This window comes from Devosia sp. 67-54 (genome assembly GCF_001899075.1).
Lineage (GTDB): Bacteria > Pseudomonadota > Alphaproteobacteria > Rhizobiales > Devosiaceae > Devosia_A.
The window spans coordinates 441,949-499,237 of sequence record NZ_MKVA01000011.1 but is presented as its reverse complement, the minus strand read 5'-3'; the positions used below and the strand labels follow the sequence as shown (position 1 = coordinate 499,237).

Annotated in this window: 55 protein-coding genes and 1 pseudogene (2 of these 56 running past the window's edge); 35 read left to right on the top strand and 21 right to left on the bottom strand. The window is 63.2% G+C overall.

What is annotated here, in order from left to right:
• The 4 genes from BGO82_RS19325 to BGO82_RS19310 form a co-directional block, all read right to left on the bottom strand.
• Positions 1-161: the start of an ABC transporter permease gene (locus BGO82_RS19325; protein ID WP_291307256.1), read on the bottom strand. It extends 784 nt beyond the left edge of the window; only the first 161 of its 945 coding nucleotides appear in the window; the start codon lies at positions 159-161; the stop codon falls past the left edge of the window.
• 10 nt (positions 162-171) lie between these two features.
• The gene (locus tag BGO82_RS19320) at positions 172-1,602 is read right to left on the bottom strand and encodes an ABC transporter substrate-binding protein (RefSeq protein ID WP_291307255.1); all 1,431 of its coding nucleotides are present in this window, start codon (positions 1,600-1,602) and stop codon (positions 172-174) included.
• Positions 1,603-1,795: 193 nt separating this feature from the next.
• Positions 1,796-3,007: a pyridoxal-phosphate dependent enzyme gene (locus BGO82_RS19315; protein WP_291307254.1), complete on the bottom strand. Its 1,212-nt coding sequence runs from the start codon at positions 3,005-3,007 to the stop codon at positions 1,796-1,798.
• 42 nt (positions 3,008-3,049) lie between these two features.
• On the bottom strand, positions 3,050-3,913 hold the full coding sequence (locus BGO82_RS19310; RefSeq protein ID WP_291307253.1) for an ABC transporter permease: 864 nt from the start codon (positions 3,911-3,913) through the stop codon (positions 3,050-3,052).
• Positions 3,914-4,038: 125 nt separating this feature from the next.
• Here BGO82_RS19310 and BGO82_RS19305 point away from each other — a divergent pair, with 125 nt between their 5' ends.
• Entirely contained in the window at positions 4,039-4,821 is a 783-nt protein-coding gene (locus BGO82_RS19305) for an IclR family transcriptional regulator (RefSeq protein ID WP_291307252.1), read from the top strand.
• Positions 4,822-5,499: 678 nt separating this feature from the next.
• On the opposite strand, the gene BGO82_RS19300 is transcribed toward BGO82_RS19305, so the two are convergent.
• The gene (locus BGO82_RS19300; protein WP_291307251.1) at positions 5,500-6,639 is read right to left on the bottom strand and encodes an enolase C-terminal domain-like protein; all 1,140 of its coding nucleotides are present in this window, start codon (positions 6,637-6,639) and stop codon (positions 5,500-5,502) included.
• Between the two features lie 82 nt (positions 6,640-6,721).
• Here BGO82_RS19300 and BGO82_RS19295 point away from each other — a divergent pair, with 82 nt between their 5' ends.
• From BGO82_RS19295 to BGO82_RS19265, 7 genes are all read left to right on the top strand, one after another.
• On the top strand, positions 6,722-7,417 hold the full coding sequence (locus tag BGO82_RS19295) for a GntR family transcriptional regulator (RefSeq protein ID WP_291307250.1): 696 nt from the start codon (positions 6,722-6,724) through the stop codon (positions 7,415-7,417).
• Between the two features lie 99 nt (positions 7,418-7,516).
• Positions 7,517-7,747: a hypothetical protein gene (locus BGO82_RS19290; RefSeq protein ID WP_291307249.1), complete on the top strand. Its 231-nt coding sequence runs from the start codon at positions 7,517-7,519 to the stop codon at positions 7,745-7,747.
• A gap of 109 nt (positions 7,748-7,856) precedes the next feature.
• Positions 7,857-9,035: a sugar ABC transporter substrate-binding protein gene (locus BGO82_RS19285; protein WP_291307578.1), complete on the top strand. Its 1,179-nt coding sequence runs from the start codon at positions 7,857-7,859 to the stop codon at positions 9,033-9,035.
• A gap of 81 nt (positions 9,036-9,116) precedes the next feature.
• A complete protein-coding gene (locus tag BGO82_RS19280) occupies positions 9,117-10,076 on the top strand; it encodes a sugar ABC transporter permease (protein ID WP_291307248.1) in 960 nt (319 codons plus the stop codon).
• A 4-nt stretch (positions 10,077-10,080) separates the two neighbouring features.
• The gene (locus BGO82_RS19275; protein ID WP_291307247.1) at positions 10,081-10,926 is read left to right on the top strand and encodes a carbohydrate ABC transporter permease; all 846 of its coding nucleotides are present in this window, start codon (positions 10,081-10,083) and stop codon (positions 10,924-10,926) included.
• Between the two features lie 4 nt (positions 10,927-10,930).
• Positions 10,931-12,010: an ABC transporter ATP-binding protein gene (locus tag BGO82_RS19270; RefSeq protein WP_291307246.1), complete on the top strand. Its 1,080-nt coding sequence runs from the start codon at positions 10,931-10,933 to the stop codon at positions 12,008-12,010.
• A 49-nt stretch (positions 12,011-12,059) separates the two neighbouring features.
• The gene (locus BGO82_RS19265) at positions 12,060-13,229 is read left to right on the top strand and encodes an enolase C-terminal domain-like protein (RefSeq protein ID WP_291307245.1); all 1,170 of its coding nucleotides are present in this window, start codon (positions 12,060-12,062) and stop codon (positions 13,227-13,229) included.
• On the opposite strand, the gene BGO82_RS19260 is transcribed toward BGO82_RS19265, so the two are convergent.
• Positions 13,220-13,420 (bottom strand): transposase, encoded by a 201-nt coding sequence (locus BGO82_RS19260; protein WP_291307244.1) that lies wholly within the window; start codon positions 13,418-13,420, stop codon positions 13,220-13,222. The genes BGO82_RS19265 and BGO82_RS19260 overlap by 10 nt on opposite strands.
• Positions 13,421-13,818: 398 nt before the next feature.
• Between BGO82_RS19260 and BGO82_RS19255 the strand changes: the two are divergent.
• Positions 13,819-14,131, top strand: a pseudogene (locus tag BGO82_RS19255) (Tn3 family transposase); the annotation flags it as partial.
• Between the two features lie 113 nt (positions 14,132-14,244).
• On the top strand, positions 14,245-15,288 hold the full coding sequence (locus BGO82_RS19250) for a PAS domain-containing protein (RefSeq protein WP_291307243.1): 1,044 nt from the start codon (positions 14,245-14,247) through the stop codon (positions 15,286-15,288).
• 253 nt (positions 15,289-15,541) lie between these two features.
• On the opposite strand, the gene BGO82_RS19245 is transcribed toward BGO82_RS19250, so the two are convergent.
• Positions 15,542-16,744, bottom strand: a complete 1,203-nt coding sequence (locus BGO82_RS19245; protein ID WP_291307242.1) for an ROK family transcriptional regulator — start codon at positions 16,742-16,744, stop codon at positions 15,542-15,544.
• A 217-nt stretch (positions 16,745-16,961) separates the two neighbouring features.
• Here BGO82_RS19245 and BGO82_RS19240 point away from each other — a divergent pair, with 217 nt between their 5' ends.
• The 4 genes from BGO82_RS19240 to BGO82_RS19225 all read left to right on the top strand — a co-directional run bounded on the left by BGO82_RS19240 (position 16,962) and on the right by BGO82_RS19225 (position 20,506).
• A complete protein-coding gene (locus tag BGO82_RS19240; RefSeq protein WP_291307577.1) occupies positions 16,962-17,933 on the top strand; it encodes a sugar ABC transporter substrate-binding protein in 972 nt (323 codons plus the stop codon).
• An 83-nt stretch (positions 17,934-18,016) separates the two neighbouring features.
• Positions 18,017-19,075, top strand: a complete 1,059-nt coding sequence (locus BGO82_RS19235) for an ABC transporter permease (protein ID WP_291307241.1) — start codon at positions 18,017-18,019, stop codon at positions 19,073-19,075.
• Positions 19,075-19,866, top strand: a complete 792-nt coding sequence (locus BGO82_RS19230) for an ATP-binding cassette domain-containing protein (protein ID WP_291307240.1) — start codon at positions 19,075-19,077, stop codon at positions 19,864-19,866. Before BGO82_RS19235 ends, BGO82_RS19230 begins: the two co-directional genes overlap by 1 nt.
• Before the next feature lie 163 nt (positions 19,867-20,029).
• On the top strand, positions 20,030-20,506 hold the full coding sequence (locus BGO82_RS19225; protein ID WP_291307239.1) for a hypothetical protein: 477 nt from the start codon (positions 20,030-20,032) through the stop codon (positions 20,504-20,506).
• A 279-nt stretch (positions 20,507-20,785) separates the two neighbouring features.
• On the opposite strand, the gene BGO82_RS19220 is transcribed toward BGO82_RS19225, so the two are convergent.
• Positions 20,786-21,355, bottom strand: coding sequence for a class I SAM-dependent methyltransferase (locus tag BGO82_RS19220; RefSeq protein WP_291307238.1), 570 nt, complete (start codon positions 21,353-21,355; stop codon positions 20,786-20,788).
• Positions 21,356-21,914: 559 nt separating this feature from the next.
• Here BGO82_RS19220 and BGO82_RS19215 point away from each other — a divergent pair.
• The 5 genes from BGO82_RS19215 (at position 21,915) to BGO82_RS19195 (ending at position 28,475) form a co-directional block, all read left to right on the top strand.
• Positions 21,915-22,094, top strand: coding sequence for a hypothetical protein (locus tag BGO82_RS19215; protein WP_291307237.1), 180 nt, complete (start codon positions 21,915-21,917; stop codon positions 22,092-22,094).
• Positions 22,095-22,474: 380 nt separating this feature from the next.
• Complete coding sequence (gene efeU / locus BGO82_RS19210) at positions 22,475-24,082, top strand: iron uptake transporter permease EfeU (RefSeq protein ID WP_291307236.1); 1,608 nt, start codon at positions 22,475-22,477, stop codon at positions 24,080-24,082.
• Complete coding sequence (gene efeO / locus BGO82_RS19205; RefSeq protein ID WP_291307235.1) at positions 24,072-25,286, top strand: iron uptake system protein EfeO; 1,215 nt, start codon at positions 24,072-24,074, stop codon at positions 25,284-25,286. The genes efeU and efeO overlap by 11 nt, the downstream gene beginning before the upstream one ends.
• A 3-nt stretch (positions 25,287-25,289) precedes the next feature.
• Complete coding sequence (gene efeB / locus BGO82_RS19200; RefSeq protein ID WP_291307234.1) at positions 25,290-26,528, top strand: iron uptake transporter deferrochelatase/peroxidase subunit; 1,239 nt, start codon at positions 25,290-25,292, stop codon at positions 26,526-26,528.
• Positions 26,529-26,804: 276 nt separating this feature from the next.
• The gene (locus tag BGO82_RS19195; protein WP_291307233.1) at positions 26,805-28,475 is read left to right on the top strand and encodes an ABC transporter ATP-binding protein; all 1,671 of its coding nucleotides are present in this window, start codon (positions 26,805-26,807) and stop codon (positions 28,473-28,475) included.
• 125 nt (positions 28,476-28,600) lie between these two features.
• Here the strand turns inward: BGO82_RS19195 and BGO82_RS19190 are convergent, their stop codons facing one another.
• The 3 genes from BGO82_RS19190 to BGO82_RS19180 form a co-directional block, all read right to left on the bottom strand.
• On the bottom strand, positions 28,601-29,269 hold the full coding sequence (locus BGO82_RS19190; RefSeq protein ID WP_291307232.1) for a response regulator transcription factor: 669 nt from the start codon (positions 29,267-29,269) through the stop codon (positions 28,601-28,603).
• 378 nt (positions 29,270-29,647) lie between these two features.
• Positions 29,648-30,745 carry a HAMP domain-containing sensor histidine kinase gene (locus BGO82_RS19185; RefSeq protein WP_291307231.1) on the bottom strand — a complete coding sequence of 366 codons (1,098 nt, stop codon included), beginning with the start codon at positions 30,743-30,745 and terminating at the stop codon, positions 29,648-29,650.
• Positions 30,738-31,433 carry a response regulator gene (locus BGO82_RS19180; RefSeq protein WP_291307230.1) on the bottom strand — a complete coding sequence of 232 codons (696 nt, stop codon included), beginning with the start codon at positions 31,431-31,433 and terminating at the stop codon, positions 30,738-30,740. The genes BGO82_RS19185 and BGO82_RS19180 overlap by 8 nt, the downstream gene beginning before the upstream one ends.
• A 346-nt stretch (positions 31,434-31,779) precedes the next feature.
• Here BGO82_RS19180 and BGO82_RS19175 point away from each other — a divergent pair, with 346 nt between their 5' ends.
• The 4 genes from BGO82_RS19175 to BGO82_RS19160 are packed head-to-tail and all read left to right on the top strand — an operon-like array spanning position 31,780 to position 36,713.
• Complete coding sequence (locus tag BGO82_RS19175) at positions 31,780-32,904, top strand: efflux RND transporter periplasmic adaptor subunit (RefSeq protein ID WP_291307229.1); 1,125 nt, start codon at positions 31,780-31,782, stop codon at positions 32,902-32,904.
• Positions 32,897-34,834, top strand: coding sequence for a MacB family efflux pump subunit (locus BGO82_RS19170; RefSeq protein WP_291307228.1), 1,938 nt, complete (start codon positions 32,897-32,899; stop codon positions 34,832-34,834). The genes BGO82_RS19175 and BGO82_RS19170 overlap by 8 nt, the downstream gene beginning before the upstream one ends.
• Positions 34,831-36,246 (top strand): efflux transporter outer membrane subunit, encoded by a 1,416-nt coding sequence (locus BGO82_RS19165; RefSeq protein ID WP_291307227.1) that lies wholly within the window; start codon positions 34,831-34,833, stop codon positions 36,244-36,246. Before BGO82_RS19170 ends, BGO82_RS19165 begins: the two co-directional genes overlap by 4 nt.
• Positions 36,243-36,713, top strand: a complete 471-nt coding sequence (locus BGO82_RS19160) for a hypothetical protein (RefSeq protein ID WP_291307226.1) — start codon at positions 36,243-36,245, stop codon at positions 36,711-36,713. The genes BGO82_RS19165 and BGO82_RS19160 overlap by 4 nt, the downstream gene beginning before the upstream one ends.
• Before the next feature lie 128 nt (positions 36,714-36,841).
• Here the strand turns inward: BGO82_RS19160 and BGO82_RS21100 are convergent, their stop codons facing one another.
• Positions 36,842-37,153, bottom strand: a complete 312-nt coding sequence (locus BGO82_RS21100) for a DUF6538 domain-containing protein (RefSeq protein WP_366246979.1) — start codon at positions 37,151-37,153, stop codon at positions 36,842-36,844.
• A gap of 249 nt (positions 37,154-37,402) precedes the next feature.
• On the opposite strand from BGO82_RS21100, the gene BGO82_RS19155 reads away from it, so the two are divergent.
• The 5 genes from BGO82_RS19155 to BGO82_RS19135 are packed head-to-tail and all read left to right on the top strand — an operon-like array spanning position 37,403 to position 41,798.
• Positions 37,403-37,882 (top strand): hypothetical protein, encoded by a 480-nt coding sequence (locus BGO82_RS19155; protein ID WP_291307225.1) that lies wholly within the window; start codon positions 37,403-37,405, stop codon positions 37,880-37,882.
• Complete coding sequence (locus tag BGO82_RS19150; protein WP_291307224.1) at positions 37,879-39,213, top strand: relaxase/mobilization nuclease domain-containing protein; 1,335 nt, start codon at positions 37,879-37,881, stop codon at positions 39,211-39,213. Before BGO82_RS19155 ends, BGO82_RS19150 begins: the two co-directional genes overlap by 4 nt.
• Positions 39,214-39,248: 35 nt before the next feature.
• The gene (locus tag BGO82_RS19145) at positions 39,249-40,721 is read left to right on the top strand and encodes a type IV secretory system conjugative DNA transfer family protein (protein WP_291307223.1); all 1,473 of its coding nucleotides are present in this window, start codon (positions 39,249-39,251) and stop codon (positions 40,719-40,721) included.
• A gap of 41 nt (positions 40,722-40,762) precedes the next feature.
• Positions 40,763-41,293 (top strand): hypothetical protein, encoded by a 531-nt coding sequence (locus BGO82_RS19140; RefSeq protein WP_291307222.1) that lies wholly within the window; start codon positions 40,763-40,765, stop codon positions 41,291-41,293.
• Positions 41,294-41,315: 22 nt separating this feature from the next.
• Positions 41,316-41,798, top strand: coding sequence for a hypothetical protein (locus BGO82_RS19135; protein ID WP_291307221.1), 483 nt, complete (start codon positions 41,316-41,318; stop codon positions 41,796-41,798).
• Positions 41,799-42,574: 776 nt separating this feature from the next.
• On the opposite strand, the gene BGO82_RS19130 is transcribed toward BGO82_RS19135, so the two are convergent.
• Positions 42,575-43,471 (bottom strand): zincin-like metallopeptidase domain-containing protein, encoded by an 897-nt coding sequence (locus BGO82_RS19130; protein WP_291307220.1) that lies wholly within the window; start codon positions 43,469-43,471, stop codon positions 42,575-42,577.
• Positions 43,472-43,787: 316 nt separating this feature from the next.
• Between BGO82_RS19130 and BGO82_RS19125 the strand changes: the two genes are divergently transcribed.
• Positions 43,788-44,948: a hypothetical protein gene (locus BGO82_RS19125; protein ID WP_291307219.1), complete on the top strand. Its 1,161-nt coding sequence runs from the start codon at positions 43,788-43,790 to the stop codon at positions 44,946-44,948.
• Between the two features lie 22 nt (positions 44,949-44,970).
• Here BGO82_RS19125 and BGO82_RS19120 read toward each other — a convergent pair whose 3' ends face one another.
• From BGO82_RS19120 to BGO82_RS19105, 4 genes are all read right to left on the bottom strand, one after another.
• Positions 44,971-45,153 carry a hypothetical protein gene (locus BGO82_RS19120; protein WP_291307218.1) on the bottom strand — a complete coding sequence of 61 codons (183 nt, stop codon included), beginning with the start codon at positions 45,151-45,153 and terminating at the stop codon, positions 44,971-44,973.
• 36 nt (positions 45,154-45,189) lie between these two features.
• On the bottom strand, positions 45,190-45,549 hold the full coding sequence (locus tag BGO82_RS19115) for a hypothetical protein (protein WP_291307217.1): 360 nt from the start codon (positions 45,547-45,549) through the stop codon (positions 45,190-45,192).
• Between the two features lie 409 nt (positions 45,550-45,958).
• Positions 45,959-46,861, bottom strand: a complete 903-nt coding sequence (locus BGO82_RS19110) for an ImmA/IrrE family metallo-endopeptidase (protein WP_291307216.1) — start codon at positions 46,859-46,861, stop codon at positions 45,959-45,961.
• Entirely contained in the window at positions 46,858-47,178 is a 321-nt protein-coding gene (locus tag BGO82_RS19105; RefSeq protein ID WP_291307215.1) for a helix-turn-helix transcriptional regulator, read from the bottom strand. Before BGO82_RS19105 ends, BGO82_RS19110 begins: the two co-directional genes overlap by 4 nt.
• 129 nt (positions 47,179-47,307) lie before the next feature.
• On the opposite strand from BGO82_RS19105, the gene BGO82_RS19100 reads away from it, so the two are divergent.
• The 6 genes from BGO82_RS19100 to BGO82_RS19075 all read left to right on the top strand — a co-directional run bounded on the left by BGO82_RS19100 (position 47,308) and on the right by BGO82_RS19075 (position 51,462).
• The gene (locus BGO82_RS19100) at positions 47,308-47,544 is read left to right on the top strand and encodes a DUF2188 domain-containing protein (protein WP_291307214.1); all 237 of its coding nucleotides are present in this window, start codon (positions 47,308-47,310) and stop codon (positions 47,542-47,544) included.
• Positions 47,545-47,546: 2 nt separating this feature from the next.
• Positions 47,547-48,560, top strand: coding sequence for a CBASS cGAMP-activated phospholipase (locus BGO82_RS19095; protein WP_291307213.1), 1,014 nt, complete (start codon positions 47,547-47,549; stop codon positions 48,558-48,560).
• Position 48,561: 1 nt separating this feature from the next.
• A complete protein-coding gene (locus BGO82_RS19090; protein WP_291307212.1) occupies positions 48,562-49,770 on the top strand; it encodes a nucleotidyltransferase in 1,209 nt (402 codons plus the stop codon).
• 2 nt (positions 49,771-49,772) lie between these two features.
• Positions 49,773-50,240, top strand: coding sequence for a hypothetical protein (locus BGO82_RS19085; protein WP_291307211.1), 468 nt, complete (start codon positions 49,773-49,775; stop codon positions 50,238-50,240).
• 170 nt (positions 50,241-50,410) lie between these two features.
• Positions 50,411-50,866 (top strand): mobile mystery protein A, encoded by a 456-nt coding sequence (locus tag BGO82_RS19080; RefSeq protein ID WP_291307210.1) that lies wholly within the window; start codon positions 50,411-50,413, stop codon positions 50,864-50,866.
• Positions 50,863-51,462, top strand: a complete 600-nt coding sequence (locus BGO82_RS19075) for a mobile mystery protein B (protein ID WP_291307209.1) — start codon at positions 50,863-50,865, stop codon at positions 51,460-51,462. Before BGO82_RS19080 ends, BGO82_RS19075 begins: the two co-directional genes overlap by 4 nt.
• Here BGO82_RS19075 and BGO82_RS19070 read toward each other — a convergent pair whose 3' ends face one another.
• The 4 genes in view from BGO82_RS19070 to BGO82_RS19055 are tightly spaced (each overlapping or abutting the next) and all read right to left on the bottom strand, a layout consistent with a single transcriptional unit that may run on beyond the window.
• Positions 51,463-53,532 (bottom strand): AIPR family protein, encoded by a 2,070-nt coding sequence (locus BGO82_RS19070; RefSeq protein ID WP_291307208.1) that lies wholly within the window; start codon positions 53,530-53,532, stop codon positions 51,463-51,465.
• Positions 53,516-54,502: a PD-(D/E)XK motif protein gene (locus BGO82_RS19065; RefSeq protein WP_291307207.1), complete on the bottom strand. Its 987-nt coding sequence runs from the start codon at positions 54,500-54,502 to the stop codon at positions 53,516-53,518. Before BGO82_RS19065 ends, BGO82_RS19070 begins: the two co-directional genes overlap by 17 nt.
• Positions 54,495-57,146, bottom strand: coding sequence for a Z1 domain-containing protein (locus tag BGO82_RS19060; RefSeq protein WP_291307206.1), 2,652 nt, complete (start codon positions 57,144-57,146; stop codon positions 54,495-54,497). The genes BGO82_RS19065 and BGO82_RS19060 overlap by 8 nt, the downstream gene beginning before the upstream one ends.
• Positions 57,143-57,289, bottom strand: the end of a protein-coding gene (locus tag BGO82_RS19055; RefSeq protein ID WP_291307205.1) for an ATP-binding protein. It continues 1,332 nt past the right edge of the window; the window shows 147 of its 1,479 coding nt (coding positions 1,333-1,479); the start codon falls outside the window, past its right edge; its stop codon occupies positions 57,143-57,145. Before BGO82_RS19055 ends, BGO82_RS19060 begins: the two co-directional genes overlap by 4 nt.

The window sequence follows — 57,289 nt, the reverse complement described above, 5'->3', positions numbered from 1 at the left end:
CGCTCGCGGGCAACCTCGAGGCTGCCCGCGCTGGCATCCATACCCACGAAGGCGGCCGCCGGGTCGCCCGGCGTGGCATGGACGATGACGAACGAAAGAATGCTGACCCCGATCCACATGGGTACGAAGAGCAGAAGCCTGCGCAGGATCAGAGTCAGCATTCGGGAGGTCCTACTTGCGCGTCTGCGACACGTTCCAGAACCGCGGCGTCACGTAGAACGGGGTGTAGCCCGCCAGCGTCTTGCGGATCCCGTCGGGCTGGAAATAGTCACCGATGCGAAGCACGGCGACGTCGTCCCAGACCAGCTTCTGGATGGCCTGCCAGGCGGCCTTGCGCTGCTCGTCGGTGGCGCCCGAGTTGATGATGTCGAGCTGCGCCTGCATCTTGTCGTTGCAGTAGCCGAATGCCCCGAGCGACCCACAGCCGAGCGAGTCGGTGAGCTGGAACGGATCGAAGCGCGGCGACCAGCCGGTCTGGTTCAGCGCCCAGTCGGTCTGGTGCTGGGCCCGTTGAATCTGCGACGGCCAGTCCATCAGCGACAACTGCACGTTGATGCCCGCGGCCTGCCACTGCGCGGCGAGCGCCTGCGAGGCCTTGTACATCCAGCCGTAGTTCTGGTTGGTGAGATAGGTGATCGGCTCGCCGTTATAGCCGGCTTCGGCGAGGAGCTTCTTCACCTTGTCCGGATCGGGGTGGTTGTAGACCTCGGAGCCGGCGTCCGAGTACCAGTTGGTCTGCTCGGGAAAGAAGATGCTCGGCTGGACCCGGTAATAGTCCTTCTGGCCGAAGGTCGCCGCCATCAGCACCTGCTCGGGGTTGATCGCGGCGAGCAGCGCCTGGCGGAACGGCAACTTGGCCATCCACGGGTCCTTGTGGTCGATCTCGAGCGCGATGCCCCAGGTCGGCTTCACGATCGCGACCTTGACGTCGGGATTGTTCTGCAGGTCCGGCACCGAGGTGATCGGCAGGGCTTCGACGAAATCGAAGTCACCGGTCTGAAGGCCCGCGACGCGGCTCGACTCTTCGGTCACCGGCAGGAAGTCCACTTCGTCGGCACACGCTGTGCGGGCGCCGCCGAAGCCGGTCGGTCCGTCGAAGCCCGCCTCTGGCACGTAGTCGGCAAACTTCTGCATTTTCACGCCGACGTCCGGCTGCCAGTCGATCAGCTTGTACGGGCCGGTGCCGACCACGTCGGCGCCGCGGATTTCGTCCTTGCCGTACTTCTTGACGATATCGGCCGGCATGATGGCGATGATCGGCGAGGGCATGGACAGATTGGTCAACAGCGGAAAATCTTCCGAGACGGTGATCTTCACGGTCTTGGGATCGACCGCCTCGACCGACGCGACTTTCTTGAAGCGATTGGCGCCAGGCGAGAACTGTAGGAAGCGCTGCACCGAGGCCACCACGTCGTCGGCGGTCATCATCGCGCCGTTGTGGAACTTCACTCCATCGCGCAAGGTGAACGTATAGGTGAGCCCATCGTCGCTCTTGGTCCAGCTAGTCGCGAGCTGCGGGATGATCTTGTAGTTTTCATCCAGCGTCACCAGTGACTCGAACAGATGCGTGTCGATCTGCCGGCTAGCATTGGTCGTGGTCAAGATCGGATCCATCGTCGATGGATTGGTTGTCATGGCGGCCTGAATCTTGCCACCGGTGATCTCACAGGTCGCGGCAAAGGCCGCCCCCGTCAGTCCGGTGAAGATCACGCTCGTCAACATCAGGCCTTTAGCTAGTCGCAACATCGTCCACCTCATGCGCTGTTAATTGCAATCGCCTCCCCGGCGGTCGCGGTTAGAGTCCGGAGTCGGAAAGCCCGTTCACGGTCTTGGGCTGGTGCAGCGGAAAGAACTCCGCAAACTTGTCGGCGGCAGCCAGGTCCTTGAGGCCGTTGCCAGTGACGATGCAGACGATCGTCGCATCTGGATCGATCCTGCCGGCGCGCCCTGCCTCGATCAGGCCGGCGACGCCATAGGCGCTGGTCGGTTCGGCGAAGATGCCCTCGAGATTGGCGAGCCAGGCCTGCGCCTCGGTGATCGCTGGCATATCGACCGACGCGATCGTGCCCTTGCTGTCCTGAATCGACTCCCACGCCCATTCGCCATCGAGGGGCAGGAAGTAGTCACCGTTAACGCACTTGTCGTCGGTGATGTGTTCGATCGGCGCGAAGTAGCGGTCATTGCGCTGCGCGCCGTTGATGCGCGGCATGCGCTTGGCCTGCTCCATCCCAACGAGCTCCTTGAAGCCCTTGTGCAGGCCGCCGATCAGGCCACCGCCGCCGACCGTCGCGAATACTTCATCGGGCGCCTGACCCAGCGTCGCCGCGATCTCGAACGACATTGTCTTGGTGCCTTCGACCATGAACGGATTGACTGGCCGCGCAGAGATCATCGGCACGATGCCGCGCTCGGCGCAGAATGGCCCGAGCCCGCGGAACAGCCGTAGCTGTTCGCGCATACGACCGGGTCCGGCCGGCGGGAACAGGAACAGCTGCGCGCCGTAGACGCTGATCTGCCGGCGCTTGCCTTCGGCGGTGTCGGAGGCCACCCACACATAGGCGTCGTAGCCCAGCGCGGCGCAGTAAGCCGACAGAGCATTGCCGACATTGCCCGATGACACTGTGGCGTAGCGAGTCCGGCCCCAGGACCGGCCGGTACTGATGGCGCTCGCCATTTGCCGGTCCTTGAATGAGCCGGTTGGGTTGCAGTTTTCTAACTTGAAGAACAGGTTCTTGAGCCCGAGCTTTTCGGCAAAGCGCCGGCTGCGCACCAACGGTGTGTTTCCCTCGCCCAGCGTCACGGCGTGCTGTTTCTCGAGCGGCGCCATCACGGCACCGAACCGCTCCCACAGCGTTCCTGGCTTCTTCCAGTTGCCGGCGAATTCGTCGGCTGCCGCACCCAGATCGAAGGTGACGCTGAGCTCGCCGTCCCCAGGACTGCGGAACATCGGGCCAAGCTCGAACTTCTTGCCGGTCTTGATCTCGGTGAGCCACGCTCTGTCGGTCATTTGTCTCGATGGTCCTGTCGGAGATTGCTGCGGAGTGGCGGCCTAGCCGTCGCGCCGTTTCGGATCTATGGCGCGGCCGAGGCCGTCGCCGATGAGGTTGAGTGCCAGTACGGTCGCCGCGAGGATGAGGCCGGGATACATCACCAGCCACGAGGCCTGCTGGAACGCGGCGCGCGCTTCGCCCAGGATGTTGCCCCAACTTGGGTTGGGCGGCTGCAGCCCCAGACCGACGAAGCTGAGGCCGGCTTCACCCAGGATCGCGTAGGCGAACAGGAACGTCTCCTGCACCATCAGGGCCGGGAGAATCCCTGGCAGCACATGAACGAGGAGGATGCGCATCGGCCCGGCGCCGATCGACTCGGCGGCTTCCACATAGGTGAGGCGGCGGATTACCAGCGCCTCGGCGCGCACGATGCGCGCGGTGCGCGGCGTGTAGACCATCGCCAGCGCCAGAACGACATTCACCGAGGTATTGCCCAAGGCGGCGAGGATCGCGAGCGCGAGCAGCAGCACCGGAAAGCCCATGAGCACATCCATAATGCGCATCAGGACGCCATCGAGCCGGGGGTTTGTGCCCGCGACGAGGCCAATGAGGCCGCCCGCGACAGTGGTGACCACCATCACGCAGGCGCCGATGAAAAGGCTATTGTAGCCGCCGTAAATGATGCGCGCTAAAAGGTCGCGACCGAGGGCATCTGTTCCCAACAGGTGGGCCGATCCTGGCGGCGTCAGGATGGCGGCATAATCAAGGGTGTTCGGACCGTATTTCAGCACGAGCGGTCCGCCTGCAAGCACGAGCATGATGATGACAAGCAACACGCAGCCCGAGACCAACAGAAGGTTCGCGCGCCGGCTCCGCCGCCGCTCGCCAGGTTCGTCGATGGTCAGCGGTGCTGCTGATGCCATCGCTCTAATTTCCTCCCTCCAAGGCATCACCGGTCGCGTTGTCCTATATACTGGACACGCTGTCGATATACCGTACAGTAGGTGACATCCGTCACGATGACAAGCTGTTAAGAAAGGCACCGAGCTTGGACACCACGACCGCCGATTCAGCGCTGCCCCGCGCCCGGGGCATCGACCGCGTCATCGACATTCTCGAGTGCCTCAAGGAGAACCGGACGCCGATGACCATCGGCGACATCTCGCGCAAGATTCGCGCCCCACGATCATCGACCTATGAAATCGTCGCGCGTCTTGCGGAAGCTGGGATGCTTGAGATCGACAACGCCAACAGGGCGTTCTTCGGCCGAGCAATCTACTTTTATGCGGACGCGTATCTCGCGTCGCAGCCTCTGCTACGTCACGGTCGCAGCGAAGTCCTGCGGCTCGCAAAAGTTCACGGAGAAACCGCGCAACTCTGCATGCTTGTCGGGAACAAGTATACGGTCGGCTTCATGCAACCGGGCGCGAGCTTGTTTCGTATCATTTCCGAGATCGGCGTTCTAGTTCCGATACCCTGGACTGCTTCGGGAAGATTGCTTGTGGGCGGCATGACCCCGGACGAAATCCACGCGCTCATTCCCGACGAGGACTTCCGGCTTCCTAGCGGCCGGACTATCGACTTCGACAGCTTTCTGGCCGACGTCGAACGTGGCATGAAGGCCAACGTAATGATGACGGTTGGCCTTTCCGATACCTACACGTGCTGCCTCGCGGCTGCGATCCGTGACGAGCGCGGCCACCCCATTGCTACTCTCTGTTTCATGATCCCCGCAAATTCGGAGCAGGCTCGCGCTCAAGAATTGCTGAGCCATCTCAACGAAGCGGCGGCGCGGATATCGTCGGCGATGTCAAGGGAACTGGCTGAGTAGAGTCCTTTGTAGCGCTCGTAGGTCTCGAACACGTGAGCCAACTCGATCCAAAGGGTGATTGAGCGGCGACACGCACAAGTGTTTGAACCCTTGGCGGAATTCGCAAGTCGCCAGGAAAGTTGTCCACGTCCCTCGGGGCAGACGCAGGCTTCTGCCAGCACAGGAGTCGTTACATGTCGTTTGTGCAGTCGGTCGTTGGCAAGTTGCTAGAATGGCGTTGTAGTTATTGCTCAACTGCCTCAAGCGCTGTCGACGAGCCATCGTCCTCGAACGCCGTGTAAAGATTTTGAGTCTCGTCAAAGAGATGCGGGCCGCTCACGTCACTCCGCAGCAGTTGTGACAGTTTGAGCGTCGACTGACGGACGAATAGGTCGCCCGCAGGGAGTTATCCCTGCCCTTCTGCAGCTCGCCTAGACTTTCACCGCGTGCGCGTCCTGTTTGAGTCTCAAAGGATCGCGTCGCAGGATGTGGCATGGCAACTGGACGATCGGCAGAAGTGCGCAGTGGTACCGAGTTGTCGGCGCTCGACGCTGACCTTCGAGCGGATCGGGGGGTACTCGCCTGCCGGACGCGTTTCCAGACATGGCGAAGCCACCAGTCAGGCCGTGGCGATGACGGTCGCGCCGTGCGCTTGCTCTTGACGGCAAAGCCGACGACGCACCCGATGCCGTGGACGGCTCAGAGCTTGACGAGGCGGGCGTTCTCGGGCGCCGTACCCAGTTGGTCGGGTCCCAGAACGTGCGGTCGCCACCATTCCCGACGGGCCGTCTCGCTGAGGACGAGCCCATGGCCGGGCCGGCTCGGCGCGAGCGCCCAGCCATCATGGATATCCACCGGCTCCTCGACCAGGTGATCGTAGTTCTGGAAAGAGTATTCGAGCCACTGCACTTCGGGCAGCGCGCACGCCATATGCACGCCGACTTCAAGGCAAGTGTTGCCGAGGCTGACCGGGATGCCTCGGTCGGCAGCCAGCCAGCCGATGCGCATCACATCGGTCACCTGCCCGTGGACATTTAGGATGTCGGTGGCCTGCGCTTCCATCAGTAGCCGCTTGTTGTGCGCGTCGAGATACTCGCCGGAGTTGATCAGCGTCCAGCTGCACGCGTCCTTCAGCATCTTCAACCCGTCGTGGTCGTCGCGCAGGATCGGGTCCTCGACCCACAGCAGGTCATGCCCCTCGCGCCGGATTACCTCAAGCTTGGTCAGCGCCTCCTTGGCGCCCCAGGCCTCGTTGGCGTCAATCATCACCAGCGCATCCTTGCGGACGGTCTGCTTCAGGAGCTTCAGCCGCTTGAGGTCCCAGTCGAAGTCGGGATGCCCGACCTTGATCTTGAAGGCGCGGTAGCCGAGCGAATTGGCATGCGCGAAAAGGGCGCAGTACTGGTCGTCAGTCAGATGGAAATCGAGACCGCTGGCATAAGCTTCCACGCGATCGCGCCGGCTGCCGAGCAACCGGTGCATCGGAAGCCCCACCTGCTTGGCGGCAAGGTCCCACAGGGCAAGCTGCAGCGACTCGTGAAACGGCACCGAATAGGCCCGCTGATTGCCGCCGCGCGGCCGCGACACCCGATGGACCAGCGCCGCTGGAGGCTGCCCCTCGATCCCCGGCCAGACCTCGGCGCGGAAGACGCGCTCCATCTCGGCCTGATCGGGCAGCGGGTAGAACAGCGCCTGGACGAAGCCGAGCCCGACCTCGCCGGTGTTGGCGATGAGCTCCAGCGCTGCGATGTTGACCTGGTCGATCCACACTTGGCTGTCGCCGATCACGCGGTCACGGGCATACTGAAAACGGGTTATGCGGAAGTCGACGACGTGCATGGTCGGAGCTTTCTGATGGACTATCTCAACTGTCTGATATATCAGATATCTGCCGATTATCCGAAGGAGGTCACGCACACAAGTGGCAGAACGAGCGGTTGGCATAATCACCTCCGGCGATACCGAGGCAGGGACCCGGCTGAGCGACGTTGCCTACCGGAGGGTACTCGAGGCGCTCTTCGACCGGCGCCTGCCAGCGGGCGCCTTCGTCTCCCAGAACGACCTCGTCAAGCTGCTGGGCGTTCCGGTGGCTCCGCTCCGTGACGCCCTGCGCGTGCTGGAAGCGGAGGGTATCTTGACCATCCACCCGCGCTCCGGCATCCAGATCACTAAGCCCGGCGCAGAGCTGACCAAGTCGACTTACCAGTTGCGCACTATCATCGAGCGCGCGGCAGTAAAGGTCTTCTGCGAAACCGCGACGGACGAGGAGATCGCCAACCTGCGCCGCCGCCATCTCGAGATGGCCCTCAAGCTAGAGACGGCCGGCATTACGCCGGAGATCCTGGTCGAACTCGAATACCTCGAGGAGCTGCTGCACAACTCGACCATCGAGGCACTGCGCAATCCACTCGCGCAGAACGCCTACGACCGCATGCGCACCTACCTGCGGCTGGTCCGGCTGAACCGCCGCATGACCGTGCCGCTCGCGCAGCGGACGATGCGCGAGCACATCGAGATCATCGCGGCAATCGAGGAGCGCGACCCAAATGCCGCCGAGGCGGCGCTCGTCGCCCACTTCACCACGGCGCTGCAACGTCACCTCGGGATGTTCATTTAGCGCCGGACGCAGCGACGCCCGCGACCTCGCTTAAAGGATACAAGGTGCACACCCCGGGCGACGTGAGGTGCACGGCATGAGCCTCGAGACCGCGCAGCCTTGCGCGGCATCTCGAACAACGACTGCTGCGAGCAGTTGATCATGAACGAGGAGCAGGTTCGCGCCCTCGACAAGCCTGGGTCCTCGGCCATCGTCCACCGCAACCTGCGCGTCAGCGACGAGCCCGGTGTCGGCACCGCTACGACTGGGCTGCGTGACGCTGCAGCCGTGACGCAGGTCAAAGTCAGCGAGCACTTGACTCCGGCGCCGACGTCAGTACCACGAAACTGATATATCAGATCGAATTATTGAACGATCAAAATCGGAGGACCCACATGACGAACTTTAGCCGGCGCAACGTGCTGAAGATGGCGGCGGACTGCTCGCCGCCTCGGCCTTGGTGCCGCAAGCCGCCTTTGCCCAGAGCAAGTCGATCAACTACTGGCACACCTTTACCAGCCAATCCGAGCAGGCGGGCCTCGACGAGGTCATGAAGCTGTTCGCCGCGGCGCATCCGGACATCTCGGTTACGCCCGAGAACATCCCTAACCCGGAGTTCATGGCCAAGATCACCGCTGCCGTGGTCGCCAACACCCGCCCGAGCGTCACCATGGTGTCGTCCGAGCGCTTCCGCGACTTGCTAGCGATGGGTGCACTGAGCGACATGACGGACCGCATCCAGAGCTGGGAGCGCCGCGCCGACTTCGCCGACCAGCGCTTCGACTCGATTACCGCCGACGGCAAGATCTACGGCGTGCCGGGCTTCGCCTTCGTCGACTGGATGTACTACCGCAAGGACTGGTTCGAGGAAGCCGGCATCGCCGTGCCGACTACCCTCGCCGAGATGTACGACGCGGCCGTCAAGTTGACCGACGCGGGAGCCAACCGCTATGGCTTCGGCCTGCGCGGCGGCCCTGGCGGTCAGTACACCATCCTCAACATAATGGAAGCCTTCGGCTCGCCTGTGCTGCATGAGGACGGCTCGACCGGCCTCGACCGCGATAAGGCCATCGAGGGCATCAAGTACTTCGCCGACATGGCCAAGAACGCCGCGCCCCCGAGCGCGCCGAACGACGGCTTCCGCCAGATCATCGAAGGCTTCCAGACCGGCCAGACGGCGATGATCTCCCACCATACCGGCTCGTATCAGGACATCGCGTCCAAGCTGAAACCCGGCGTCGAGTTCGGCACCATGGCGATTCCGGCCGGTCCGGCCAAGCGCGTCGCCCGCCTCGCCTATGCCTACAATTCGATCACCAAGCCTGAGGACGCCGACGCGGCCTGGGAATGGATCAAGTTCTGGGGCGAGCCCGACGCCGCCGTCGCCTTCCTCGAAAAGACCGGCTACTTCCCAGCCTCGACCACCGCGGCCCAGGACGAACGCATCGGTGGCAACCCGATGTACGCCGCCGCGTCCGAGACCCTCGGCTTCGGCATCCCGCAGCCGAGCTTCCCCGGCGCCGCCGGCTGGGCCGAGAGCACCGTACTCCCCGCCTTCCAGCGCGTGCTGATCGGCGAAGCGACGCCGGAGCAGGCGGTCGACGAGATGATCGCCGGCCTCGCGGAAGCGACCTCGTAACCAACCTCCCCGCGGGCGGCCTGCCAGGATGGCGGCCGCCCGTGTCTCCTTGCTCGCCACCGTTAGCCTTCGAGAGCTCCGATGAGCCGCACGTCCTATTCGGCCACCAGTTCCGCGCCGCTATCGGTCTGGGATGCCATCAACCCCGTCCGCATGCTGGGCGAGCTGTCGGAGACCAGGTACTGGATGTACGTGCTGCTCCTTCCCAGCGCGCTGCTGATCACGGCCGTGGTGCTCTATCCGACGCTCTATGGCATGCAGATGAGCTTCCGGGAGATGCGGCTCAACCGGCCCGACCTCGGCACCGACTGGGTGGGCTCCAAGCACTATGCCCGCATGCTGGCAGACCCGATCTTCTGGGTCTCGCTGCGCAACACGGCGGTCTGGGCGACCTCCTCGATCGTGCTCGAGTTCGTCATCGGCCTGATCGCAGCACTGGCGCTGAACCGCAACTTGCCCGGCACCAAGATGTTGGCCGTGGTGATCCTACTTCCCTATTTCCTGCCCAACGTCGTTGCCGGCCACATGTGGGCGTTGATGCTCGACCCGCGCCTCGGCGTCATCAACGACGTGCTGGTGCGACTGGGCTGGCTCGACAGCTACAAGGCCTGGTTCGCGGACCCCGCCACCGCCATGGCCGCCGCCATCGTGGTGGAGACCTGGCACAGCTTCCCGTTCTTCACGCTGCTCATCATGGCCGGCCTGAAGAGCATCCCATCCGATCTCTACAAGGCTGCCGACATCGACGGCGCGGGGCCGCTGGCGCAGCTGCGGCTGATCACGCTGCCGATGCTCAAGACGATCATCGCAGCGGCGGTGATCCTGCGCGTCATCGGCCTCGTCAACTCGCCGGACCTGCTGCTGATCCTCACCTCGGGCGGCCCGGGCCGTTCGACCCAGGTGCTGTCGCTCTATGCCTTCCAGATGGCCTACAAGGACTTCAATTTCGGCTACGCGGGGGCGCTGTCGGTGGTGATGTTCGTGCTGCTGATGGGCTTTGCCTACATCTATATCCGCCTCGCCAAGGTCAACCAGGACTAGCGCCATGGCCCAGACCCGCTCCGGCTCCAAGCTCATCTGGGACATCGCCGCCTACGCGGTGCTGATCCTGCTGGCCTTCATCTGCATCTTCCCGATCCTGTGGACGCTGCTTACCTCGGTGAAGGTCGAGGAAGACATCGTGACGCGCGAGATGGTGTACCTGCCGACGCGCTTCACCTTCGAGTGGTACGTGCGGCTGTGGAACCAGTCGGGCTACCCGGCACTGGTGATCAACAGCCTGATCACCACCAGCGTGACGGTGCTGATCTGCCTCCTCACCGGCACCATCGCATCCTATGCATTCGCGCGCTTCCACTTCCCCGGGCGCACGCAGCTGATGCTGGGCTACCTCGTGGTGCGGATGTTCCCGGCGGTGCTGATGATCATTCCGCTGTTCGTGGTGATGCAGCAGGTGGGGCTGCTCGACAGCAGTGTGGGGCTCGCCGTCGCCTATACGAGCTTCCTGTTGCCGCTGTTCGTGTGGATGCTGAAGGGCTTCTTCGATGCGGCGCCCAAGGAGCTCGAAAGCGCGGCGCGCATCGACGGCTCGACCCGCATCGGGGCGATGCTGGGCATCGTCATTCCGATCGCCCGCAACGGGCTGGTCGCCACCTGCCTCTTCGTCGCCATCGCGGCGTGGAACGAATACCTGTTCGCCCTGATGCTCACCACCAGCCAGGGCTCGCGCACCTGGCCGGTGGGGCTGCAGCTGATGGTGGGCGAATTCCAACTGCCGTGGGGCATGCTGGCCGCCGGCGGGATGATCTCGATCCTGCCGGTGGTCGTGCTGTTCGCCATCGTGCAACGCGTCATGGTCGCCGGCATCACCACCGGCGCAGTCAAGGGCTAGACCGATGGCACCGCTTTCCATCCAGGGCGTCCGCAAGAGCTTCGGGTCCGTCGAAGTCCTCAACAACATCGACATCGAGCTGGAAGACGGCGGCTTCCTCGTGCTGCTCGGGCCCTCGGGCTGCGGGAAGTCGACGCTCCTCGCCATCGTCGCCGGACTCGAGCCGAGCTCGGGCGGCGACGTCGTGATCGGGGACCGCAACGTCAACAACGTGCACCCCAAGGACCGCAACATCGCCATGGTGTTCCAGAGCTACGCGCTCTACCCGACGATGTCGGTGAAGCGGAACATCGGCTTCGGGCTCGAGATGCGCAAGGTGCCGGAGGCGGAGCGCGAGGCGGGGGTGCGCAAGGCGGCGAAGCTCTTGCAGATCGAGCACCTGCTGGAGCGCAAGCCCGGCCAACTGTCGGGCGGCCAGCGCCAGCGCGTGGCCATGGGCCGCGCCATCGTGCGCGACCCCGACCTGTTCCTGTTCGATGAGCCGCTGAGCAATCTCGACGCCAAGCTCAGGGTCGAAATGCGCACCGAGATCAAGCGGCTGCACGACCGGCTGGGGACCACCACGGTCTACGTCACGCACGACCAGATCGAGGCGATGACGCTGGGCACCAAGGTGGCGGTGATGAAGAACGGCGTGATCCAGCAGTTCGCCGATCCGCAGACCATCTACGAGCGGCCGGCCAACATGTTCGTCGCGGGCTTCATCGGCACGCCGACGATGAACTTCCTCGAGGGCACGCTGGAACAGGCGGAGGGCGGGCTGGTGCTGCGGCATGCGGGCGGCAGCCTGGGGCTCGGCGGCATCGAGCAGGAGGTCGGCAGCTTCGTCCGCAAGCCGGTGGTGGCGGGCATCCGGCCCGAGACGTTCACCGCGGCCGCCGGGTCGGCGAGCACGCTCAGCGGCAAGGTCGACGTGGTCGAGCCGACGGGACCGGACACGATGGTGATCCTCGATGTCGGCGGGCAGATGATGACGGCACGGCTCGGCTCGCGCGACCGGCCCAGGCTCGGCGACCCGATGACGCTGGGCATCGACATGCGGGCGGTGAACCTGTTCGACCCGCAGAGCGGTAACCGCATTTGAGTGGACGGCGCGCGGGCGCCGGCCCCCCTCCCCTACCCGAAGGAACGAGATGAAGGACCTCAGCATCACCCGTGTCAGCGTCCAGCAGTACAGGTGGGCGCGCCGCGACCTCACCGGCGACTACAACGGCTTCAACCACGTCTATTCGAAGGGCGGCACGGTCGAGTTCACCGACTATGTGATGACGATCGAGACCGCGGGCGGGGTGACCGGCGAATATGCCGGCGGGGTCGGCGTCTCCTATGCGCAGGTGGCGATGCTCGCCAACTACTTGATCGGCAAGAACGCGCTGCAGCGCGAGCTGATCTGGAACGACATGAAGCGGGCGCTGCGCAAGCACGACAAGTTCGGCATGGGGCCGATCGACTGCTGCCTGTGGGACATCGCCGGCAAGGTGGCGGGGCAGCCGGTTTACCAGCTGCTGGGCGGCTGGCGTGACAGGCTGCCGGCTTATGCCTCGACCTTCCACGGCGACGAGAATGGGGGGCTCGACAGCCCCGAAGCGTTCGGCGAATTCGCCGTGCAGTGCAAGGAGATGGGCTACCCGGCGTTCAAGATCCATGGCTGGGGGCACGGGCCCATTGCGCGCGAGGCGGCGGCGGTGCTGGCGACGCGCAAGGCCGTCGGCGAGGGCATGGACCTGATGATCGACCCGGGCTGCGAGTACGAGAACTGGGGCGATGCGCTGAAGGTGGGCCGGGCCTGCGACGAGGCGGGGTACTTCTGGTACGAGGACCCTTACAAGGACGGCGGCATTTCGGCTTACGCGCACAAGCGGCTGCGCGAGTTCATCGGGACGCCGATCCTGATGGGCGAGCACATCCGCGGCATCGAGCCGAGGGTCGACAACCTGATCGCCGAGGGCACCGACTTCGTGCGGGCGGATGTCGACTACGATGGCGGCATCACCGGGGTGATGAAGCTGGCGCATGTGGCGGAAGGCTTCGGCATGGATGTCGAGATCCACGCGCCGGGGCATGCGCCGCGGCACTGCATGGCCGCGATCCGCAACACCAATTACTACGAGCTGGGGCTGGTGAACCCGAAGGTGCCGGGCTGGAAGAGCCAGCACCAGATCCATGCCGACGACTATTCCGACGATCTCGACGCCGTGGACAGCGAAGGCTGCGTGTCGGTGCCGACCGGCCCGGGTCTCGGCTTCAACATCAACTGGGACTTCGTGAAGAAGCACGAGACCGGCAAGACGGTCTACGAGTAGCCGTACGGCGGGTGCCAGTTGCGAGTGAGCCAGATGACTTGGACGCTGCCATTGCACTCGCGCTCGATGCGGCGTGACGAGCGGATCTCCTTCAGATCGACATAGATGTAGAGGTTCAGCAGGTCGCGGAGATCATAGCCGGGCCGGACTGTAAAGCAGGGAATCGCACGAACGAAGGCATGACCGGGCAAGATGCAGTCCTTCCACAAGAACGTCGATCACCCGAACGGGTGCCCAATGAGGCCTTTCGCCCGCTTGCGACCTTACGCCCAACACTCCGGTCAGCGTCGAGCGCCGCGGCCTCGCTTTGATCTGCGGCGATGCCGGCCGCTATGCAAACGACCAGAACATGCTTTCGCAGTGCGCGCGGTTCCTGCTCTCCACCGAGGAGGCGGCAGACCTCATCGCACAGTTGAAGGAGGCCGTTCGATCAACCTGGTACGCGGCCGCTCGCGGCGAGGGCATCACCGAACGTCACTGCGAGCTCATCGCCGGCGCGTTCGTCCATGAAAGCTCCGACCTTCCTCTCCCCCCGGCGATCCGCGGTGGCGCCACTGGAAGGCTTGCGACCGGCGTCGAGACCACCACGCATAAGCCGAACCGCGCCGCCTTCTTCCACGAACGCGGATAGATCACGGGACCGATCGTTCGAAAACCAGGCCTCCGCGCTTCCGGCCTCAACGTCGTCGTCAGCACGATCGTACACTGGAATGCGGTCCAAGTTGAACGCGCTGTCATCCACTTACGTAAAATGCATCGCGAGATTCCGGATTATTTTCTGAAGCACATCTCGCCGCTGCGCTGGGAGCATCAATCTGACAGGCATCTGCACTTGTGATAGCGAGCAGCATCTGGAGGGACTCCGATCGCTGAGGCTCCCGGCTGGGCTGCGGCGAGCCGCATGCAGCCTGCCGCAAGGGAACTATGCTCCAAACCGGAGCCGGTTGTGGCCTAGGCATGAATGCTGTATGAACCGAGCCCTTGGGTGGCCCGTGGCAATCGTGGAGTACAGGCTATGGAAGCCGCCGCTGGAATCTACACTAGCATCATTTTTCCGGATGCTCTTTCCAAGACCGAAACTCACTTGTCCGATTTGCAGAAGGCAATGCTGGATGCAACGCCGGATTGCATCAAGGTCCTTTCGGTCGACGGCAGGCTATTGACGATGAACAAGGCGGGCTGCCTTGCTCTGGGCGTCCCCCAAGATTCCGAGTTCGGAATGCCATGGCTTCCTTTGCTGCCGGACGCAGTACATCAACTTGGTCTTGAGGCTCTCCGCAAAGCCGCTGACGGACACAATGCCCGGTTCCCGGGCCGGAGCCAATCGCCCCAAGGCACGACGTACTGGGACAATCTGCTAACCCCTGTTGTCGACGCATCCGGACATGTCCTGTCGATCCTGTGCGTATCGCGGGATGTGACGGCAAAAACCTTGCTGGAAAGGGAGCTTGAGGACGCGGTCAGCAGGGAGAAGCTGCTTTCCCGTGAGATGCAGCATCGCATCAAGAACCTGTTTGCCGTCGTTTCGGGGCTGATCGTCATCTCGGAGAAGGAAGCTGCCGGCGAGGATGCGCCGGAAACCGCAACGAAAATCCTGCGCGAGAAGGTGCACGCACTGTCTCGCGCCTCGGACGCCGTCTTTTCTGACCCCGAAGTCCGTGAGGGTAGCGCCGGCCAGGTGGATTTGGGTTCTCTCGTCAATTCCGTGCTGCGACCTTACGGCCATCGATGCCAAGCGATCGGAACTACGACTGCAATATCACGCAACAACATGACGACGCTGGCACTTTTCCTCCACGAACTCGCCACGAACTCGGTGAAATACGGAGCGCTCAGCGTCGATGATGGCAACGTCACGGTACAATGGGTGGCTGACGGTCAGGAATTTGATCTGACGTGGACCGAAAGAGGAGGGCCACCTGTCCCGGCCACGCCGGGCAAGCGCGGTTTCGGCAGCGAGATGGTCGATCGCATCGTGCATTCAGCCGCTGGCGAAGTGAGCAGGACGTGGCAACAAGATGGCCTGGTCGCCGAGCTTCGATTGCCGAATGCAGCTTGACACAAGCGGTCTGACAACATCTGCGTCGCCGGCTATCCAAGAGGTCCGAAATCCAGTCCGGGCGGGCAGCGATATAACCGTAACGCACCGAGGCGGATAGGGTCTTGGAGAAGCTGCCGATACGGATGACACGGTTGTGTCCAGGCGGCGAGGCATTCGGCATCCCTGGCGGCAGCTTCGCCGAGCTGCTGGCGAGCAAATATGGGCGCTTTGCCGTGACGCGGGCGGCAGACCAAAGGCGCTGGATCGCTCGCTACAGCCGGATACTTCCGTTCATGAAATATCTCTCGAACAACGGACTTGCCGCCGCCCCGATCGCCCGGGCATTGCCGCCAACGGCGCCGGCCTCCACTCGTGGCGCGATCAACCCACGCATGTCCTGGTTGACAAGATAGCGCCGCGTCCGCTCCACCAGATCGTGCTTGACCGCTGGAGGAAACGCCCCGTCGATCAGGATTGCCTCGAAGTCGATAACCGCGCAGACGGATAGGCTGGCTCGTGCCAGCTCCTGCGCCGTGCGGCCTAGCCACGGCTCCACGAAGCGGGCAAACCGGCTCCAGTCCTGCGGCAGGGTCCAGAGATCCTGCGGGTCGTGTCCGTTCTCGCTGAGCCGTGTTTCCAGCAGGTGGATCGACGCCGTGTCAATCAGTTGCTGGCTTTCGCCCTGCGGTCCGAAGCTGCGCAGTGAGCCCAGCGCGCCGGCATTGCCCTGATGACCCTGATACACGGAATGGTTGAGGACGATGCCGCCACCGATGAAGGCGCCGACGAAGAAATAGGCGTAGTCGCGGAATTCCTTGCCGCGTCCATAGATATGCTCGGCCTGGCACCCCGCCGTCGCATCATTGACCACATGCACGGGCAGGTCCGTGAAGCGGCCCAGCTCGACGGCAAGGTCCACGTCTTTCCACGATTGGAATTCCGAGATCGAGGCGCCGACCTGCTCGTTCCAGCGCCAGAGCTCGAACGGCATGCCGATGCCGATGCCGCACACCCGCTTGCGCATTTCGGCTCGGCACTGGGCCAGGATTGTATCGATGCCCTCGCGCAGAAAACCGAGGATCGGCTCCGGCAACGGATATTTGTAGGTCATCTGCAATTCGTGCCGCACCGTGCCGCGGAAATCGGCGAGCAGCAGAACCGCGCTGCGACGGCCGATCTTGCAGCCGAAAGACAGCACGCCGTCCTCGGCCAGGCTCATCGGCACCGAGGGCTTGCCCACCTTCCCCTTGACCGGCGCACCGCGTGCCAACAGCCCCTCCGCCTCCATCTCGCGCAGGATGATCGAAATGGTCTGCGGGGACAGGTCGGACAATCGTGCCAGTTCGCTCCCGGCCATGGGGCCGTTGCGCTGCAGCAGGGTGAGCAGCAGCCGCTCGTTATAGTCGCGAACCCCGCTCTGGTTCACGCCGCGGCTCAGCGATCTAATGACTGCGCTCTCCATGAACGGCACCATAATGACGCTCCCTGCGTCGCGAAAGGCATGCGGCGGGAGATAAATAAATAAATGAGATTTATATATTGACGCAGGTCCTGAATCCCGCCACGATAAGTTCCTGCGATCAAGCAACCGGCCCGCCGCCCTGGAGGAGGAACCTCAGGACAGCGCCCCGGACCAAGGGAGAGACAACTTGAAGAAGCTGCTCATCGGCACCGCGCTGTGCCTTGCAACCATGACGTCCGCCGCCATGGCCGCGGACGTGTCCGCCTGCCTCATCACCAAGACCGATACCAACCCCTTCTTCGTCAAGATGAAGGAAGGCGCCGAGGCCAAGGCCAAGGAACTGGGCGTGACCCTCAAATCCTATGCCGGCAAGGTCGACGGCGACCACGAAACCCAGGTTGCGGCGATCGAAACCTGCATCGCCGATGGCGCCAAGGGCATCCTGATCACCGCGTCGGACACCTCGGCCATCGTGCAGTCCGTGCAGAAGGCCCGCGATGCCGGCCTGCTGGTCATTGCCCTCGACACCCCGCTCAATCCCATCGACGCGGCCGACGCAACCTTCGCCACCGACAATTTCCGCGCTGGCGAGCTGATCGGCAAATGGGCCGCCGGCAAGCTCGGCGCCGAAGCCGCCAATGCCAGGATCGCCATGCTCGATCTGGCCGTCAGCCAACCCAGCGTCGACGTGCTGCGTGACCAGGGCTTCCTGACCGGCTTCGGCATCGACGTGGCCGACGTCTCCAAATGGGGCGACGAGACCGATCCGCGCATCGTCGGCCACGACGTGACCGCCGGCAACGAGGAAGGTGGCCGCAAGGCCATGGAAAACCTTCTCGCCAAAGACCCCACGATCAACCTCGTCTATACGATCAACGAGCCGTCGGCTGCCGGCGCCTATGAAGCGCTCAAGTCCATCGGCCGCGAAAAGGACGTGACCATCGTTTCCGTCGACGGCGGCTGCCCGGGCGTGGCCAATGTCAAGGATGGCGTCATCGGTGCCACCTCCCAGCAATATCCGCTGCAGATGGCGGCGCTCGGCGTCGAGGCGATCAAGGCCTGGGCCGACAACGGCACCAAGCCTGCCCCCACCCAGGGCAAGGATTTCTTCGATACCGGCGTCAAGCTGGTCACGGACCAGCCGGTCAAGGGCGTCGAGTCCATCGACAGCGCCGAAGGCGCCAAACTCTGCTGGGGCTGATCCCGCTTTCGGCTAACATAGGCGGCAGGGCTCGGGTGCGCCCGGCCTCTGCCGTCATCGGTGGATAGGGGGGGAGGAAACCCATGTCGAACCAGTCCGAGGCCGAAGCCGGCCTCATCCGGCAGCCCGAGGCGGTTGCCGTTTTCGAGCAGGACGTCACCCTGCTCGGGCGTGTGCAGCATGCGCTCCATTCCAATCCGGCCCTCGTGCCGCTCATCGTGCTCGTCCTGTCGATCGCCGTCTTCGGCGCCCTGCTGGGCGGCAAGTTCTTCTCGTCCTTCGCCCTGACCCTCATTCTCCAGCAGGTCGCCATTGTCGGCATTGTCGGCGCCGCGCAATCGCTGGTCATCCTCACCGCCGGCATCGATCTGTCGGTCGGCGCCATCATGGTGCTGAGCTCGGTGGTCATGGGCCAGTTCACCTTCCGGCTCGGCCTGCCGCCGGTCGTCGCCATTGGTTGCGGCCTCGTGCTCGGCACCTTCATCGGCTTCGTCAATGGCTGGCTCATCGCGCGCGTCAAGCTGCCGCCCTTCATCGTCACCCTGGGCGTCTGGCAGATCGCGCTGGCCTCCAATTTCCTCTATTCGGGCAACGAGACCATCCGCGCCCAGGAAATCGAGACCCAGGCGCCCATCCTGCAATTCTTCGGCCAGTCCTTCTCGGTGGGCGGCGCCGTCTTCACCTATGGCGTCATCGCCTTCATCGCCATCGTGCTCATCCTCGCCTATGTGCTGCGTCACACCGCTTGGGGCCGGCATGTCTATGCGGTGGGCGACGATGCCGCCGCCGCCGAACTCTCGGGCGTCAACACGCGCGGCGTCCTGATCTCGGTCTATATGCTGTCCGGGCTCATCTGCGCCTTTGCCGGCTGGGTGCTCATCGGCCGCATCGGCTCGGTCTCGCCCACTTCGGGCCAGACCGCCAATATCGAATCCATCACCGCGGTGGTGATCGGCGGCATCTCGCTTTTCGGCGGCCGCGGCTCGATCCTGGGCATGCTGTTCGGTGCCCTCATCGTCGGGGTCTTCTCGCTCGGCCTGCGCCTGCTCGGTTCCGACGCCCAGTGGACTTACCTGCTCATCGGTGTCCTCATCATCGCCGCCGTTGCGGTCGACCAGTGGATCAGAAAGGTGTCTGCGTGATGGAACCCATTCTCTCCGCCCGCGCCCTCGGCAAGCGCTATGGCCGCGTCACCGCTCTCGACAATTGCGACTTCGATCTCCTGCCGGGAGAAATCCTGGCCATCATCGGCGACAATGGCGCCGGGAAGTCCTCGCTGATCAAAGCCCTCTCCGGCGCCATCCGACCCGATAGCGGAGATATTTTCCTCGAGGGCAAGAAGGTCGAGTTCTCATCGCCCATCGATGCGCGGCTTGCCGGTGTCGAAACCGTCTACCAGACGCTGGCCATGTCCCCCGCTCTTTCCATTGCGGACAACATGTTCATGGGAAGAGAACTGCGCAAGCCAGGCTTCATGGGCTCGGTGCTGCGCCAGCTCGACCGACCGGCCATGGAGCGCATCGCCCGCGAAAAGCTCTCCGAACTCGGCCTCATGACCATCCAGAATATCAATCAGGCAATAGAAACCCTTTCCGGCGGCCAGCGCCAGGGCGTAGCCGTCGCGCGCGCCGCTGCCTTCGGCTCCAAGGTCATCATCCTCGACGAACCCACCGCCGCTCTTGGCGTCAAGGAATCGCGCCGCGTGCTCGATCTCATCCAGGACGTGCGGTCGCGGGGCATGCCGATCATCCTCATCAGCCACAACATGCCGCATGTCTTCGAAGTGGCCAACCGCATCCACGTCCACCGCCTCGGCCGACGCCTGTGCGTTATCGATCCCAAGGATTACACAATGTCCGACGCGGTGGCGTTCATGACCGGCGCAAAGGCGGCGCCGGCAACGGCAACCGCACCCGATGGACAACTCGTCTAGAACGACGCGTCGCGGAACCTTTTATGCGCTCGCGCCAGGCGAGCGCTTGCCTCGGCGCGCCTAACGTTCTTCCAAAGGAGGGGAGGCGAATGTTCGTGATGGGTGGGAGAGCCTGATCGATCTTGTCCCGACCTCCAGCGACTCGACGACCGAACGCCAAGCTTTGGCCGGCCGGTTGCCGTTCAATTGCGCGATTGCCCTCGCCCGGCTTGGGATTCCAGCGGCCTGCCAATGCCCCATCAGCCAGGACGAGTATGGCGACCTTCTGCTGACCCCGCTCAATGCCGCCGGCGTCGAGGTGCTGCTCGCCATCGTGCCCGACGACGTCACCAACTCCGTCAAGACCGAGATCGGGACGACGCTGTCGCGTTCCATCCCTGTCGGCGCCCGGCCGCTAACCGAGGCGGAGTGGCGCACACTGCTGACCGAAGCCGGCTTCATTGACCTCGAGGTGCGGCAGGCGCCGATGCACCTGCTGAAGATGAGCCGCATCCTTGCTGACGAAGGCCCGTGGCGGACGCTCAAATTCGTGCGCAACGTGATCGCCGATGGCGATGCGCGCCGCCGCGTGCTCGACATGCGGGCGGTCTTCAACAAGCACGCTGGCCATATCCGTGGCATCGCGCTGGTCGGCCGCTAGCCGCAATGACGAGACTGCCTGGCCGAAGGGGCTCGCCGCCTATCGGCGGACGCCTGATTTCGACGGGAGAACGCTGCCGGCCGGTCTCAGGCGAGCCCATAGCACCAAGCCCGGCGTCATTTATCCGCTGATCCGGCCCGAAGCACCCCACCATGTGACGCCGACCGGACCGGTGCGCTTCTTCGTCGAGTTCTATGCACGGCCGCAAGACGAGGCCGGATGATGTCTCATCGATAGGTCGCTGGGCATGGGACTTACAGCGGCCGCCTGGCGACGAAATCAATAAGCGCCGAGATGCCGTCGCCCTGGCCCTTCCTGCAGCGCGCTGTCGTGTTCGACCAGCCTGATAATCTCGAAGTCTGCGAAGGCCGTTTCCAGCAGGGCTCGCGTATAGAGCTGGTCTGGCTCGCGCGGGCCGCCGGTGCCGAAGGCAAGCTGCTCCGGCCTATAGCCCTGCATGAGGATCGACCCGCCGGGTTTGACCGTCCGCTTCATGCCGTCGAAAATCCTACGGCGCAGGTCGGGAGCAGCGAACTGGATGAAGATGGCCACCACAACGTCGAAACGGTCGGGGGACCATTCCCAGTCTTCGATCGCGGCCAGCCAATAGTCGACGGATACGCCCTTCAGCGCCGCGAGCGCCTTCGCTTTCGCAAGGCCGACCTCGGAGGCATCGAATGCCGTGACCTGCAATCCCCTCGATGCGAGCCAGACGCTGTTACGCCCTTCGCCATCGGCCACGGACAACGCAGTCTGGCCGGGCGTGAACAGGTCACCAAAGGATGCCAGAAAGGCGTTTGGCTCTGTTCCAAACACATAGTCGGGACGTGAGTATCGCTCATTCCACAAGATCGGAACCCTATCCATTTACGCCGAGAGGCATCACCGCAGCGGTCGATCTCTCGCGTGGCCCGGCCATGATCGTCCTCGGTTGGCAGACCCAAGCAAACCCCAATGGTGACAGCCGTCAAGCCCGCCAGATCCGCACATGCTCCGATCGAAAGCCTAGCCGACCAGACGCCCGGCAACATGGGCGAGGACGGGCAAGCGTGCGATGGAGCGTAGAAGGCTGGCGGGCTGCCACCGACCGACCGCGCCTCGCGCCGGCGGCGGCTGCCACGCATCATCAATTGCAGCTTTTGCCACCAGCGCATCAGCCGGTCGATGCGGACGCTCAGCAGGTGCACGTCGTCCCCGGAGCACACCTCCGCCATGCGCTCGGACGGCATAGGCGAGACCGCGGCAACCGAGGTACGAAAAGCATCGAGCCCCTTATCCCTGCTCTCGGCAAAGCTACCACGGTGACTTCGGCGGACAAGACGAGACGGAAATTCGGTTTCGTGGATGCTCGCCGACTCTGCCAAACATACCTGTCACGCTCATTTCGGGCGGACGCGCGGATGCTGGCATGGCAACGCACCTCCGCCACGCCACAACAGCGGCGCATGAATATCGGGCGGCGCAATCGCCGCAAGGTCGGCATGTGATCGCCGCACGTTCGGGTCACGCCGTGCTGTTGAGCGAACCCGAATTGGTGGCTGAGGAGATCATGCGGCTGTTCGCGCCTGGAGGGGCAGCACGCCAGTGAGATTACCAGCCCCGCCGGCCCCTTCCGGACGACGCCGCTCACGAAGTCATCGCTGCCAAGCGCAGGTTCGGGAACACAAATCCGTGACGCGTTGTCATTGCGTCGGACCGCTCCCTGAACCAATCCCCATCGGGGAACGCCTTGAAAAACAAGCGTAAACCTGACCGTTGTAACCAGGTTTACGCGCGGCTGCGGCCCGCAACTTTAGAATCTCTCTAAATCATTGTCATTGCAGCTCAATTTGGATTTGGACTAAGAGCAGTTCATTCGAACTAAGCGGGCGCGAAGCCGCTACGCCGCGTGCTGATGTGATATATGCTCCGCTCATCCGAACATTTCCGAAACCATGAGCCCCGCACCGGCGAAGGCATGGGCGCCCGATGCTAGCGACGCTCGTCATCGGTTTGCGCGAGGGCCTCGAGGCGTCGCTGATCGTCGGGATCATCGCCGCCTTCCTGCGCAAGAACGGCCATGGTCTCACGGCCATGTGGATCGGAATCGTGCTGGCGGTGCTGCTGTCGGTCATGGTCGGCGTCGCCCTCAGCCTGATCGAGCAGGCCCTGCCGCAGGCGGCGCAGGAGGGCATGGAATCCGTCATCGGCGCCATCGCGATCGTGTTCGTCACCGGCATGATCGTGTGGATGAACCAGCACGCCCGCCAGATGAAGCGGGAGCTCGAGGCCGAAGCGGCCGTGGCGCTGAGCCATGCCGGCGCCTACGCCCTTGCCAGCATGGCGTTTCTTGCCGTGCTCAAGGAAGGGTTCGAGACCAGCGTGTTCCTGCTGGCGACGTTTTCGGCCGCGCAATCGGCGATCGTCGCCGCCGCCGGCGCCGTCATCGGCCTGCTGCTCGCCGTGGCGATCGGCTGGGGCATCTATGCCGGCGGCGTGCGCATCAACCTCGCGCGCTTCTTCCGCGTCACGGGAGCGTTCCTCATCTTGGTCGCGGCCGGACTGGTGATCTCCTCGCTGCGCACGGCGCACGAGGCCGGCTGGCTCGATGCCGGCCAGCAGGCGACGGTCAATCTGGGCTGGCTGGTTGCGCCCGGCACCGTGCCGTCGGCACTGATCACCGGAGTGCTGGGCATTCCCGCCGATCCGCGGCTGATCGAGGTGCTCGGCTGGCTGGCCTATCTGGTTCCGGTTTCGATCTATGTCTACTGGCCACCGGCGATGCGGCCGTCGGCTGTCGCGGCAGCCCGGCTGCGCCTTGGCGGTTCGGCAGCGCTCGTTCTCGCCGCTATCGCTATCGCGACGTTCTATCCAACCCCGCAGCTTCAGTTTCCGACTGCGGCGCCATTGGTTGCGGCCGGCCAACCTGCGGGCACAGCAACGCTGGGCATTGCGGCGGAGCTGACCATCGCACTCTCCGGCGCCCCCGCACGAACCGTGCCGCTCGATATGGCGACGGCCCGCAGCGCCCAGCACGGCGGCGTGCCTGCGCTGGCATGGACCGTGACCTCGAAGGGCACGATCGCCCGCGCCGACACCACGCTCAGCCTCGACCAGATCGTGCAACTCGCTGGCGGCCGCCTCCCGGTGGGCATCAATCGCAACCGCAATCCAGGACCGTTCGACGCGTCCTGGTCGGCCTCCCGTTCGACGGAGGTATGGACGGCCGAAGGCGGGCTGATCGATGCCGATGAGCACAGCACCATCGTCGTCACGCTTTCGGGAGGCGGCCTGCAAACCCCACGGGCCGTGACCATTGCCGATGCCGCCGGACCGCAAGCGCTTGCAAGTAGCTGGCAGGTCTCCGACGACTACCGCGCGCAGGTGGCCGCCATGCTGCGAGCCTATGACGCCGCACGGGTCGAACAGCAGTTCTGGGCGCGGCAATTGCCGCTCCTGCTCGTCATCGCCGCCGCCGCGCTGGCAGCCTTCTCGCTGCGCCGCGAGCGCGGCCGACCGATAGCAACACCGTCACTTCCTCAAGCCGGCGTCGGCGCCGAAGACCTTGCCACCAAAGGAGTCCCTCATGTCCATTGACCCAGCCCGTGGTCTCGCCCTTGTCGGCGGCACGATCGCGCTGCTTGCCACCGCCGCGTCAGCCGCCCTTGCGCAGGACGGCTCTGCCGCCCCGATGAGCAACGGCGCCGCGCAGGTCGCTATCACGCTCAACGGCGACAATGGCGGCACCTGCGTGCTCGATTACGCGACGGCGCAGGCCGGCCCCGTGACCTTCACCGTCACCAACAAGACGGCGACGGCGATCACCGAAGTCGAACTGCTCAGCAACAACCGCATCTTCGGCGAAAAGGAGAACCTCGCGCCGGGCCTGCCCGGCGTCAGCTTCACTGTGACGCTCGGCGGCGGCACCTACCAGATTTACTGCCCCGGCGCGCAGCAGGAGATGCAGAATTTCACCGTGACCGGCGAGGCGGCCCCGGCACCCAGCGGCACCACGGCTGATATCCTGGCCGAAGGCACCAAGGGCTATGCGAACTATGTGAACGGCGTGGTCGACGCCATGGTCGACGCCGTCAATATACTGAAGGCTGACATCGATGCCGGCGATCTCGCCAAGGCCAGGACCGACTACCCGCTGGCCCGTCCGTTCTACGAGCGCATCGAGTCCGACGTCGACGGCTTCGTGCTTCCCGGCTTTGCCGCCACCGACAATGCCGGCAATCTCGACTATCTGATCGACATGCGCGAATCGAACCTCAACCCCGCGGTGGGCTGGCACGGCTTCCACGCCATCGAGCGCGACCTGTTCCAGAATGGCCAGATCACCGACGACACCAAAAAGCTTGTGGCCGAGCTTGCCGACAATGTCGAAAAGCTCGACACGCTGGTGAAGACCCTGGTCTACAAGCCCGAGGATCTAGCCAACGGCGCCGCCGACCTGCTGGAAGAGGTTCAGAGCAACAAGATAACCGGCGAGGAAGAGGCGTTCAGCCACTACGACCTCGGCACCTTCGCCGGCAATGTCGAAGGCGCGCAGCAGGCCTTTGCCTTCCTCGAGCCGGGGCTCAAAAAGATCGACCCAGACCTCGCCAAACAGGTCGATACCCAGTTCGCCAATGTGAAGACGATGCTCGACGGATATCGCGACGCGACTGTGCCGGGCGGTTACAAGCTCTATACCGATGCGCTGAAGGCATCGGACGCGGCAACGCTGAGCAAGGCTGTACAGGCCCTGCAGGAGCCGCTGTCGCAAATCGCCGAGAAGGTCGCCACCGCGGGATAATCGATGACCAGTAACGTCACCCGCCGCCGCCTGCTGCTGGGCGCCGCGGCCGGAAGCGTCGGAGCGGCTGTCGGCGCCGCCGCTTCCTCCACCGCCGCCCTGGCCCAGGACGGCGACACGGGCGATATCGTCGACCTTGCCCGGCACTACGACTTCTACGGCTCGGGCGAGCAGGCGGGCATCCGCACGCCGCCGCAGCGCCATCTGCTGTTCATGACGTTCGACCTCACCACCTCCGGCAAGTCGGAACTGCAGGTGCTGCTCGCCCGCTGGTCGGGCGCCATCGCCCAGGCGATGCAGGGGCAGCCGATCGGCCAGATCGAGCCGACGCGCCCGAGCGCCGTCGGCTTCGATACGGGCGAAGCCCTCGATCTCGCGCCCGCCTCGCTGACGGTGACGGTGGGCCTCGGCCCGCGCCTTTTCACGGAGAGCTTCGGGCTGGACGCACACCGTCCCCCGCTTCTGCGTGAGCTCGCGTCGTTGCCCAGCGACGCGCTGCGCCCAAACCTCTGTGGCGGCGACCTGTCGCTGCAGGCCTGCGCCGACGATCCGCAGGTCGCCTATCACGCCATCCGAGACCTCGCCCGCATCGCGCGGGACACGGGCGCCGCAAAGACGCGCTGGACGGTGATGGGCTTCGGCCGCGCCTCGGCCGGCAAGGGCCAGGCGACGCCGCGCAACCTCATGGGCTTCAAGGACGGCACCCGCAACATCAGGGAAGATGCCGATTTCGACCGCTTCGTATGGGCCAGCGGTGGCCCCGCCTGGCAGCAGCGCGGCACCTATCAGGTTGTGCGCAAGATCCGAATGCACATCGAGAATTGGGACACCAACCGCGTCAGCCACCAGAACGCGGTGTTCGGTCGGCACAAGATGTCAGGAGCCCCCCTCGGCGGCAGCGACGAGCTCGATCCACCGGATTTTGCCTTGCGCAACGGTGGTGAACTCGCCATCCCGGCCACCGCGCACATCCGCCTCGCCGCGCATGAGAACAATAACGGCGTCCGCATCCTGCGCCGCGGCTACAACTACACCGATGGCATTGACGACGTCGGTCAGCTCGATGCCGGCCTGCTGTTCATCAGCTACCAGAACGATCCGGCGCATTTCGAGACCTTGCAGGCCAGGCTCGGCGCAGCCGACGCTCTAAACGAATACATCGCGCATATCGGCTCGGCCATTTTCTTCATCCCCCCCGCGCCGCGCGAAGGCTCCTACATCGCCGAAGCCCTCTTCCTCTGAATCCGACGTGCAATCGGGCATATCGCTCGAGCGATTCCAAGCGGCAACGGCCGGCGCCGACTCCCTCCACACAACCTCCATGGTGCATCCACCGACCATGGCTGGACCGACGACATGGACAGCGGCCACGGCCCGCCAGCAGGATCGCGATGATCCCTCGGCCCGGATCATCGAGGTGAGACGTTGTCAGACGATCATTCCTATGAGGACCTTGTCGCTCAGCATGTGTCGCTGCGGCGCATACTGAGACTGTTCCGACCGCATTGGCCCGTCGTCGTGGCGCTGCTGTCCTTGCTGGCGCTCGGTGCCGTCATAGAGATCGCCTCTCCGTTCCTGCTGCGAGCCATCATCGACGAGGCGCTGCCCGAACGAAACATGCTGCTGCTCGCTGTACTCACTGGCGGCTCGGTTGCAGTCGCCGCGGTCGCGAGTGTACTGCACGTGTTTCAGATCGAACTGTCTGCACGAACCGGTCAGGCCGTCATGCACGATCTTCGGTCGCGCCTCTACGGTCATCTTCAGTCGCTGTCGCTGTCTTTCTTCACGAGCCATCGAAGCGGCGAGATCCAGTCTCGCATCGCGAACGACATCGGGGGGCTGCAGGCCGTCGTGACCAACACCGCAACCGACCTCATTCGCAGCATAGGGGTGCTTGCAACAACCGCGATCGCCATGCTCGCGCTGGACTGGCGGTTGGCGCTGTTGTCTTTCGCGGCCATACCGCCGACGACCTGGATCGCTCATCGCGTCTCCGCCCTTCGGGAGAAGATCGCCTATCAACGGCAGATGCGCCTGGCGGATCTGTCGTCGATGGCCATGGAGTTTCTGTCGGTGTCCGGCATCATCCTCGCTCGCACGAGCGGCCGCCGGAAGGCATTGGCGGAGCGATTTGCGGCCACGTCCGGCGACGTCGCGCGACTCGAGGTCGAGGCCATGACACGTGGACACTGGCTGTGGTCCCTGGTCTTCTTCGTGCCGGCAATCCTGCCGGCGTCGACGCTGATGCTCGGCGGCGCATTGATGCATCAGGTGAACCCGGTCACGATCGGAACGCTCGTGGCGCTGATCGCGCTGCAGGAGCAGCTTCTGTGGCCTTTCGTCGAGTTGCTCGAGTCCGGTCAACAGCTGCGCTCCGCCCGGGCGCTGATGACACGAGTGTTCGAGTATTTCGACACACAGCCCGATATCCTTGAGCCAAAACGGCCTGCCACTATCGAGCGAAGCCACATGGCCGGCGCGATCCGTATTGCCAATGTAAGCTTCGCCTACGACAAGGCAGTTCCCCCTGCGCTGACCAACGTCTCGATCGACATCCCGGCCGGAACGCACCTGGGTATCGTCGGCGCGACTGGATCGGGGAAAACCACGCTGGGCTATCTGCTGGCGCGGCTCTACGACGTCGACAGCGGGAGCATCCAGCTGGACGGTATGGACGTGCGCGACATGACGGGAGAGCAACTGGCAGGCATCTTAGGCGTGGTGCCGCAGGAGCCGTTCCTATTGCACACGACCATTGCAGAGAACATTCGCTTTGGACGTCCCGAGGCGAGCGACGCGGACGTCAGGGTCGCGGCGGAGGCGGCTCAGATTGCCGGCCTCATCGCCACGCTTCCCTCCGGCTACGACACACTGGTCGGAGAGCGGGGGTACCGCCTGTCGGGCGGGGAGAAACAACGGCTGGCTCTTGCCCGCGTCCTGCTGCGCGATCCGGCCATTCTCCTCCTCGACGAGGCCACCAGTGCGCTCGACGTGCAGACCGAAGAGGCGATCGTTGCGGCGCTCGCCCGGTCGAGGGGGCGCACGATCGTCACCATCGCCCATCGCATCTCTACCGTGCGCGATGCCGACCAGATCGTCGTCCTCGATCGGGGGCGGCTTGTCGAGCGCGGTACGCATGACGAACTGCTCGGCCGCCGCGGAAGGTACGCCGCTCTCGTACGGTCGTGACGCTGCTCGCCGCGTAGTACGCCGATCGGCCGACGGCCATTAGCGGTCGCCGGCTGGCTCGGAGGGCGACCGTTGTTGGCGCACAATGGTCGCAACTCCGCCGACCGTCCGGCCCGCGCAAGCCATTATTCGTAGATCGCATAACCCGTCTGCCGGATTGTATGAATCAGCTGATGTGAAAACGGACGATCGACCTTCGCCCGCAGCCGGCTGATATGCGTTTCCACCACGCTGGTTTGCGGATCGAAGTGAGCGTCCCAGACCCGCTCAAGCAGCAGGCTTCGTGGCAGCACTCGCCCTTTGTTGAGCATCATGTATTCCAGCAACCTGGTCTCCCTCGGCAACAGATGAATGTTGGTTTCGGCCCGACGGCAGGTCCGCCGCAACATGTCGAACTCGAGGTCGGCAATGTGAAGCACGACCTGTTCGACGCGTTGTGGCGGGCGCCGTCCGAGCGCCGTTACACGTGCCAGGAGCTCCAGGAAGGAAAAGGGCTTTACGAGATAGTCGTCGCCGCCGGCCTGCAGACCCTCCACCCGATCCTGAACGTTGCCCGCCGCCACGAAGAGCACCGGGATCGACAGCCCCGCAGCACGCAAGCCCCTGACCAGCGATACGCCATCCAGATCCGGAAGCTCGCGGTCCACGATGACGAGATCGAAACTCGACGACGTGCCGTGAACCAGAGCATCGAGTCCGTTGCGCAGGCTGTCGACCACGTGGCCGGCCTGCATCAGCCCGTGGCGGATGTAGTCGGCCGCTTCGCGATCCTGCTGCACAACCATGATGCGCACGATGTCACACGCTATGAATCTGCGCCGTTGGGGCCTTGCCTTCGCCCAGCGGTCGCATTGATGCCGAGCGCGGCTCGCAGCCAGCAGCCGGCGCCCACCGGCCGCTCCAGCGGCGACCGGCACAGTCTTCGAGCAGCTTGCTCATACGCGTCTTCTTTTCAACGATCTGTCTCACATGGAGTTTTCCGCGGTCACGGCGGGAGTGCACACAGCGCGGCAACGCCCGATAACTCCAAGCGTGTGAGACGCCAGAGGCGATCCAGAAATGATGCAGGTTTCGTCGAGAGCTGTGAAAGGCCTCCTGGTCGGCTCCCGCGCATCCGTGCGTTTATGGAGCGTCCATGGTCCGGCGGGGCGCTCCCCGCCTGCGGCCTCGCATCAGCCGCGGCCCACCTGCGCTGCCTGGGCCTCGACTGCCGCCTGGTCGGCTAGAGGCAGGCGAATTTCGACGGTCGTTCCGGCGCCGGGGCGCGAATAGGCGAGCGCGTCGCCCTGGTGCGCCCGCGCTACCGCTCGCACGACCGCGAGGCCCAGGCCAGATCCACCGCTGGCGCGCGAGCGAGACTCGTCGCCCCTCCAGAAGCGATCGAAGACCCTGCTCTCCGCACCTTTGGGGAGCCCGGGACCGAAGTCCGTGCAATAAAGTACGACCTGCGCAGTTTCGACCCTGGTTCCGACAGTGAGAATACCCGCTCCTGCGTAGCGACGAGCGTTGTCGAGCAGGGCGAGCAGCGCCTGCCGAAGTCTCGCACCATCCCCCCGCACGTAGGCAGGTACGAAATGGGCATGCACCTCGACGCCCGCCACTGCAAGGTCCGGTTCCATCATCTCGACGACCTTCGCCGCCTCCTCAGCCAGATCGATGACTTCGAGGCGAAGCTCGATCTGGCCCGCCGAGAACAGGCCGAGCGTCCGCAGGTCTTCGACCAGACGAGACAGATCCTCCACGTGCTGGGTCAACCTGCCATAAAGCTGGGAATCGGCCTGAAAGACGCCGTCGGCCAACCCCTGCAGACGGCCACGCAGGATCGTCAGCGGCGTTCTGAGTTCGTGCGCGATGGCGGAGTTGGAGTATCGCAACTCCGCCTCCGCCTGCTCGAGCCGATCGGCCATGCTATTGAAATCGGCGACAAGGCTCTCGGTCTCGCCGGAACCACGGCGCTCGTGTCCGGCGCGTGCATGAAAATCCCCCGCGGCGATCGCGCGCGCCGCTTCGGCCACCTCCTCGACGGGCCGAGCGATACCTTTCGCAACGCGCCATCCCAGCGCGACCGCGATCGCCAGCCCCAGAACGATCGGTGCAGCGAACACCAGATAGTCGCCGAACGTCCAGGCATCGTCTCCCCACAGATTGGGATACAGCCAGTCCAGTAAGGTATAGTAGAGATACGGCCCAAAGGCAGCCGCTCCGCCGGTGACGAGCGCCACGGCGAGCATGGCGAGAGTGATCCGTATCTGCAGCGTTGTTCTAGCCATTGACGGTTCCCAGGCGGTAGCCGACGCCGCGCACGCCGCTCAGCAGCTCCCCCGCTCCTGCCGAAGCGAGCTTGCGGCGCAAATTGCTCATATGGCTGTCGACGGTGCGCTCGAGGGCATCTCCCTCGGGCAGGCAGGCGTCGACGAGTTCGCTGCGCTCGAAGGCGCGGCGCGGAAAGTGCGCCATATGCTCGAGCAGACGGAACTCGGTCCTGGTCAGATCGAGCGCCAGGTTGCCGGTCGCTGAAGTCACATAGGCCTGGTGAGCGGTCGCGTCGACGACGAGCGAGCCGACCCGCAGGACCTTGTCGGCCAGTGCCGCATTGGTCCGGCGCAACACCGCCTTGGTCCGCGCTACCACCTCGAGGGGATTGAAGGGTTTGACCACGTAGTCGTCGGCGCCGATGCGCAATGCCTGCAACTTGTCGAGGTCTTCTCCCAGCGCAGTGACCATTATCACCGGCGTTTCGCCCTGGCGCCTGATAGCGGCAAGGACGTCGAAGCCATCCGGTCCCGGCAGCTTTACGTCGAGCAGTACGAGGTCGGGCTTGAGCCGCAGGTGATGAGCGATACCGGTGTTGCCGTCGGCCGCGCAGACGGTGCGGAACCCCTCCCGATCGAGGTAGCCGCGCAGAATGTCGGCGATCTCGGGCTCGTCCTCGATGATCAGGATCAGGGCGTTGTACATGGCGTCCCACAGCGGTGTCCGACCGGACACATAGCACCTGCCGGCAACGGGTAAATGGGCGCAGGTCCCGCTCCACCAAACCTCCATGTTCCATGCACGGATTGTGGCCGGACGAAGGTCATTGCTGCCCTTGCAGAGAGAGCGGTCTTGGACGCAGGCGCCCCACGACACCGGCCCTGCGTGCCGAGGACAGCCCCAAGCTGTGTAGACGAGCCCCGCTCTCTCTGCGCCGTCCATGTCAACGGACAGAACGATCGTATTCAATCGAGGTAACATCATGCCGCGCCCTAGGCCAGGACGACTTGGCAGGCTCATCAGGCCGGTCGCCATCGCCGGGTCCTGCGTCGTGCTGGTCGCGGGCGTCGGTGCCGCGGCCGCCTATTTCGCGCGCCCCCCGGAATCCGCGGTCCTAACGGCAGTGGTGCACCGGGGCGCCATCGAACAGGACGTGCTCGCGGCCGGCATCCTGCAGCCCGCGCGCATGCTTAGCGTCGGCGCCCAGGCTTCGGGCCAGATCAAGAGTCTGCACGTGCGACTCGGCCAGAGCGTCAAGGCCGGCGATCTCATCGCCGAGATTGACGACACCGCGCAACGGAATGCCCTGCGCGTCGCCGAGGCGTCCCTCGCCAACGTCGAGGCCCAGCGTCGGGCGCGGCGCGCGCAGTTGCAGCAAGCCGACCTGGTCTACCAGCGGCAGCAGGATCTGCTGGCGCAAAAGGCCACCTCGCAGGCGGACCTGGAAGCCGCCCAAGCAGGGTTCCTGGCACTCCAGGCGGAAGTCGCCGCGCTCGATGCGCAGATCGCCCAGGCCGCCGTCGAGCTCGAGAACGCCAAGGCCAATCTCGGATACACCCGCATCGTCGCTCCCATCGACGGCACGGTGATCTCTGTCGTGACCAAGCAGGGGCAGACTCTCAATTCGAGCCAGTCCGCACCCGTCATCGTCGTTCTGGCGCAACTCGCGACCATGGCGGTGAAGGTGCAGATTTCGGAGGCCGATATCAGCCGCGTCGCCACCGGCCAGAAAGTCTGGTTCACGGTGCTGGGAGATCGCCAGACACGCCACGAAGCCGCGCTCAGCGAGATCGAGCCGGCGCCGGCCTCGGTTGTCTCAGATGCGCAGAGCGCTTCCAACCCCGTAGGAACGGCGGTCTACTACAACGGCATATTCGAGGTGTCCAACGCGGACAACCGGCTGCGGCCAATGATGACGGCCCAGGTCCATATCGTACTGGCCGCTGCGCAGAACGTGTCACTCGTTCCCGTGGAGGCACTCGGCGCGCGGGAGAGCGATGGGCGCTATCACGTGCAGGTCCATACCACCGATGGCATCTCCGAGGATCGGCTAGTCGAGATCGGGCTTACCGACGGCACGATGGCGCAGGTGCTCGACGGTCTGGCCGACGGCGAGCAGATCGTCGTAGCCCGCGGCCAGGATGCAGCTCCGGTCGACGAGGCGGCATTTGGCTGATCTCATCGAAATCGTCAATGTGACACGCGTCTATCAGGCGGGCGACGAAACCGTGACGGCGCTCGGTGGCGTCAGCCTCAGCATCGAAGCGGGCGAGATGGTTGCCATCGTTGGCGCTAGCGGATCGGGCAAGTCGACGCTGATGAACATCCTCGGCTGCCTGGACCAACCGAGCTCGGGCAGCTACCGGATCGGCGGCGAAGAGACGTCGGGGTTGTCCACGGACGCACTGGCGCGGCTGCGGCGGGAACATTTCGGCTTCATCTTCCAGCGCTATCACCTGTTGAGCGATCTCACGGCGGCAGGCAATGTCGAAGTTCCGTCCATCTATGCCGGGATCGACAAGCGGGCACGCCGCAAGCGGGCTGGCGAGCTCTTGTCTCGTCTCGGCCTCGGTGATCGCGCGGGCCACCGGCCCAACCAGCTCTCGGGCGGCCAGCAACAGCGCGTCTCCATCGCGCGTGCGCTGATGAACGGCGGCGAAATCATCCTCGCAGACGAGCCGACCGGCGCGCTCGACAGCCGCAGCGGCGAAGCGGTCATGGCCATCCTGAAGGAATTGCACGTCGCTGGGCACACAGTCATCCTCGTCACCCACGACATGACGGTGGCGCAACATGCCGACCGCATCATCGAGATGAAGGACGGACATCTTGTCGCCGACTGCCGCCGGCCGGACGCCGGCGTGCCGAAGGGACTCGCGCTTCAGGACCCCAAGTCGGTCGGACTCTGGCAGGGCTATCGCCGGCGTCTGAGCGAAGCGTTTCCGATGGCGCTCCGGGCGATGACGGCACATCGCGCACGGACGGTCCTGACCATGCTGGGGATCGTCATCGGCATCGCCGCTGTCGTCGCCGTGGTCGCACTCGGTGAGGGGTCGCAGCAGCGTGTCCTGAGGCAGATCAGCGAACTAGGGGCCAGCACGATCACTGCCTACCCGGGCAAGGACTGGGGCGACGAAGATGCCGCGCAGATCACCACGCTCGTCCCAACAGACGGAGAGGCACTCGCCCGCCAGCCCTACGTCGACAGCGTCACGGCAGAAGTCTCGTCGAGCGGCCGCGTGCGCTTCAGAAATCTTTCGGTGAACGCCACTATTGCAGGCGTAAGCGAGAGCTACTTCCGCGTCAACGGCCGCAGACTGTCCACCGGAGCCGCCTTTGAGGCCCCCGCCGTGGCACAGGGCCTGCAACTGGCCGTCATCGACGACAATCTGCGGCGACGCCTGTTCGGCGATCGCGACGAGCCGATCGGACAGACGATCATGGTGCAGGGCGTACCGGTCGTGGTCGTGGGTGTCGAAGCGCCGCGAGGCGGCAGCGGCGCGGGCCTGCAGGTCTACCTGCCGTACACCACCGTGCAGGAGCGAATCGTCGGCACACGCGCGCTTCAGGCCCTCACCATCCGGGTCACCGATGCGGTCGATACGCGCACGGCCGAAGCGGCGATGGTCAAGCTGCTGACCTTTCGTCATGGCAGCAAGGACTTCTACATTTTCAACAGCGACCAGCTGCGCAAGGCCATGCAGCAGACGGCACGCAGCATGTCGCTGCTCATTTCTGCGGTCGCCGCCATTGCTCTGCTCGTTGGTGGCATCGGCGTGATGAACATCATGCTGGTCTCGGTGACCGAGCGCACCAAGGAGATCGGCCTGCGCGTAGCGGTGGGAGCGCGGCGCGCCGACATCATGCTGCAGTTTCTGATCGAGGCCGTCACGGTCTGCATCGCCGGTGCCGCAATCGGCGTCGTTCTGGCGCTCGCCGTCGGCTGGGTGTTCGGCACCGCCGACAGCTCCTTCCCGATGATCTTTTCCCCGGCATCAATCGTCGTCGCCTGCGCCACGGCAATCCTGATCGGGCTCAGCTTTGGCTTTCTTCCCGCCCGCAACGCGGCACGGCTCAATCCGGTCGATGCCTTATCGAGAGAATGAATGTGAGCGTCACGCCGAGACTTGCTGCGATGTTTGCTGCTGTGCTCCTGTCGGGCTGCAGCACCCTGGTCACACCGTATGTGCGGCCGCCAATGCCTCACGGTTCGACCTGGTCCAGCCAGGCCGATGCCAAGGGTATCGCGGCCGATGGCTGGTGGCGTGTCTTTGGCGACGCGCAGCTCAACCGGCTGCTGACAGTGGTGCTGAACCAAAATAACGACCTGGCGGCCGCGGCTTTGCGTGTGCAGCGGACGCGACTGCAATACGGCCTTGCGGCGAACGGCACAGTCCCCAAGCTCAGTGGCAATGCCTCGACCGGTGTATCTGTGCCGCTCGACGACATCACCGCCACCAACGGCAACGCCTCGTTTTCGACCACTGTCGCCTACGAGGTCGATCTGTGGGGCAGGCTTGCGGCGCAGCGCGACGCGGCAGCGTTCGAGGCGCTTGCAACCGAGCAGGATCTCGCCGCAGCGCGTCTGGCGGTCATCAGCACGACGATCGAAACCTACTGGCGTCTCGCCCACACCAACCAGCTGATCGCCTCCGGCGAGCAAAGCCTTAGCTACGCGCGGCAAGCCCAGGCGCTCATCGTCAGCCAGCAGTCCGCCGGCGCGGCGTCCGACCTCGAGCTCAGGGAGGTCGAGCAGACCGTAGAGACGCAGGCAATTGCTCTGGACGAACTGCGCCAATCGCGACTGGTCCTGCGCAATACACTTGGTGTGCTGCTCAACGGCGCTCCAAGCCCGGTTCCCGAACCGCAAGCGCTTCCCAGCCGCGCGATTCCGGCGATCCGGGCCGGTGTACCGGCAAGCCTTCTGGCGCGGCGGCCTGATCTGCAGGCGGCCGAGCTGCGGCTGCGCGGCAGCCTCCGCGGTGTCGACGCCACCCGCGCCAGCTTCTACCCGACACTGTCGTTGACCGGCAGCCTCGGCAGCAGCAATGCCCTGCTCAGCTTCCTCAGCAACCCGGTCGGCTCACTGGGGACGGGGCTGGTGCTGCCATTCCTGAACTTCAAGGATATGAACCTCACCGTGCGCGTGTCGCAGGCACAATACCAAGAGGCCGTGGTGGCGTTCCGCAGCGCGCTGCTCAATGCCCTCACCGATGTTGCCAACGCCCTTGGAGCAAGAGTGGAGCTGGCCGCCAAGGCCAGGCGTCTTGCCGCCATATTGGCCGCCGCCAAGGAGGTCGAGCACCTGACCGAAGCCCGCTACAAGGCAGGCGCGGTCGCGCTTCGCGTCTGGCTCGATGCGCAAGAGCGACGCCGGGCAGCGGAAACGGCGCTGACGAGCAATCGGCTGGCCCAACTGGTCAACGAATCCACCCTCTATCGCGCCATCGGCGGCACGACCGCGCCGTCGGCGCTGGCGGCCCCCAGCCAGCCACGCGCGGCGCCGGGGCGCAGATGACCGCTGTTCCGGAAGCCGCTGCGGATCGACGGCTCGGCCAACTCGCTGATGCCCGCAGACATCTGAGCCAGGCCCTGGATCACTTCACGCGCAGCAGCCGCGATGACCAGTTGCGCGTCCTGCCCGCCCTCCGGCGCGGCATCGAAGCCCTTCGCGCTCCACTGCTCGACCCTGCCACAGCGCAGCCGCCCGCAAGCACATTCCTGCGGGCAACCTTGAGCGAGATGGTCGCGCTTGTGCTGGCCCTGGAGCGAGACGCCGTGCCGCGCCGCCGCGATGTGCGGATTGCCATCCTCACGCTTGAGCTGCTCGTCGATCTTGCCGGGTATGAACCGATCACCACAGCATCGGGCCTCGACCAGTGCCCCAACTGCAATGCGTACCACCTGAGCCGATATGTCAGCGATCAAGGGAGTATGGAGACCTGCTGTCCCGCCTGCGGCTGGCGCGAAACGGTCGACCCTTGAGCTGTGCGGCCGCTGCGACGCTGCAGAGACCGTTATGGGACAGGTCCTTCACGGCAGCGCCACGACGACGCACGCCATCCGAGCTGCGATACAGCGATCGGCGGCTCCGCTCAAAGCGACCGGAGAACCTAGACAACCCGACTGTGGTCGAGTGCGCGCCCAGGGACATTCTGGAGACCCTGCCTGGCAAGATCACTGGCTACAACGTGGTCCTGATCGACCTGCCGGGACGGGATGTGTTGGCGACTGCCACACATCAGGACATGCAGGAGCTGGGGAGGTTCATCCGCGCGTGGCCACTTCCGGCTGGCGCGATCCCTGGTGCCCAGCGACAGACGCAACACCGTGCCGGCGACGCGCCCCTGCCAGGCCCGCGGCAAGCGCTTTCGCACATAATAGACTGCGCCGACCTTTTCCACATAGGCGCACTTGGCCGCCATTGATCGCTCCCGGCTCGTGTCCGAGGCCGGAGCGGAACGACACATGCATCATGCATGTGCACAAGTCCCGAAAATTCTCCGGGAGCTTAACTCATTGAAAATACACGGCTATCAAGGAATGGCGGAGAGTGAAGGATACCCTTCGAACTCCGTATTCGACACCTTAGCCGAATGGAATGAGGAAATTGAGCGGCTTGGCGGGATTCCCGCACAGGACGATATTCCTCAGCCGACCGGCAGGGGTGTCAAATGTCCGATGCCCTGATCCCGCGCCGCCAGCCGCCGCTTTCGCTGCGCCTGACCTTCGCCGAACGCGCCCTTCTTGAAAAGAAGGCGGGCAGCCAGTCGCTGTCCTCTTTCATCAAGAACGAGCTGTTCGGCGGAACCGGCCCTGCGCCCGGTCTTGGATTTGGTGTCACGTCTCGTCGCGTCGGGAGCAAGGAACGGCTCCTCGCCCAAATCCTCGCCAAGCTCGGCGAAAGCGAGCTTGGACCCAGCATGAACGAGCTGGCGGCGGCAGCGAAGACCGGGAGCCTGTATGTCACCGATCTGGTCGAAGGCCAGCTCGTACAGGCCTGCGCGGACATTGCTGAAATCCGCGTGCTGTTGCTCGAAGCTCTGGGCAAGCGTCGCCCTGCGCCGTTGCCCAGGCCCAAAAACACGACCGAGGCCTTCAACCTTGCGGCCTCGGGCCAGATCAGACCACGGGTAGTGGAGCATCAGCCATGATCCTCAAAGGGTCTCAGCGTGGTGGCGCGGCCCAACTGGCCGCGCACCTGATGAACACTATCGACAACGATCACGTCGTCCTGGAGGACGTGCGTGGCTTCGCCGCGTCCGATCTCGCTGGCGCGCTGGATGAGGCGCATGCGGTGTCGAAAGGGACGCGCTGCAAGCAGTTCCTATTTTCCCTGAGCATCAATCCGCCCAAGGACGCCGAGGTCGATATCGAAGCGCTGCGCGATGCTGCCGAGCGCGCCGGAAAGGCCATCGGTCTCGAAAACCAGCCCTTCGCGCTCGTCGTTCATGAGAAAGAAGGGCGTCGGCATGCGCATGCTGTCTGGTCGCGGATCGACGCCGACCAGATGAAGGCGATCAACCTGCCGTTCTTCAAGGACCGGCTGAACGGCCTGTCCAAGGAACTCTACCTCGAAAATGGCTGGGAACTGCCGAACGGGCACCGGGAGAACGGCTGGGCCAATCCCCTCAACTTCACGCTGGCGGAATGGCAGCAGGGAAAGCGGCTCGATCTCGATCCACGCGAGATCAAGCAGATTTTTCGGGATGCGTGGACGCACTCGGACAGTGGCGCGGGGTTCCGCGCAGCGCTGGAAGAGCGCGGGTACTTCCTCGCCAAGGGGGACCGGCGCGCATTTGTCGCCGTCGATCTGCATGGCGAGATTTATGCCGTGTCGCGCATGGCGGGCGTCACGGCCAAGGCCGTCGCGGAACGTCTCGGCTCGCCCGAGCAGTTCAAGTCGGTTGACGACACCCGGCTTGAGCTTCGCCAGAAAGTGGCTCGCCACGTCCATCAGTTCCTCGTCGATGCCCGACAGGAACTGCGCGAGCGTCAGCGTCCTCTGCTGGAAGAGCACCGCGCGATGATCGCCGCGCAGAAGGTCGAGCGAGACAAACTCGCGCAACTTCAGGAAGAGCGCCGCAACCGCGAAAACAGCGAACGCCAGAAGCGTATCCGCACCGGCATTCGCGGCCTGCTGGATTTTGTCATCGGTCGTGCTGCGAACATCCGCCGGATCAATGAGCGTGAAGCGCTCGAAGGCGTATTGCGCGACCGCGATCAGCGCGAGGGCGTGTACCGCGCCCAGCGCGACGAGCGCCGCGCGTTGCAGGAGCGCATCGATGACATGCGGCGCGGGCAGCGCGCCACGCTGATGAACATGGCCCGCACCATCGGACGCAGCCTGCTGGGCCTGCCACCGCTGTCGCAGGATCGAGTCCGGGATCAGGCCCAGGATCGGGCGACGGAGAAAGCCCCCGACAAGACAGCTCCGACAGAAAAGCCGCGCTCGCGCGGTCGCGACTTCGACTTTGAACGCTGAAGCTTCCGCTCTCCTCAGTTCGAAAGGACACCGCCATGACAAATACGCAAATGGAACTGAAGCCATTCGTCCCGCCGCGTGGATCGTGGAATACGGTCGATGGAACAGCGCCCGGCGCGCGCTGGATGAACCCCGAAGAATTGTCGGGACCGGAATGGGCTCTTGAGCCCGGCAGGCTGCTGCTGGGTATGAGCGATGACTGCCAAGAGGTTGCATATGGCGATGATCGCCACATGGTGACCATCGCTGGGAGCCGTGCGGGAAAGACCGCGACGGTGATCGTTCCCAATCTGCAAAACTATCCCGGCTCCGCCATTGTGATTGATCCGAAGGGCGAACTCGTTGAACTGACGGCGCTGGATCGTCTGGCGATGGGCCAGAATATCCGGATTCTCGATCCGTTCGGCGAGGTCAAAGAACGCGGAAAGCTCGCGAAAGCAGCGGCAAGGACCGGTGTGGCGTTTGCGGATGAAAGCGCCTCGTTCAATCCTATCGCGGAGTTGCGCGAGATCACGAATGAGGACAAGCGCCTGGGCGAGGCCGCAAGCCTCGCGGATGCGTTTATCGTTTCCGGCGAAACCGAGCCGCATTGGGGCGACTCCGCCAAGGGTCTCGTACAGGCGGTCGCCCTTCACCTCGCAACAGGTCAGTCGGCCTATCCGGCCGATCTCAACAGCATCGTCCGGTTCTTCGCATCGACCGACGTGCAGGAAGACGTGTACCGCGAGATGAAACTCAACGAGGCGTATTTCGGATACCTCAAGGATGTTGCCGCGACGAACGCAAAACGGCTGGACGATGGATCGAAGGAATATGTGTCGATCATCAGCACCGCCAACACGCAACTCGCGCCGCTGCGTGACATGCGCAGGATTTCGCAGGAGTCGAGCTTCTCCCTGGCCGCATTGAAGGCCAAGGAAAAGACGACGCTTTATCTGGTGCTGCCCGCGTCACGCATGGGCACGCATTTCGGCTGGCTGCGCATGATTATCACGCTGGCGCTGTCGGCGTTGGAACGCGCGCCGCAGCCGGAGGGCGGGTATCGCCCCGGCAACGGCAATTTCCCGGTGCTGTTCCTGCTGGAGGAGTTTGCGGCGCTTGGCTACATGCGCCCGATTGAGCGCGCAGCGGGCTTCATCGCTTCATTCGGTGTGAAGCTGTGGCCGGTGTTGCAGGATCTGCAACAGCTCAAACGCCACTACAAAGACAGTTGGCAGACCTTTCTTGGCAATGCGGGCGTCATTCAGGTGTTTGGGCTGAATGACGGCGCGACCGAGGACATGATCTCGCAGCGCCTTGGGAACACGCAGTATGAAGACGACGATATCAGAAGGCAGTCGGGCTACACGACGCGACAGGTGAACCTGCCCAAGACCAAGCGGATCGGTCGCCTGCTGGAAGCACACGAAGTGCGCATGCAGTTTTCCCGCGAAACGCACCGCCAGATCATTCTGATCCCGGACCTGCCGCCGATTGCTTTGTTCCGATTGCCTTTCCAGTCCGCGTGAATTGTATTGGAGCCCATGAAGGGCGCTGTTTGGGGGATCGCATGGCGCATCCGGAAGTAACATCGAAGAAATCTGCCGACGGAAAACTTGAATCCGTCACGGTCGGCTGGCTGGAGGCTGAGGGCCAGGGCTTCTTCAAGACGGGCTGGCAGCGTTACAGCTATGCGACACCGACAATCTCGATGGTGGATATCAGGCGGGCGCTCACGATACGGATTGATGGCAGACTGATTGCCGAGAACGGCCTGCCACTTGATGACTATAAGGGCACGGGCAATCTGGCAGCGAACAAGCCACCGCTGATGTTCAAGACGACATTCCACATGGTGGATACGATCGATTTTGCGCCGTCCTCAAAGTACATGCCGGGCCGTCAGATTCCGGACTATCTGCTCTCGCTGATCCGCACCGACGGAACGCCCATTCACCTGAGCTGGTCGATGTTCGGGCCGGAGCATTTTCAGCCGGTCGTGGTGATGCTGCATGATGTGTTTGATCGCATGCGCCCCCTGATAGCGCCGACGGCAGAACCTCCGCGCTCGGCGCTCGACGACATTTTTGGAGATAGCTGATCATGCACGCTGGTTTCCGGCATTGACCACCAAAGCTGCTGAGCCTGTTGTCTCCAAAGACTATCCCGGCGAACTGGCCTCGCCGCAGCAGGTGCTGCAACTGGCAGACCAGTACCGCGCTGCGGCAATTTCACTGCGCGACATGGGGCAGCGTGGCAAGCCACTGACCTGGGCTCCATTCCGCATGGCGGCGATTCACGCCATTGAACTCTACCTCAACGCCCTGCTGCTGGCTGGCGGAGCCGAGCCCGCAACGATCCGTGGCATGCGCCATGATCTGCAACTGCGCACACAGGCCGTGCAGGGTCTCGGGCTGATTCTGCGGACCAGAACCGTCGCGCATCTCGCAACGCTGCATCAGAGCCGGGAATACCTCGTGACCCGATACGGTCCCGAGCTTGCCGGGACCATGTCGCAGGTCAACCGGCTGACCGCCACGCTGGACGAACTGGCGGAGAAGGCCGCCAGACGCTTTCAGGAAATCCCCGCCAAGACCAGCAAATGAGCTGTTTAGGTCAGCACAATTGACCTAAATATAGTGGCATTCTAGAATGCTCGGGCCGCTAACCAGCAATCATGCTGCTGATCGGCCATGGAACTGAGGGGGTTCATGGATGCACGTTTTCTGGTTTCTTGGATTGTCCTGATCGCTGGACTGCTGCCAAACGCTGCGCACGCGGATTGCACCATGAGCGCTACGGATGTAGCCCCGCATCAACGGACCAGCTTTGTCGAAGGAGGTCTCGTCTACGACACGGCGGCGAAGGCGCTGAAAACGTGTGATGGGACCAACTGGGCCACAGTCGGTGGTGGATCGGTCCTCAAATCCACGAATTAACACGAGCGCCCCTGCAACGTGCGATGCCAGCACGGATGGAACCATTGCCCTCGCGTCCAACTATACGGCGTGTGTCTGCCGGAACGGAACGGGCTGGGTTACGCTCGCCAGTGGCAGCACCGCATGCACATGGGCAACAGGCGTATCCAACGTGACTTCTGCCACCTATGGCGTCGGTTGCAGCGGTGTGTCCACGGGCAATGTCAATGCGTGGGTATCATCTTACTGCATCGGCAAGATGACTTGCACCTTCCAGAACAATCATAGCGTCAGCTATGGTGGGATTTCTGATCCGGCTTATGGGTGCGTCAAGAAGTTCTCCGCGTCCTACCAATGCTCGCAAGGGTCGTCGAAGTCGGTGTCGATGATCGCTGAGAATGGCACCGTCACCTTCACATGCCCGTGACGGTCAGGTGCGGTGGCGATGACATAGAAACCGCCCGCTAACGGGCGGCCTCCAGACCCCGTAGGTAAGTCGCTGCCTCGCTCGCACGGGCAGCCGCCGCGAATATCGCCTTGCTGTCAGACTTCAGCATCTTCAGCCATGCGGACAGATACTGTGCATGGTCGGCACGAACGTCCTGCGTGATCCTGAGGTCGGAGCACAGGAACGCGGCTCCAATCTCGGCGACCAGTTCTTCCGCTGCGTAGGCGTCATCGCCAAAGCGCTTGCCCATTTCGCGATCCAGTCGGTGCTTCGCGCCGGACCAATGCACCAGCTCGTGCACCAGCGTGGCGTAGTAGGACTCGCTGCGCGTCATCGACTCGGTGCCGGTGAACAGGTTCTCGTCCGGCATCTGGATGGTGTCGGTCGAGGGGCGGTAGTACGCCCGGTCGCCGCCACGGCAGATCGTGGCATTAGTGCTGACCACGAAGCGGTCGGCATTCTCGATCCGTTCGACGGGACCCAGCGGTTCGGCGGGGGCCGGAAGCTCAAACCCGTCCACCTGATCGGCGTTGAACACGTAGGATGCGCGGGCCATGCGGCGCTTGCCGTTGTCGGTCTCATCCTCGGGATCGGGGTCGGTCTCGAACTCGCGGTAGAAGACGACGAGGGAGGATTTCTCACCCTTGCGGACCTGAGCGCCTTTCTCGGCCCACTGACGGTATGTGCCCCAGATGGGTGCGGCGTAGCCACGGGATTCCGCCGCGACCCAGAGGCTGAGGATGTTGATGCCGTTGTAGCGGTTTCCGGTCAGGGCGTTGATCGGCAGATGCAGGGCTCCGCCATTGCGCCGCCACGGGAGGGTGAACTGGCCCGGACTGGCCTCGATGCTCGCCACAAGCTGGTTGGTGATTTCTGCGTGGATATCGCGACGTGGCGCGGTGGTGTTTGACATTTGCTGCTCCTTCTTTGGAGCCGCCCTGATTGGCGGTCTTCCGTGCCGAAGGGGCAGCGGCGGGCATCAGTGGATGGCGGAACCCGAGCAAGTGCGAGGGCGGCCCGCGAAGCGGAAAGCCGAGGCGAACGCCTTGCAGCCGTCCGCGCCCGCCCGCCAGAACAAGGCACAAAGGGAAGACCGGCAGGGGTGGCTTCGTTTCAAAGGAGTAGTTGGACAGTACCGCTCGACGTGGTGCACACGCGGAACTGAAAGCACCTGAACAGTGGGGTAAGTCTCGGTAGTCTGGACAGCATGCTGCCCAAGGGGATCGACGATGCATCCGACTGCCAAGCGCGTGACGCGCGATGAACTATACGCGCTGGTCTGGCAGAAGCCGATGAGCCGCCTTGCCGAAGAATTCGGGATCAGCGGCAATGGCCTCGCCAAAATCTGCGACCGGATGGCGGTTCCCTATCCGCCACGCGGGTACTGGGCCAAGAAGGAAGCGGGCAAGCCGGTGGTCACGTTCAAGCTGCCGCCCAGAAAAGACGGTATTCCAGAAGCCACCGATATCTATCCGACGACGCCCAAGCCCGTGCCGCTGCCCGAGGCCAAGCAATCCGCCGTTGCTGCGGCTGCGATTGTCGAGGGCGTGACGGTGCCGGAGGGCATCGACCATCTGCATCCTCGCGTGAAGGCGTGGCTCGTCGAGCATCGCAAGGTCCAGCGGGAACGCGAGCTGGAGCACAGGCGCAACCGCCGAGAGATATTCTGGGGCAGCCCGCTGCTTCCCGATCTGACGGATCGGGATCTGTACCGCTTCCGTGTAACGAGCGCGATCTTTACGGCGATAGAGAAAGCGGGCGGGCGGATCGAGCATCCCCCGATCACCGGCAAGGTCACCTTCATGGTGACGGGACAGAAGGTCGATTGCTCCATCGTCGAAAAGATGACGAAGTCGCTCAAGCCCCGCGAGCAGACGCGCACCTGGACGGCGTACCCTGACCATCACCAGAGCGGGCTGGAGTCATCGGGATACATCCGGGTGGCCGTCACGACCTGGATGCGCGGGAAGCAACCGCAATGGATCGAGACAGACCACAGGAAGATTCAGGACATGCTCCCCGAGATCGTCGGCGGACTGATGGCCGTGGGCCCGATTTTCGCGGAGGAAGAGCGGCAGCATGCCGAGCGGGAGCGGCAGCGGCGCGAGGAAGAGGTGCGTCGCTACGAGGTGCAGCAGCGGCGGGAACTCGACCAGAAGCGGTGGAGCCAGTTTCGGGCCTATGCCGCGAACTGGGAAGAACGCCGGACCCTGCTGGCGTTTCTGACCGAAGTCGAGACGCGGCTCGCGTCAGAGGGACCGGCCACGATTGCTGACAGTCCGCTGTCAGACTGGCTGGCATGGGCGCGGGAGCATGCTGACGCGCTCGATCCCTTTGCGCGCGGCGCGACCGGCATGTTCGACGCGATCTCCAAGGTTTCGCGCTACTGATGCGGGGCGCGGATTCAAAGGATCAGAAGATCGTCAGGAGGGCGACGCCAAGAGCAGCGTAGATGCCGCAATAGAGCCAGTAGCGGCCCGCCTCATCGGCGCGTGACAGCGTCTCCCAGCCGGGCCCGCTTTTGATTGTCACCTTTCGGCTCAATATGGCCCACCCGACGTAGAAAAGTACCGCAAGAGCCAGCAGCTTGAACATTGCCATCCGCCTCATGATCGCGCGTCGTGCATCAGCTCAGAATATTCCCGTCACCACATCCATAAGGCCGCCGCCGATCTTTTTGAGGCGGCGCACACTGCCAGCGCCGGGGCCGGACGGCGGTTGACCCGAGGCAGGGAACACCGCCCGCAGTACCAGAACGATGATGAGGTAGATGCAGCCGAACGGCGCGAACAGGATGAAGGTCAGCGGCCAGAGGTTGGAATCCTGCGCAAGGGCATAGACGCACCATGCGGCGATCGGAACGGCCAGCAGGAGCGGCGCGAGAAACGCCGCCCACCATCCTTCGCGCCACGCGACGAACAGGCAGGCCACCTGAAGGATCAGGTAGCCCGGCGTGGCGAGCATGACGAACAGGCCGATCAGGACGTCCATGGTGTCCCCGTACTGGAGACGAGGAGCATACTGCTGGGTGCGTGAATATCCGCTCGGCAAAAGTCGCGGCATTGGAACGATGGTCTTAACCGCTGGGTAACGCCACCTGCATCGGGCAGCGCCTGCTGCATGTGGTCATGGTGATTTCCTTCCTTGAGGTCAGGGTTCATGCGGCAACTGCCGACATGAAACCCTGACGTCGTGGCGAGCAGCGGGGGTGCAAGCGTCAGACAGGAGGGGCTCCCGCCTCGGCGGGAAGCCTGTTGACGCGCGCCAGGGGCAGAGCCCCAAGCCGCCCGGCGTCCGCCGGGCAAAAGACCATGCGCGAGGGATGGAAGCCCGAAGGGCGGAGACAGCAAAGCGGCTCCGCGTGCGACAGCCCGGCCCGAAGGGACGCGCCAGCGATATGTCAGCGCAGGAAGGCTTCGAACGTGTCCATGAGCTGGCTGTCATCGTCTTCGCAGGAAGCCCAGCGGGACGGTCCATCGGCAGGATAGATCAGCAGCGAGAGCGCAAGGTCGTGATACTCGTCGAACATCACGGACTCGAAAACCGGCTCCCGCAAGTTCCACACACCGGCAGGATGCATGATCTCGGTAACGCCGGCAGATGCCCCGAGGTTGGCAAGGGCCTGTTCCGGGAGTGGCGTCGTCACCTGTTTGGCCCTAAAGAAAACACCGGACTTGAAAAGGGCCGGACTGCTCCGCGACCAGTCAATGAAGCCGTTGTTGCTGACAACCAGCATGGCGCGGCGCGGCGTCATATCCAGCCATTTCAGGATCGCAGCGGTGATGGACACTTCGTACCGGTCCCGCAGCTGCTCGAACTGGGAAATCGAAGGACGACGGAACTCCGCTGTCTGCACCCTGAAATCATCGGGCGGCATCAGGATCATCGATGCAAACCGATTGGCCTCTGTCTCCATACGGCCGTACTCGCTGTCCCACTCCCACATGTCGCTGCGTGAGCAGTAGATGGGATCGCCGCTCAGGTGGCGGTGCAGCAGGTAATGACCGAACTCGTGTGCCAGCGAGAAATTGATGCGACCGCGCGACGTGATCCCCGCATTGTAGAATATGCCCCATTCTCCGGCCTTCTGCGGGGACGGGATGAGCGCGCCCTCAAACTTCCCATCGAACCTCGCACCCTGCACCAGGGTGATGGGCTCCTTCGGAAAGATATTGCGCGCGTATTCCTGCGCGACCGGGCCGATCCTGATCGGAAATCTTGGAAGGTTCTGAAGCTCCGTCGCGGCCTTTACAAAGGCCGACACGCGCGTCGCCCATCCGTCGCACGTGGTCGGAAGCTTCATTTCTTTTTGCCCCACGCCTCGATCATGTCCATGACGCGGGTCTTGTCGCCGTCCTCGAGGCGGTTGAACTTCCGGAAGAAGGCTTCCTTGACCTGCGCGTCATCAAAGGTGGCCTTCTCGTCAATCAGGTATTCGGTGGTAACGCCCAGAACGCGGGCGATTTCTGTCAGCTTCTCCGCTGAGGGCTTCCGCTCCGGACGGTTCTCCAGCTCCCAGAGGTAACTCTTGCTCGCACCGGCCTCGCGGGCGAGGTCGTCGAGCGACCACCCCTTTTTCTGGCGGAGCTGTTTGAGCTTCTCACTGAGAGTCAGTGCCATTGGCGGGACGATTCCTTAAGCGGCATAGAGGGTTAGCGTGTTCGATATATACCGCACAGAATCACGCTTGACAACCGAACGCTGCGGGCGTTCGATATACCGAACAACTTTGTGCCATAGGAGATGAAAATGGCTGCCAAGGGTCCCGATACACATCACGTTGTCCCTAACCCCGATGGGGGCTGGGACGTCAAGCGCGGGGGCGGCGAGCGGGCCAGCAGCCACCACGACACGAAGCAGGAGGCGGTCGATGCCGGGCGCGAGGTAAGTCGCAACCAGGGCACCGAGCTTCGCATCCACAACAAGGACGGACAGATCGCCAGCAGCGACAGCCACGGGCGCGATCCGAATCCGCCGAAGGGGTAATATTGGACGAACAGCTTTCGAATGGTCCTTCGACCGAGCCGGGTATCCGGCGCATTCTTTCCATTGACGGTGGCGGCATCATGGGCACCCAGCCCGCCGCCTTCCTCGCTGCTCTTGAAGAAGATCTGGGATATCCGATCGGTCGCTGTTTTGATCTGATCGCGGGCACCTCTACCGGCGGCATTCTTGCGCTCGGTCTGGGACTGGGGCTTCCCGCCCGGACGCTTCTCGACCTTTACGTGGATCGGGGCCCTGCCATCTTCGGGCAGAGGGACGGCGCGCGCGGGCTGGTACGGTCGCTGATGCTGTCGGCAAGGCAGCTGGTCGCGCCCAAGCACGACGCCGGAATTCTGCGCCATGAACTCGAAGCGGTTCTGGGCGGCAGACGGATCGGCGAGTCGCAGACCCGGCTGATCATCCCCGCGTGGGATGCCGATCACCGCAGTGTCTACATCTTCAAGACCGCTCATCATCCACGCCTGAAAACCGACTACCGGCGTCTCGCGCTTGATGCCGCGCTTGCGACTGCGGCAGCACCGACCTTCTTCCGTCGCCACCGGACTGCCGATGCCGCAGGACTGCTCGATGGCGGTGTGTGGAGCAACAATCCAATCGCCCTCGCCGTGGTCGAGGCCATTACGCTTCTCGGCTGGTCGCCGGCCAGCCTGCGCATACTCAGTCTCGGTTGTGTGAATGAGGTTTACGCGCTTCCCGAAGCGCCGGGGATCGGCGGTCTTGGTGGCGACGTGGTGCGGCTGTTCATGGACGGACAGTCCCGTGGGGCGCTTGGTATGGCAAAGCTTCTGACCGGGCATGAATACGAACGCGAGGCGATTTTTCGCATCTGCCCGGACGTGCCCAAGGGCCTGTTCGGCCTCGATGACACGCGCCGCATCACGCAGCTGCGCGGCATGGGTACGGCGTCCGCCCGCAGGGAGCGGCATCGTATTGAGCCGGCGTTCCTGTTCGGCCCCGCCGAGAAATTCGAACCAATCTATCCGCTGGAAGGAAAGTAACATGGGGCAGACCCTCAGCAGATCGGCAACGCCGGATTATGTGCTTCGCCGCAAGGGTGAGGCCTACACGATCCTCGACGAAATCTGTCAGGAACTCGAACTGAGCGAGGCGCAGTACGAGGCGGCAAAGACGAGCTATGAGGCCGTCGCCGACTGGCTGGGGAAATCAACCCATCCCACGCTGCGGATGCTCTCCCTTTATGCGCATGGATCAACTGCGCTCGGCACGACCGTGCGACCCCTTGCACGCGAAGACTTCGACGTGGACCTGATCTGCCTTGTGCTTGGCCTCACGGGGGATATGCCGCCTGCCGAACTCAAGAAGCTCATCGGCGATCGCCTGCGCGAGCATGGTCAGTACGCCGCCATGCTCGAGGAAAAGAAGCGCTGCTGGCGCCTGAACTACGCGCGCGAGTTCCATCTCGATATCTCCCCGACGATCCCTAATCCGCACTGCAACAACCGTGGAGAGCTTGTTCCGGACAAGAGCCTCAGAGCGTGGAAGCCGACCAATCCGCTTGGATACCGCCTGCGCTTCGAAGAATACTGTCTGCTTCAGCCGGTCATTCGCGCTCTTGCCACGGCTGCGGCAGACTCGGTGGCGAAGGCGGATATCCAGCCCTTTCCGGCGCGGCGTGTCCGCAAGGGCATTCTGCGTCGCATCGTGCAGCTTCTGAAGCGCCACCGTGACATTGCGTTCGCGGATATCGAGGCCGACATTGCGCCGATCTCCATCATCATCACGACGCTCGCCGCCAAGGCCTATGCGTTCTGTGTGCGCCAGTTCGTGTTCGACACCGAACTTGATGTGGTCGTTGCGACGATCCGGATGATGCCGCACTTCATCGAGCGTCCTTATGTCGATGGTCGGCGGACCTATTCCATTCCGAACGAGACGACCGAGGGCGAGAACTTCGCCGATCGCTGGAATCAGGAGCCGGAGCGTGCGACGGCGTTCTATAACTGGCATGCGAAGGCCCTGAGCGACTTCGAGAGTATCGCGAACCTTGAAGGCCTGGACCTGCTGACAGACACCCTGTCGGGGTCACTGGGTGGACGCGTCGTGCGCAAGGTCATGGACTCGCGCACCGAGGTAATCTCGCAGGCACGTTCCGCGCAGAGGCTCTTTGTGGCCCCGGCTGTCGGCCTGACCCTGACGCCCGGCGCGCAGGCATCGCCGGTGCCCCGCAACACCCATTTCGGGGACTAGAGATGGGCTGGTCGGGCGGTCCGCGCGAGCTCAGTCCGGCGCAGCAGTTTCTGTTTCTGCGCAGCAATCCGCTTTGCGCGGGCACAGGGACACTCAACGCAAGGGGGCTGGTCTGGATTTACAGTGTGCGCCCGACGCCCCTCAGCCGCGAATATACGGTCCGCATCGAGTACGCGCGCGGCGACGTGCCGAGGGTAATCGTCGTCTCGCCTGATCTGGAAGAACTCGCGGGCGGGCGGGAGCTGCCGCACGTCTATCACGACCCGATCCGCCTTTGCCTTTTCCTGCCTGGATCAGGGGAGTGGGAGGGCGCGATGCGGATAGACCGGACGTTCGTCCCGTGGGCAGCCACATGGCTTTACTATTTTGAAGAATGGCTGTCGTCGGACGACTGGAAGGGTGGCGGCGAACATCCACGGGCAGATGACAGCGAGCGCTACAACCGCGCGGTGCGTCGCGCGGTTCGCTGAAGCGGGCGCTGATAGAAGCTTTCCGGGCTGCACGGTCGCATGGCCGGACTTCCTGTACATATTGCAGCCTGTCATTAACGGTAGGAATAACAGCCTATAGTCTGTGTAGTTGGCATCTGCTAACATGTTGTGGTGTGTGAGTATCTCGGATCACGACAGGCCATAATATGTTGAAACTGATCGACAGAGCCCTTCGACGGCTGGATGAAAAACTCGCAGGCGCAAAGCCCGTCGAGCGCTTCGCGCCGCCCCCAAAAGGCTGGATCAGGGCGATCCGCAACGGCATCGGCATGACGGGCGCACAATTGGGCAGACGCCTCGGTGTCGCCCAGCAGAGCGTGACTGCCATCGAAAAATCCGAAGAGAACGGAACAATCCAGCTCCAGACGCTGCGAAAGGTTGCAGACGCCCTCGGGTGCCGACTGGTCTATGCCATCGTTCCCGACACGTCACTGGAGTCGATGATCCAGTCGCGGGCGCGCGAACTGGCGCTCAAGGCGCTTACCCGCGTTTCCCACACGATGCGCCTCGAAGATCAGGCCACCAGCGCCGCCGATCTTGAAGCCCGTATCGAGAACTACATCCGAAACGAGCTTCGCGACCGTGATCTGTGGAGTGACCGGTGACGGAAATATTCGCACCCGTCACGGATGCCACGCCGATCCAGCCTGACGATCAGAAGAAACTCATCCCGACATGGATACAGAGCCGGGACGATCTGAACGTCGCGGAAGAAGACAACATCGCCAGTGGCCTCGGCTGGGCAAAGCGGCGCAGGCCAAAGCCACTGGTGATCGCCACAGATGCGTTCTCGCGCAATCTGCACAAGGTCATGTTCGGAAAAGTCTGGAAATGGGCAGGCGCCTATCGCGAGGTCGAACTTGAGAATATCGGCGTTCCACGCTGGCAGATTGCGAGCAGGAGCGCCGAACTGTTTGACCAGTTCCGCTACTGGATAGAGCACAGCACGTTCACGCCGGACGAAGTCGCCGTGCGGTTTCACCACCAGCTGGTGTTCGTGCATGCCTTCACGAACGGGAATGGCCGCCATTCGCGCATGATGGCCGATCTTCTCGCGGAAAGTCTTGGCCGCGAGCCCTTCACCTGGGGACGTGGCGATCTCGGCGATGATACGGGCGAACTGCGCAGAACCTACATTGCAGCACTGAGGAAGGCAGACAATGGCGATATCGGCGACCTGCTGGCATTCGCGCGGTCGTAGTCACTTCGGCGCAATGCCCTCGCGCGCGGCCTTCTCGAGAATGGCAACCAAGTCCGCGCTCTGCTTCTCGTTTGGCAGTTTGGCCGGGATCAGCGATGCGAGACGAAGAAGGCTCAACTCCTGCGGCGTAAAAATCCTGAGATTAGTGCCTTCGCGCAGAATACGCCCCCATCCGCCTCCGCCCACTTCCACAACGCGCATCTGGTGATTGATGCCGTTGTCCAGCTTCTGAACCTTTCGGGCATCTTTCTTCTCGGCCTTGACCTCGTCCGAAGAGACCAGCTCCGACCAGAAGGACGGCGGCAGCATCGCCTCCAACTCGCCCAGCTTTTCTTTCATGCGGGTCCAGCACGCATCCCGTTTTGCCCACTCCGATACGTTCGAGATGCCCGGCGGCGGATTGGTAATGTCGTCATTGACGAACTTTGCTGCGACTGCCAGTGCGGACAGCAGTCCGTCGGGCACGGCCTGATTGTTCCAGATCAGGCTGTAGTCGATTGACTTTGACTCCTGACGGCAGACTTCACCAAGCGCAGCGATTGCGTATGCGACGATGTTGGCGCGGTAGCCGCCGCTGTACCAGCTCTGGTCCGACACCATCCGCTCGGTCGCTCTGAAGATGATCGCCCGCCCGATGGCACGGCGGAAATAGAACTCATTGAAGGTATCCGGGGAGTCGCTCCACTCTTTGCCGATCCTTCCGGCGAAGCGTGCGAAGTTCTTCTGTGCGCCAAGATTGACCCAGCGGGGATGATCGTCCCAGACGTTCTCGAACTTTGCGAGATCGGTCTTGGCAAACATCTGCGGTTTCGGATTCTCGGCCTTGAACCGGCGCTGGTCGGCGGGCGTAAGCTTCGCCTGGGCGTCGGCGTACTGACCACGAGCGCGTTCGTAGAACCATTTGGTCTCCCTTTGTGCGCCCTGCTGCGCAGGTGCCCACAGGCGGCGGGAAAACTCCTCCATGCGGATATGGAACGGATGGTTGGAAAAGAAGTCTGCCGCGTTCACGCGGTTCTGGGTATTCGCGTACTCGGAGATGCGAGGAACGACAGTTTCACTTTCCGCGCTGTCGATCACCGAGAGCTTCATCTGTACGAAAATGCTCTTGAGTGAAGCCTTGTCCTGACGCCGCGTGTGAAAGAGTGACGCCGTCGTCTGACCGCCGTTGACGATCTGGAGATCCTTGATCCGGGCGATCTCCAGTCCACCGCCTGTCGTCGGTCGTACATCGACCTCCTGAGCTGTTGCCGTGATCCCGTTGTTGTAGGCGAAGAACATCTGCGGCTCGTTTAGGATGGTCGTGCGGATGCCCTTGTTGACCTTGGCTCTCGCCTGAAGAAAACTTCGCACGTTCTGTTCAAGCAGCCGCCCGCCGTAGCGGCCATACAGGTCAGCGAGTATTTCCGCCGGCATAACGACAAGGTAGGACCGATATGCCTCTGATCCCAGATGGGCAGGAAGGCATGAAACACCCGCTCCGAACATTTCCGGGAAGTCGAGGTCGAGCGGTTCCTTTTGACCTTTCGAGCCGCGCTGACGCTGAAGCCGCGAGATATCCCAGACGTGAAATCCCGCAGGGACACCGGCAATAACGGCATCTTCAAGTATCTGCACGCGGTCGCTGACCGCCCGCTCTGAGACCAGAATGAGGTTAAGCCTGCGGATCAGTCCTTTCCGGTCCGCAATCTGACGTGCCAGCCCGTATTCGGGAGACGTTATCTCCAGTTCGTTGTACAGGTCTTTTGCGATGGCCGCTTCGAAGAAGGACGCCAGCCGCTTGAAAGCCGCATCAACATCGGTGCGGGTGAGGGATTCCAGCTCGGCGCGACAGTCGAAGTCCGCAATGAAGAGATCAAGCCCGCCTTCATCGTCGAACCAGTACCCGTCAACCCGCATGCCGCGCTGCGCGCGGAAGTGGCACAGCTCGAACCCTTCGACAAACCCGGTCTCGATCAGGTCGCGGGTAACTGTCTCCATGAACTCACTGAGTTGAAATGCACTGTTGGCTTCGGCACCGGCCAGCAGTTCCTGACGCAGGTCATGGAAAAATTCGTCAGCCAACTGTTCCACAGCGCACCTCGAAAATCACATCGGAAGAGCACTCAAACTTCTCGATGCTTTCCAGTTCCAGATCGTAGGAAAGCCGGGCAATGCCGTCAGGCAGCGCCGAACGGACAAGCCTTGGAAAGTCATCCTGCACGGCGAATGTTCTCGCCTGGCTGACGACAAAAGCAGGCGCGTCGTAGTCCTGAAGCGGCGCATAGCCCGCAGTGGACAGTTTCCTCAGGAAGTCCTCGATGGCGTCCGCGTCGTCGAGTTCCTGTTCAATCAGGCTGACCAAGGCATTCAGCGACCGGGCATCCCGCGCTTCCGGGAGGCCCGAAAGTCGGAATACGGCAAGGAACAGCCGACTCGACAGCGTTTCAAGCTGATCCTCGGATGAAATGCGAACAGCATTTCGCTCCCGTCCAGAGAGGGATTTGATCTCGACTGCCGTGTCGCGGAAGATGAAATCCTGCTGCGTCCTGTCAGCGCCGCACCATGCCGCGACGGCGTCGCGGTGCGGCATCCGGTTCCGGTACAGGTCCACAAGGAAACTGAGTTCCGCGAAAAGGCCGCGCACTTCTTCCGCAGTAAGGAGGCCCGCGCGTCTGCCGGACCAGAACGCCTTCCATCTGCGCAGATGTGCCAGCGCGACACCCAGCGCCACGGCTGAATCGGTGACGGGAACGAGTGCCGTCAGAAGTGTCTCGCACAGCCCCAGAAACAGGTCGCCGTTGATCTGCTGCTGAAGGGTCAGCACCAGCCTCTGCGTTCCGGCCTTCTCGCCCGCGCGCAGGTCGATGCCGATACCATGCACGGTCAACGGTTCGCGGTTGAACTCGGTCGAGTGGTCGCCTGCCAGCTCGACGATTGTCAGCCACTGTCCTCTGGCGTCCTTGCCCCAGAACACGGGGACCGGCATGTCCTTTCCAGCCAGACGCACATTGTAGTCGATTGCTGGAACGGCAATCTGCTCCCAGGGCAGAGGCCTACTCATCGTAGTCCTCATCATTGTCGGGATCGTCCGGTGGTCCCTGCATGCTGGCTATCCAGATGCGGTTGGCGACCACCTGTATTTCGGTGCTGTAGAGACCGGGAGGGAAGCTGACTCCGAAAGCGGGGACACGGATACGACCGGAGCCGTCTTCTTCCGGGATCGACAGAACGTGCAGCATCAGCAGAGGCTTGTTCCTGATCGACCGATAATGCGTGTCGGAAGGTTCCTTGCCGTCGTCCTCGCGGGCCAGTTCGACGGCGCGGCTCTGCTGCGGCGCTGTCAGACCATGCTTTTCGTCACCCCGGCTGGCGACGCGGTCTTTCGCTGCATGCCACGATCCACCTTCCGGCTTTTTGTTGCGTTCCTGCGCCCCCAGCCGGTACTGCGCGGCGTTCCCGTCGCCGCCGTCCTTGGAAATCAGCAGTACGTCCGCAACCGGAAACTGCTTCTCGATGGCCTGAAGATAATCGAGCGCTGCCGACCGTCGCGCGGAGAACCTTGAGTGTACTTCGAAGCGGGTCAGGAAAGCCTCGACTTCAGCAAGGAGAACGTCCCTGAGAACCCAACCCTTGTCGGTCTCCTCGGCAGTTCGGCCACCAAATCCGGCCTTCCATGCCTCCGAGATCAATGTCTCATTGCGCCCGTTCAGTTTGTCGTCGAGCGTCAACCAGGTGCTCTCGATAAGCTGGCCGCTGAAATTCTGATTGACGATCAGGTTCTCGCCCGCGCGCATCTTGTTGCGAGCGGTAACGAGAAGGCTGTCGGGGTGGGCGAGGACATAGAGTCCGAACTGACGCGGACTGAGTCCGTCGCGCCTCATGCGCTTGATCTGCTGACGAAGCTCCTCCGCTGCGTTCGCGATGTACTGATACCAGCTGATGGAGTCAGCTGAGAGATGTACCCGGCACAGGTCTTCGTATCCGTGGCGATAGCCGAACCAGCGCCCCATCTGCATCAGCGTGTCGTACATGGCCGTGTTCCGGTACATGTAGCTGACAGTAAGACCCTCGATGGTCAGGCCGCGTGAAAGGCTGAGACCGCCGATGGCTACGGCTGTAAGGCCAACGCCGTCCTTCTCGTACTTCCTGAAGTCCAGAACGTCGTCGGTCTTGCTGTTCACGACGAACAGTCGCAGATGTTCGAACGCGCCAAACAGCGCTGCTTTCACCTGCTCCCATGTGAACCCGCTGTCCGCGTACTCCTGATCGTACGCCGCGCGCAGAGCCTGCATCTGCGGATTCTTTGACGACGCGCTTTCGGGCATGGCGTAGTTGGCTTTCACCGCCTCCCGCACCCTCTTCTCATAGACACTGAGGAAATCGCGCACGGTGCGCTGTACGGGCACAAATCGCGAGACGTTGATAAGCATCGAGCAGTGCTTGTTCGTCTGCCCTCTGAGATTGCGGATCGCCCGCGCGACAACAAATTCATCGAACGCGCGATACAGGCTCGGCGGAAGGTCCGAGACCGGGTCATCGCGCTTGTGTGTGAGCGGCAGATATTCTTCGGCGTCGGCGATGGGTTCGAGGATACGCTTGCTGCTATCCTCGTCCAGAAATACCTTGTCGGGTCCAAAGTAGGTCGTAGGCGCATCGAGCGAATAGATGAAATCGCGGGGGAACAGCTCCTCGCGCACATCATCTTCATAAGCGTCGGGATTGATGAAAATGTTGGCGAACGGCGTCGCCGTGTAGCCGACATAGCAGGACTTCGTGAACAGGCCGAGGATGCGCCGGATCATGGCGTTGGTCTTTGTGGGATCAAGCTCGGGCTTGTTCGTATTGATCGACGCGTTGTCGGCCTCGTCGTCGATCATGAGCATCGGAACGTCACGGATGCGTCCGTCACCCTTGGCGTTCAGCTCCTTGAGCCACTTGTGAAGGGCCTCCAGCGTCGTCGTGTTTTTCTTGATGACGAAGATGATCGGCTTGCTGAAGTCGTTGATTTTCCAGCCGCCCTTTGCGGCGGTAGTCTTGCTGAAATCGTCGTTGATGTTTGTCAGAGTGACGGGGTGGGGATAATCACCGTCCAGCCCGACGCCGATGGCCCGCCGATCTTCCGGATCGCTGGACCGCCCGATGAATCCCTCGTCAACACGTTCCTGCGTCTGCTTGCGCAGATTGTTATGAATGCCCGCAATGACGATGATGAACTTGTATCCGGCGTCAGCGGCCTTCGCGATCACGCCGAGGTAGTTTGCTGTTTTGCCCGATTGAACATGCCCAATGACCAGACCGCGCCTGTTCCACGCGTCACCTTCGCTCAGTGGGTCCTGAAGATGGCCAAGGATGCGATCACCAACGTCGCTCAGTGATTGAACGACCGTCGGCGGCCAGCTCTCCTTTTTGAGGAAGGCGGCATAGGCGTCTGAATAGGTCCAGGTTATCTCGCGCTTGCGTACCCACTCTTCGTCGTGCGGGGCTTCCTTGTCGATCAGCGAGACTCCGGCCCCCATGCGGGTGTCGATTGCGACCATCGCCTCTTCGATGACGTTCTTGAGGTCGCCCTCGTAATCCACGACAGCGGCCAGCGCGCGCGCCTTCTGTTCAACAACCTCGCGGGTGGGTGGTGTCTTCAGTGTTGAGAGCGCGGAGATCAGCGAGCTGGTAAAATTCTTCTGAGCCTCCAGTTCATTGAAGGTCATCTCAATTCCTCCTCGATGTAGCGTTCCGCCGCATCAAAATGCTTTTCAAACAATCTGGTGGAGCGAACCACCTCCCGAAAACCATCAACATCAACAGGACCATCACCGAACAGGACCGCGCGGAGCGCGCGCAGGCGGTCCCG

Excerpts from the sequence above, each read along its gene's own strand:
- BGO82_RS19130 (WP_291307220.1), bottom strand. The coding sequence starts at position 43,471 with ATGTCAAACACCACCGCGCCACGTCGCGATATCCACGCAGAAATCACC.
- BGO82_RS19115 (WP_291307217.1), bottom strand. The coding sequence starts at position 45,549 with ATGGACGTCCTGATCGGCCTGTTCGTCATGCTCGCCACGCCGGGCTAC.
- BGO82_RS19250 (WP_291307243.1), top strand. The coding sequence starts at position 14,245 with ATGGAAGCCGCCGCTGGAATCTACACTAGCATCATTTTTCCGGATGCT.
- BGO82_RS19215 (WP_291307237.1), top strand. The coding sequence starts at position 21,915 with ATGGCAACGCACCTCCGCCACGCCACAACAGCGGCGCATGAATATCGG.
- BGO82_RS19120 (WP_291307218.1), bottom strand. The coding sequence starts at position 45,153 with ATGTTCAAGCTGCTGGCTCTTGCGGTACTTTTCTACGTCGGGTGGGCC.
- BGO82_RS19240 (WP_291307577.1), top strand. The coding sequence starts at position 16,962 with ATGACGTCCGCCGCCATGGCCGCGGACGTGTCCGCCTGCCTCATCACC.
- efeB (WP_291307234.1), top strand. The coding sequence starts at position 25,290 with ATGACCAGTAACGTCACCCGCCGCCGCCTGCTGCTGGGCGCCGCGGCC.
- BGO82_RS19090 (WP_291307212.1), top strand. The coding sequence starts at position 48,562 with ATGGGGCAGACCCTCAGCAGATCGGCAACGCCGGATTATGTGCTTCGC.
- BGO82_RS21100 (WP_366246979.1), bottom strand. The coding sequence starts at position 37,153 with ATGGCGGCCAAGTGCGCCTATGTGGAAAAGGTCGGCGCAGTCTATTAT.
- BGO82_RS19235 (WP_291307241.1), top strand. The coding sequence starts at position 18,017 with ATGTCGAACCAGTCCGAGGCCGAAGCCGGCCTCATCCGGCAGCCCGAG.
- BGO82_RS19280 (WP_291307248.1), top strand. The coding sequence starts at position 9,117 with ATGAGCCGCACGTCCTATTCGGCCACCAGTTCCGCGCCGCTATCGGTC.
- BGO82_RS19310 (WP_291307253.1), bottom strand. The coding sequence starts at position 3,913 with ATGGCATCAGCAGCACCGCTGACCATCGACGAACCTGGCGAGCGGCGG.
- BGO82_RS19230 (WP_291307240.1), top strand. The coding sequence starts at position 19,075 with ATGGAACCCATTCTCTCCGCCCGCGCCCTCGGCAAGCGCTATGGCCGC.
- BGO82_RS19140 (WP_291307222.1), top strand. The coding sequence starts at position 40,763 with ATGGCGCATCCGGAAGTAACATCGAAGAAATCTGCCGACGGAAAACTT.
- BGO82_RS19145 (WP_291307223.1), top strand. The coding sequence starts at position 39,249 with ATGACAAATACGCAAATGGAACTGAAGCCATTCGTCCCGCCGCGTGGA.
- BGO82_RS19275 (WP_291307247.1), top strand. The coding sequence starts at position 10,081 with ATGGCCCAGACCCGCTCCGGCTCCAAGCTCATCTGGGACATCGCCGCC.
- BGO82_RS19180 (WP_291307230.1), bottom strand. The coding sequence starts at position 31,433 with ATGTACAACGCCCTGATCCTGATCATCGAGGACGAGCCCGAGATCGCC.
- BGO82_RS19085 (WP_291307211.1), top strand. The coding sequence starts at position 49,773 with ATGGGCTGGTCGGGCGGTCCGCGCGAGCTCAGTCCGGCGCAGCAGTTT.
- BGO82_RS19265 (WP_291307245.1), top strand. The coding sequence starts at position 12,060 with ATGAAGGACCTCAGCATCACCCGTGTCAGCGTCCAGCAGTACAGGTGG.
- BGO82_RS19060 (WP_291307206.1), bottom strand. The coding sequence starts at position 57,146 with ATGACCTTCAATGAACTGGAGGCTCAGAAGAATTTTACCAGCTCGCTG.
- BGO82_RS19165 (WP_291307227.1), top strand. The coding sequence starts at position 34,831 with ATGAATGTGAGCGTCACGCCGAGACTTGCTGCGATGTTTGCTGCTGTG.
- efeO (WP_291307235.1), top strand. The coding sequence starts at position 24,072 with ATGTCCATTGACCCAGCCCGTGGTCTCGCCCTTGTCGGCGGCACGATC.
- BGO82_RS19065 (WP_291307207.1), bottom strand. The coding sequence starts at position 54,502 with ATGAGTAGGCCTCTGCCCTGGGAGCAGATTGCCGTTCCAGCAATCGAC.
- BGO82_RS19160 (WP_291307226.1), top strand. The coding sequence starts at position 36,243 with ATGACCGCTGTTCCGGAAGCCGCTGCGGATCGACGGCTCGGCCAACTC.
- BGO82_RS19300 (WP_291307251.1), bottom strand. The coding sequence starts at position 6,639 with ATGCACGTCGTCGACTTCCGCATAACCCGTTTTCAGTATGCCCGTGAC.
- BGO82_RS19150 (WP_291307224.1), top strand. The coding sequence starts at position 37,879 with ATGATCCTCAAAGGGTCTCAGCGTGGTGGCGCGGCCCAACTGGCCGCG.
- BGO82_RS19155 (WP_291307225.1), top strand. The coding sequence starts at position 37,403 with ATGTCCGATGCCCTGATCCCGCGCCGCCAGCCGCCGCTTTCGCTGCGC.
- efeU (WP_291307236.1), top strand. The coding sequence starts at position 22,475 with ATGCTAGCGACGCTCGTCATCGGTTTGCGCGAGGGCCTCGAGGCGTCG.
- BGO82_RS19185 (WP_291307231.1), bottom strand. The coding sequence starts at position 30,745 with ATGGCTAGAACAACGCTGCAGATACGGATCACTCTCGCCATGCTCGCC.
- BGO82_RS19105 (WP_291307215.1), bottom strand. The coding sequence starts at position 47,178 with ATGGCACTGACTCTCAGTGAGAAGCTCAAACAGCTCCGCCAGAAAAAG.
- BGO82_RS19270 (WP_291307246.1), top strand. The coding sequence starts at position 10,931 with ATGGCACCGCTTTCCATCCAGGGCGTCCGCAAGAGCTTCGGGTCCGTC.
- BGO82_RS19245 (WP_291307242.1), bottom strand. The coding sequence starts at position 16,744 with ATGGTGCCGTTCATGGAGAGCGCAGTCATTAGATCGCTGAGCCGCGGC.
- BGO82_RS19110 (WP_291307216.1), bottom strand. The coding sequence starts at position 46,861 with ATGAAGCTTCCGACCACGTGCGACGGATGGGCGACGCGCGTGTCGGCC.
- BGO82_RS19125 (WP_291307219.1), top strand. The coding sequence starts at position 43,788 with ATGCATCCGACTGCCAAGCGCGTGACGCGCGATGAACTATACGCGCTG.
- BGO82_RS19315 (WP_291307254.1), bottom strand. The coding sequence starts at position 3,007 with ATGACCGACAGAGCGTGGCTCACCGAGATCAAGACCGGCAAGAAGTTC.
- BGO82_RS19100 (WP_291307214.1), top strand. The coding sequence starts at position 47,308 with ATGGCTGCCAAGGGTCCCGATACACATCACGTTGTCCCTAACCCCGAT.